We start from the raw sequence: 57,671 nt of genomic DNA, 5'->3' as shown, positions 1-57,671 counted from the left end.
TCCCCGGATTCGGTGGCGCTCACGTTGATGCCACGATTGCCCGGTTCGTTGTACAGATCCCAGATGGCGACCCGTTCATCGTGTTTAAAGCGTTCAATGACGTCACGGATATAGGCTTCCACCGCTGGCCAGCGACTGGGATCCATCACAATTCCACGCCCAGGGCTTGCCGCAGCCTGACTGTTATGCACGCCTGGGCGAGGGGGTTTTTGCGGGCCGAGGAACGGCTCATCGCCGGAAAAGGCGCAATCGTCCATCAGCGTCAGCATCACCTGAATCTGGTGTTTCGCCGCCAGTTCGAGGAAAGTGTCGATGCGATTTAGTAGCCCGTCTCGATCGTGTTCCCAGACGATAAACGGCAGGTTGGTGCGCAGGGCGTTATAGCCATGACGCCGCGCCCAGCCCAGTTCCTGATCGATAGTTTGCGGATCGAAGGTGTCGGCTTGCCACATTTCCGTCCAGTTCACGCTGGTTCGCGGCAGATAGTTGAATCCACACGTCCAGCCGTGCTGCTCCTGCCAGGCCTGCGCCTGTGATGGTGTCCATTGAAAATGCATACGATGCTCCTGTTAGTCAGAATACTGCGTACGGCTCTATCCCCGAAAAAATGCGATATTGCCCTGTATTACAAAGAGATATTCTTTTCACTTTCGGCGTCAAAGAGATGGCATTCTTCCATGTTGAAGCGGAACCAAACCGGACAGTTTAACCCGCCCTCGATGATCGTCTTTGCCTCTTCGGCGGTGACGCGGGCGGTGAGTTCGACGTCTGCGACGGCGAGGTAGAGAAAGAATTCGTGCCCCATATTTTCAGTACGGATAAGCGTTCCTTCCGCGCCTTCGCTGGCAAACGGCTGCGCTGACACCATCACCGCTTCAGGGCGAATACCGAAAAAGACGTTTTTATCGACAAAGGGGGCGACTTTCTCCTGTTGGCTGGCATTCAGCGCCAGTGTGTTTTGGCCAACCGTGATGTGAAGCAAACCCTCTTTACGAATGATTTTGGTGGGTTTGATGTTCATTTCCGGCGCGCCGATAAAGCCCGCCACAAAGATATTCAGCGGGGCGTGATAGAGGTTATCCGGGGTATCAACCTGCATGATATGGCCCTGTTTCATCACGCAGATCCTGTCGCCCATGGTCATCGCTTCCGTCTGATCGTGAGTCACATAAACGGTGGTGGCCGGGCTGCCAGACAGCTTCAGTTGTTTGTGGAGATCGGAAATTCGGATGCGCATGGAGGCGCGCAACTTCGCATCAAGATTGGAAAGCGGTTCATCGAACAGAAACACATCCGGCTTTTTGACGATGGCGCGCCCTACGGCGACACGCTGGGCCTGACCACCGGAGAGCTGGCGCGGCAGGCTATCGAGCAGCTCTTCCAGTTCGAGTATTTTCGCCGCTTCATTCACCTGCTGAGCGATTCTTTCTTTGGGCAGCTTTGCGAGCTTCAGGCCGAAGGCCAGATTCTCGCGCACCGTCATATGCGGGTAGAGCGCATAGTTCTGGAATACCATCGCGATACCCCGCGCTTTAGGTGCAAGGTTATTGACGATTTTTTCACCAATATAAATTTCACCTCCGCTGACGGTTTCTAACCCGGCCAGCATTCGCAGAGTCGTGGATTTCGCGCAGCCGGACGGCCCGACAATCACCATAAATTCGCCGTCGGCGATATGCAGGTCGATGCCGTTGACGGCTCTGAACCCGTTGGAATAGATTTTTTCCACGTTCTTGAAAGTGACTGCAGCCACAATATTTTCCCCTTAACCTTTAATACCGCTACTGGACACGCCCTGGATGAAGTAACGCTGTGCCAGGAAGAAGACGATGATGGAGGGCATAAGCGCGATACACGACATCGCGAGTATTTCGTTCCACGGAGCCCCTTCGCTGACGTCTATCGACATTTTCAGCGCCAGGGAGATGGGGTATTTGTCAACGCTATAGACGTAGATCAATGGCCCCAGGAAGTCGTTCATCGACCACATAAACTGAAATAGTGCGACGGAGATAATGGCGGGTTTAAGAATGGGAACGACCACATACCACAGCACCTGTGCTGAGTTGCAGCCATCGATTTGCGCCGCCTCTTCCATATCACGCGGCACGCCGCGCAAAAACTGGATGAGCAGGAACACAAAAAAGCCTTGTGTGGCGAAGGCGGTAGGCAGATACAGCGGCAAATAGCTGTTAAGCATCCCCATTTCACGAAACATCAGGTACTGCGGGATGAGCAACACCGTGCCTGGCAGTAACATGGTGGCGATAAGGGCAGAGAACCAGAATGTCTTCCACGGGATCTCGAATCGGGCGAAGCCGTAGGCCACCACCGTGGAAGAGATAATGGTGAGGATCACTTTTGGGATCACGAACTTAAAGGTATTAAGCATGTAATGACCAAAGTTATATTCGGTGCCGGTTTTCCAGCCGTTGATAAAGCCGTCCCAGGTCAGGTTTGAGGGCCACAGGCTCAGGTTGGTGAATATTTCATTGTTGGGTTTGAGCGAGGCAGAAAACATCCACGCCAGCGGGTAGAGCATCAGCAGCCCGATAAACAGCAAGATAAAATAGCGAACGCTACGGTTAACCATTTTTGCCTCCCTTATCGGCGGAATAAAACACCCAGTATTTCGACGACTTGAATAAACAGCAGGCAAAGAGCGCGACCAATATAAACAGCGCCCAGGCCAGCGCCGCAGCGTAACCAATATCAAAGTATTTAAATGCGGTGTCGTAGATATAGAGCGAGAACAGATAGGTGTAATACGTTGGCCCGCCGTCTGTAATGACGTATGGCGCGGTAAACTCCTGGAAGGTATTAGTGGTCTGCATAATAAAGTTAAAGAAAATCACCGGGGTAATTAGAGGGATCGTTACTTTGGTGAACATCTGCCAGCGGGTTGCGCCGTCAATCATGGCCGCTTCATATTGCGATTGTGGAACGTTCTGCAGCGCTGCGAGGAAGATAACCATTGAAGAGCCGAACTGCCACACCTGTAATAGTGTCACAGAGAGTAAGGCTAGCGGCGGCTCGCCAAACCAGTTGATCGGTGTTGTGCCAAACAGGCTGAGAAAACTGTTCAACAGGCCATCGATGGAAAAAAGCGCCCGCCACAGCACCGCGATGGCAATGGAGCTGCCGAGAATCGAAGGGATGTAAAAAGCCGTGCGGAAAAAGCCAATACCGCGAAGTTTAAAATTCAGGACAAACGCGACGCCTAGTGCAAATGCCAGCTTTAAGGGAACGGTTAAAAATACATAGGTGATGGTGACCGCGACAGATTTCCAGAACAGCGTATCGTCGGTCAGCATATAACGGTAATTTTCTATCCCGTTAAATGTGGGGGGGGTCATTAAGTCATATTCGGTGAAGCTAAGCAGGAATGAAGAGACAAACGGGAAAAGGGTAAAGACAAACAATCCGATTATATAAGGTGATATCCAGGCAAGACCTAATAATTTATTTTCATTCATAAGAATCTCAAATTAATAATTATTTTATATGGTTAATTTTCCGGGTCGCTGTGATGAATGCGTCATCAAATGACAGGGTGGTAGGCATAGATAACGGTATTGAAGCTTTTGAGCTGTGAATCTCGCAGCGGGTGAATAAGGCATGTCGCGAGCTAATATCGATTAGCTCACATTGCTATTTCAGAGTAAACAATATCAGTGTCTATTTTGTGAACAGGCACGCACTGTGGATTAATAAAATGGAGAAATATAAATTATTTGTATTGTTATATATTACCAATAACGTGAAGGTATAATAGATAAAAATAATTAATTAATCTTGTCGGTTATTTATTACATCAATTATTCGCAAAAAAAAACAGCACCCGGTTTGGGTGCTGTTGAGTTGCTGGCGGAAATTCCGCTACAAGAATGATTACTTCTTAGCGCGCTCGAAGGAAGCAATGATTTCTGCTTTAGCCGCTGCTGCGTTGTCCCAGCCTTCAACTTTAACCCATTTGCCTTTCTCGAGAGCTTTGTACTGCTCGAAGAAATGGGAGATCTGCGCTTTCAGCAGTTCTGGCAGGTCGTTCACATCTTTAATGTGATCGTATTCTTTGCTCAGTTTGGTGTGCGGAACCGCAACCAGCTTGGCATCTTCGCCCGCTTCGTCGGTCATTTTCAGCACGCCAACTGGACGGCAGCGAATCACAGAACCTGGTTGCAGTGGGTACGGAGTTGGAACCAGAACGTCAACCGGGTCACCATCTAAAGACAGGGTGTGGTTGATGTAGCCGTAGTTGCACGGATAGAACATTGCAGTGGACATGAAACGGTCAACAAACAGCGCGCCGGTGTCTTTATCAATTTCATATTTGATAGGGTCAGCGTTCGCTGGGATTTCGATAACAACGTAGATGTCTTCCGGCATATCTTTGCCCGCAGGGACGTTGAGTAAGCTCATGTCTTTTTCCTTTAAACTGATGTCATTCAAGTGCCGCGTATTATAGCTAACTCGATTTAAATGTCTTCGCCTCTTTTTGCCTTCACTTCTCACCAGCACCCGTTTCCAGAACCTTCCGACACCGGAAAAATCCATAAACATAGCCGTATTATTAATAAAATTGTGTAAGCGGTTACAAGCTTGCAGGTGACTTGTTTGAATTGTGATGTAACTCATTCTGTTACGCCGCACGTCGACTATAGTTTTTTTCGAAGTCCACAATTTAACCAACAATAACCCTACGAGGATGTACCTATGTGGAAGCGCTTACTTTTGGTCTCAGCTGTCTCCGCAGCCATGTCGTCTATGGCGATAGCGGCTCCGTTAACGGTCGGATTTTCGCAGGTAGGTTCTGAATCCGGCTGGCGCGCAGCAGAAACGTCCGTTGCAAAGAGCGAAGCTCAAAAACGTGGAATCACGCTGAAAATCGCCGATGGCCAACAAAAACAAGAAAACCAGATTAAAGCTGTACGTTCATTTATCGCCCAGGGCGTAGACGCCATCTTCATTGCGCCAATCGTCGCCACGGGTTGGGAGCCGGTATTACAAGAAGCAAAAGAGGCAAAAATCCCAGTATTCCTGCTCGACCGTAATATCGATGTTAAAGATAAATCGCTGTATATGACCGTCGTCACCGCCAACAACGTGCTGGAAGGCCAGCTCATTGGTGAATGGTTGCTCAAAGAGTTGAACGGCAAAGCGTGTAACGTGGTTGAGCTGCAAGGCACCGTGGGCGCGAGCGTAGCAATCGACCGTAAAAAAGGTTTTGCGGACGCCATTTCTAAAGCATCTAACGTGAAAATCATCCGTTCTCAGTCTGGTGACTTTACCCGCAGCAAAGGTAAAGAAGTTATGGAGAGCTTCATCAAAGCTGAGGACAACGGCAAAAACATCTGCATGGTTTACGCGCATAACGATGACATGGTGATCGGGGCGATTCAGGCGATTAAAGAAGCGGGTCTGAAACCAGGCAAAGATATTCTGACTGGTTCAATCGATGGCGTGCCGGACATCTACAAAGCGATGATGGATGGCGAAGCTAACGCCAGTGTTGAGCTGACGCCAAACATGGCAGGCCCAGCGTTTGACGCACTCGAGAAATTCAAGAAAGACGGCACCATGCCGGAAAAAGTGACCATCACTAAATCAACGCTGTACCTCCCGGATACCGCGAAAGAAGAGCTAGAGAAGAAAAAATCGATGGGCTACTAAGCTGCTTTACCCCTCACCCTAGCCCTCTCTCCTAAGGGGAGAGGGGATTGGATCGAGTGTGGTTTGATTTTTCCCCCTCTCTCTTTTAGGGAGAGGGTTGGGGTGAGGGTCTAATAATGAACACAAACAATCAGGAAATTCTGCGCACGGAAGGCTTATCGAAACATTTCCCAGGGGTTAAGGCGCTCGACAAAGTAGATTTCAGCCTCAATCGCGGCGAAATCATGGCGCTACTGGGTGAAAACGGAGCAGGTAAATCAACGCTAATCAAAGCCCTTACCGGCGTTTATCAGCGCGATAGCGGCAATATTTACCTCGAAGGTGAGCTTATCTCGCCAAAAAACACCGCCCACGCCCAGCAACTCGGTATCGGCACGGTGTACCAGGAAGTTAACCTGCTGCCGAACATGTCGGTGGCAGACAATCTGTTTATTGGCCGCGAGCCGCGTCGCTTTGGTTTTTTACAGCGCAAAGAGATGGAAAAGCGCGCCACCCGCTTGATGGAATCCTACGGATTTTCGCTGGATGTTTCCGAGCCGCTGAACCGCTATTCCGTGGCGATGCAGCAGATCGTCGCGATCTGCCGCGCCATTGATCTGTCAGCCAAAGTGCTGATCCTTGATGAACCGACCGCCAGCCTCGATACCAAAGAGGTCGAAATGCTTTTTACCCTGATGCGCCAGCTGCGCGATCAGGGCGTCAGCCTGATCTTTGTCACTCACTTTCTCGACCAGGTTTATGAAGTTACCGACAGGATCACCGTTCTGCGCAACGGCGCGTTTGTCGGCACGCGCAAAACCGCCGAGTTACCGCAGATCGAGCTGGTCAAAATGATGTTAGGTCGTGAGCTGGAAACCAACGCATTGAACCGCGCAGGCCGCACCTTACTAAGCGATAAGCCCGTTGCAGCGTTCAAAGATTTCGGCAAGAAAGGGGTGATCAATCCGTTCAATCTTGAAGTCCGCCCCGGTGAGATCGTCGGCCTGGCGGGCTTATTAGGATCGGGTCGCACCGAAACCGCCGAAGTGATATTTGGGATCAAGCCCGCAGACAGCGGTAATGCGTGGATCAAAGGCAAGCAACAATCGCTGCGATCGCCGCATAAAGCCTCGTCGCTCGGGATTGGTTTTTGCCCGGAAGACAGGAAAACCGACGGCATTATTGCCGCCGCCTCGGTACGCGAAAACATCATTCTGGCGTTGCAGGCCCAGCGCGGCTGGCTGCGCCCGATCCCAAAACGCGAGCAGTATCAGATAGCGGAACGCTTTATCCGCCAGTTGGGGATTCGCACGCCCGGCCCGGATCAACCGATTGAATTTCTCTCCGGTGGCAATCAGCAAAAAGTCCTGCTGTCGCGCTGGTTACTGACCAAACCCCAATTCCTGATCCTCGACGAACCGACGCGTGGGATCGACGTTGGCGCACATGCTGAAATTATCCGTCTGATCGAAACGCTGTGTGCCGATGGACTGGCGCTGCTGGTTATCTCTTCCGAACTCGAAGAGCTGGTGGGGTATGCGGATCGCGTGATCATCATGCGTGACCGGCAGCAAGTGGCGGAGATCCCACTCGCTGAGCTTTCCGTATCGGCAATTATGAATGCCATTGCGGCATAAGGAGTTAAACGTGATGCCTCGTTCATTGCCGCAGGCCGAAGTTGAAAAGCCAAAGCGCAGTTTTCGCTGGCCACCAGGCATTCCGCAACTGGTCGCATTGGTGCTGGTGTTGCTGGTTGATAGCCTGGTCGCCAACCATTTCTTCGATATTGTGGTGCAAAACGGGCGGTTATTTGGCAGCCCGATAGACATTCTTAACCGTGCGGCACCGGTCGCATTATTAGCCATTGGCATGACGCTGGTGATCGCCACCGGCGGTATCGATCTTTCAGTTGGCGCAGTGATGGCGATTGCAGGTGCCACGGCGGCAACGTTAACCGTCGACGGGCACAGCCTGACGGTGGTGATCCTCTCTGCACTTGGTGTCGGTATTCTGGCGGGTTTGTGGAACGGAATTTTGGTAGCGATCCTCAAGATTCAGCCGTTTGTCGCGACACTTATCCTGATGGTTGCCGGGCGCGGTGTGGCGCAACTGATTACTGCCGGGCAAATTGTTACCTTCAACTCGCCCAACCTTTCATACCTTGGCAGCGGCGCGCTGTTCTTCTTCCCGACGCCGGTGATTATCGTGCTGGCAACGCTGCTGGTTTTCTGGCTATTCACCCGTAAAACGGCGCTGGGTCTGTTTATTGAATCGGTTGGGATTAACATTCGCGCGGCGAAAAACGCCGGGGTGAATACGCGCCTCGTCGTGATGCTGACCTACGTGCTCAGCGGCCTGTGCGCTGCAATTGCCGGGATCATCGTCACCGCAGATATTCGCGGTGCCGATGCCAACAACGCCGGATTGTGGCTGGAGCTGGACGCCATTTTGGCGGTGGTGATCGGTGGCGGTTCGTTAATGGGTGGGCGCTTTAACATCGCGCTCTCCGTGATTGGCGCGCTGATTATCCAGGGGATGAACACTGGCATTCTGCTTTCTGGTTTCCCGCCTGAGCTTAACCAGGTGGTGAAAGCAGTGGTGGTGATGTGCGTGCTGATTGTTCAGTCACCGCGTTTTATTGCTTTGCTCAAAGGACTCCGTCGCCATGATCAAACGTAACTTGCCGTTGATGATTACCCTGGCGGTGTTTGTGCTGGGGTATCTGTATTGCCTGACGCAATTCCCCGGTTTTGCCTCAACGCGGGTAATTTGCAATATTCTGACTGATAACGCGTTTCTGGGGATTATTGCCGTCGGCATGACCTTTGTGATCCTCTCTGGCGGCATCGATCTTTCGGTCGGTTCGGTGATCGCCTTTACCGGGGTATTCCTCGCCAAAGCGATCGGCTTCTGGGGGTTATCGCCACTGGTGGCTTTCCCGCTGGTGCTGGCAATGGGTTGTGCCTTTGGCGCGTTTATGGGGCTGCTGATTGATGGGCTGAAAATCCCCGCTTTTATCATTACGCTCGCTGGAATGTTCTTCCTGCGCGGGGTTAGCTACCTGGTGTCCGAAGAGTCCATTCCCATTGATCACCCGATTTACGACACGCTTTCCAACCTCGCCTGGCGCATTCCTGGTGGCGGCCGTTTAAGTGCCATGGGGCTGCTGATGTTAGCCGTAGTAGTGATCGGCATTTTCCTTGCGCACCGTACCCGCTTTGGTAACCAGGTTTATGCGATTGGCGGCAACGCCACTTCAGCAAACCTGATGGGGATTTCCACACGCAGCACCACCATCCGCATTTACATGCTCTCGACCGGGCTTGCGACTCTCGCTGGCATTGTTTTTTCGCTTTATACCTCCGCGGGTTACGCGCTGGCTGGGATGGGCGTTGAACTAGATGCGATTGCTTCGGTGGTTATCGGCGGCACGTTGCTGAGTGGTGGCGTGGGAACCGTTCTTGGCACGCTGTTTGGCGTGGCGATTCAGGGGCTGATTCAGACGTATATCAACTTCGACGGCACGCTCAGTTCGTGGTGGACGAAAATCGCCATCGGCATTTTGCTGTTCATTTTCATCGCCCTACAGCGCGGCCTGACAGTGCTGTGGGAAAACCGCCAGAGCTCGCCAGTGAAGCGTGTTGATGTGAAGCCGAACAAAGCTCAATCGCTTTGATTAAATTTTCCCCGGTGATGGCCGATAACACACCCATCGTTCTGTCACCGGGAAAAGAGCATGTTGAGAAATTTGTCTATTCGCACGGGGCTGCTGACGTTACTGGCAGTCATGACCTTCCTGTTGTTATTTGTCAGCGGCATGGGCATTTATGCGCTGCAACAAAGCTCGACTTCACTTCAGAAAATCAATCGCTTACAGGGCGAACAGATGGTGCGTTTGTCTGATGGCTATGTTTCTTTGCTACGGGCGCGTAATGGTGCAGGGCAGGCGGTCAGGCAGATGGAGATTGGTTTGCTGGAGGATGCGGCCAAATCCACAGATTACGTGGCCAGTGATGTCACTCAGGCGCAACAGCAGCTCAAAGAGTTTATCGACAACGGCGTGAATGACGACGAGGGCAACCGCCTGGTGCAGAATTTATCGCAAAGTTATGCGGAATACCTCGCAAAAGGCATTAACCCAATGCTTGCCGCCCTTAGCAAACAAAGCCCTGATGATTACTACGACCTGCTGGAAAAGACGCTGATTCCGCTATCGCAAAAGTTTGATACTGACGTCGATATTTTCAAGCAGTGGGGCGAGGCGCGCGGCAACAGCGAAGTTGAAGCAGTGCAGTTGCACAAAAAAATTGTTCTGACGTTGATTATTATCGCGGCATTGCTCACCGCCGGGATTATCGTGCTGGTGTGGCTGGCGCTACGTCACTTACTGCTTAAACCGCTGAATCAGTCGATTGAGCAACTGGAGTTTGTCGCCAAAGGTGATTTGACCCAGCCGTTGCCGCCTGCGGGTAATAACGAATTTGGCCGTCTGGCCGCGGCAATTACCATCATGCGTGATTCGCTGATGGAATCGGTAAGCCGCGTGCGTGACGCCAGTTCGCAAATTGATACCGGCAGCCGCGAACTGGCGGCAGGCAACCAGAACCTGGCTCAGCGTACTGAATCGACCGCCACTTCTCTTGAGCAAACCGCTGCCAGCATGGAACAGATCACCGCGACGGTGAAACAGAACGCCGACAACGCCGGGCAAGCGCATAAACTCGCCAAAGACGTGTCCGATACCGCCGACCGTGGCAGCGAAATGGTGTGCTACGTGATTGAAAAAATGCGTGATATCTCCAGCAGTTCCGATCGTATTGCCGACATCCTTAGCGTTATCGACGGTATCGCCTTCCAGACCAATATCCTGGCGCTGAATGCCTCGGTTGAAGCGGCGCGAGCCGGTGAACAAGGGCGTGGCTTTGCGGTGGTGGCAGGCGAAGTTCGCACTCTGGCAAGCCGCAGCGCCGATGCAGCAAAAGAGATCCGCTCGTTGATTTCTGAGTCGCAAAATCATGTTGGCGAAGGCCGGGAACTGGCTCAACAAGCCGGTGAAACGATGGATGAAATTGCCGAAGAAGTGATGCGCATGACTCGCCTGGTGAGTGAAATCGCTAATGCGTCAAATGAGCAAAGTTATGGTATCGAACAGGTGAATATTGCGGTGAGTCAGATGGATGAAGCGGCACAGCAGAATGCGGCATTGGTTCAGGAGTCGACCGCGGCTACGCGTTCACTGGAGGAGCAGTCGCAGCATTTGGTGGCGGCAATGGCGACGTTCAGGTGTTGATTCACGCGCCCTCACCCTAACCCTCTCCCCCGGGAGAGGGGATTGATCGGTGTTCTCCCTCTCCTGGGGGAGAGGGCCGGGGTGAGGGGGTAAATTAAAACGAATTAAGCATCCGGATACTCACGAATAAAACGCTCAACATCATCAACCATATGCTCGTTACCGACAAAGAACGGGCGGCGTTGATGCAGGGTTTCAGGGATGATATCCAGAATTCGCTCTTTACCGTCGCTGGCTTTACCGCCGGCTTGTTCCGCAAGGAACGCCATCGGGTTACCTTCATACAGTAAACGCAATTTCCCTTGTGGGTGGCTTGCGGTACTTGGATACAAATAAATCCCGCCTTTCAGCAGGTTACGGTGGAAATCTGCCACCAGAGAACCAATGTAGCGCGAGGTATATGGGCGCTGCGTGTTGGCGTCTTCTTCCTGACAGAACTTAATGTATTTCTTCACGCCAGTTGGGAAGCGGATGTAGTTCCCTTCGTTGATGGAATAGGTGCTGCCAATTTCCGGGAAGCGCATACGTTCCTGGCACAGGCAGAACACGCCCAGTGAAGGATCGTAAGTGAAGGCGTGTACACCACAACCGGTGGTGTAAACCAACATGGTTGAGGAGCCGTAAACGACATAACCTGCCGCGACCTGGCTGTTGCCTGGCTGAAGGAAATCAGCTTCGGTAACAGGTGTGCCGACTGGCGTGATACGGCGATAGATAGAGAAAATAGTCCCGACTGACACGTTGACGTCGATGTTAGATGAGCCGTCGAGCGGGTCCATCAGCACCACATATTTGGCATGTTCCGCGCCTTCGAAAACAACAATGTCATCTTCTTCTTCGGAAGCAACACCGGCCACAATCCCTCGGGCTTTCAATGCTGCTTTCAGTTTTTCGTTCGCGAACAGATCGAGTTTTTGCTGTACCTCGCCCTGGATATTTTCAGCTCCGCTGGCACCCAGAATATCCACCAGACCCGCTTTGTTGATATCGCGGTGGATAATTTTTGCGCCGAGCTTTATCGCCGACAGCAAGGCAGTCAGTTCACCGGTTGCGTGCGAGAACTCGTGCTGCTTTTCGACAATAAATTCACCTAACGTTTTCATAACCCTTTCCCTGCATCTGTCAGTTGAGTAAAACGATTGCAACAATCCTAACAAATATTCAAATAGTAGCGTACAGGTGAATCGCGCCAGCTAAATGCGGAATAACCTGAAATGCGATTTGCCACCATTCAACATGCGGTTAGAATGTGTGCCTAAGAATAAAAGGACAGTTTTATGCGCATTCATATTTTGGGTATTTGCGGCACGTTCATGGGTGGTCTGGCAATGCTGGCTCGCTCGCTCGGCCATGAAGTTACTGGCTCGGACGCTAATGTGTATCCGCCAATGAGCACTCTGCTACAAGAGCAGGGTATTGATTTAATCCAGGGTTACGACCCAAGCCAGCTCGACTCACAACCGGATTTGGTGATCATCGGCAACGCTATGACTCGCGGTAACCCGTGTGTTGAAGCGGTGCTGGAGAAAAGTATTCCTTACATGTCAGGCCCACAGTGGTTGCACGACTTTGTGCTGCGCGACCGTTGGGTGATTGCGGTGGCGGGGACGCACGGCAAAACGACGACGGCAGGCATGGCGACCTGGATTCTGGAAGCCTGCGGCTACAAGCCTGGTTTTGTGATCGGCGGCGTGCCGGGTAATTTCGATGTTTCTGCACGTTTGGGCGAAAGCTCATTCTTCGTGATTGAAGCAGATGAATACGACTGTGCGTTCTTCGATAAACGTTCCAAATTCGTGCATTACTGCCCGCGCACGTTGATCCTCAATAATCTTGAGTTCGATCACGCGGACATCTTTGACGATCTGAAAGCGATTCAGAAACAGTTCCACCACCTGGTGCGCATCGTTCCGGGGCAGGGGAAAATCATCTGGCCGGAAAACGACGCCAATATTAAGCAGACGCTGGCGATGGGTTGCTGGAGCGAGCAAGAGCTGGTGGGTGAGCAAGGCCACTGGCAGGCGAAGAAACTCAACCCTGATGCTTCCCATTGGGAAGTGTATCTGGATGGCGAGCGTGTCGGCGAAGTGCACTGGCAGTTGGTTGGCGAACACAATATGCATAATGGGCTGATGGCGATTGCCGCTGCGCGTCATGTTGGTGTTACACCTGCGGATGCAGCGAAAGCACTGGATAGTTTTGTGAACGCCCGTCGTCGCCTGGAATTGCGCGGTGAAGAAAACGGCGTAACGGTATACGACGATTTTGCTCACCATCCAACAGCGATTCTGGCAACGCTTGCGGCACTGCGCGGCAAAGTAGGCGGAACCGCACGTATTCTGGCGGTGCTTGAGCCACGTTCTAACACCATGAAAATGGGGCTGAGCAAAGACGATCTCGCGCCATCTTTAGGTCGTGCAGATGAAGTGTTCTTGCTTCAGCCTCCGCATATTCCATGGCAAGTGGTAGAAGTCGCGGAAGCCTGCATTCAACCAGCGCACTGGAGTGCGGATGTCGACACGCTGGTGGATATGGTGGTGAAAACCGCCCTGCCTGGCGACCATATTCTGGTGATGAGCAACGGCGGTTTTGGTGGTATCCACCAGAAATTGCTGGATGGGTTAGCGAAGAAAGCTGAAAACCAGTAATGGAAAAACCCGCAAATGCGGGTTTTTTTAAAGGCGGTAAAATTCATTCGTAGGTCGGATAAGCAACGCGCCATCCGACATTATTTGGTGGATGACGCTGCGCTTATCCACCCTACAAATTCTGATGTCCTAACCCTGGGCTTCAGCCAGTTCACGCAGATAAGAGAAAATCTGACGATAAGATTTTGGCGGTTTGTTAGTGGCCTTCTCTTTCTGGGCGTTGCGGATCAATACGCGCAGTTGCTGGCGGTCAGCTTCTGGGTAAAGTCTTAGCACTTCGGTCATCGCGTCATCACCTTCTTCAACCAGACGATCGCGCAATGCTTCCAGTTTGTGGAACAGGGCAACTTGCTGGTTGTGGCGGTTTTTCAGTTTATCGAGCGCTACGCGGATTGGGTCCATGTCGCGCGAACGCATCATTTTGCCAATTAACTGAACCTGACGGCGACGGCCTTCTTTTTTGATTTTCTGAGCCAAATCAATCGCGGCACGCAAATCTTCATCAAGAGGGATTTTGTCGAGCGCGTTCTTGCCCAACTCCATCAGTTCCATACCCAGGCGTTTTAATTCCTCGGCATCACGCTTAATTTCGCTTTTACTGACCCAGATAATCTCATCATCTTCGTCTTCATTTTCGTCATCTGGGACGTCGTCGAGCCAGTCATCGGGCTGCTTAGTCATATTAGGCTCCTTAAAAAAAGTGGCTAATTCTACCAGTAAAGCCTGTTCACTGCGAAATTGTTCTGTTCTGGGTTAGACTTAATTCACTCACCTTACATTATGGCAGTAGCGATGAAAGTAAACACGCAAGTAGCACAACAACGTCAGGTTCTGGAACAAGCGGTATCTCAGGCGCTGGAATTGGCTTCCGCTCAGTCCGATGGCGCAGAAGTCGCCGTCAGTAAAACCACTGGTATCAGCGTAAGCACCCGATACGGTGAGGTGGAAAACGTCGAATTTAATAGCGATGGTGCGTTAGGCATCACCGTTTATCATCAAAACCGTAAAGGCAGCGCCTCCACGACTGACTTAAGCCCGGATGCCGTTGCGCGTACCGTGCAGGCGGCTTTGGATATCGCCAGATACACCTCCCCGGACCCATTCGCCGGTGTGGCAGAAAAAGAATTACTGGCCTTTGAAGCGCCAGATTTAGATCTTTTCCACCCGACAGAAATGGACGCTGACCGCGCTATTGAGTTAGCCGCACGTGCTGAAAATGCTTCGCTGAACGTCGATAAGCGCATCAACAATACCGAAGGCGGGAGCTTTAACAGCCACTACGGCATCAAAGTTTTCGGCAACAGCCACGGCATGCTGCAAAGCTATTGCTCCACACGCCACTCACTTTCCAGCTGCGTGATTGCTGAAGTGAACGGTGAGATGGAGCGTGATTACGCCTACACCATTGGCCGCGCGATGGAAGACCTGGATAGCCCTGAATCCGTGGGTATTGAATGTGCGCGCCGCACTTTAGCGCGCTTGTCTCCGCGTAAACTGTCTACTATGAAAGCTCCGGTGATGTTTGCAGCAGAAGCGGCGACAGGTTTGTTCGGTCACCTGGTGGGCGCGATTGCGGGTGGTTCGGTGTACCGCAAATCTACTTTCCTGCTGGATTCTTTGGGTAAACAAATCCTGCCGGAATGGTTGACCATTGAAGAGCATCCGCATCTGCTCAAAGGCCTGGCGTCTACGCCGTTCGATAGCGAAGGCGTACGTACCGAGCGCCGTGACATCATCAAGGACGGCATCCTGCAACAGTGGCTGCTGACCAACTATTCCGCACGCAAACTGGGCCTGAAAAGCACCGGCCATGCGGGTGGCATTCACAACTGGCGCATCGAAGGGCGCGGCCTGGACTTCGCAGGCATGCTCAAAGAAATGGGCACCGGTTTAGTGGTGACTGAATTGATGGGGCAAGGCGTGAGCGGTATCACTGGTGACTATTCACGCGGTGCGTCTGGTTTCTGGGTTGAGAATGGCGAAATTCAATATCCGGTGAGCGAAATCACTATCGCCGGAAACTTGAAAGATATGTGGCGTGAAATTGTCACAGTAGGTAGCGATATTGAGAAGCGCAGTAATATTCAATGTGGTTCAGTGCTGTTGCCGGAGATGAAAATCGCCGGTCAGTAAATTGGCAAAGGGTGCGACCTGCCGCACCCTTCTTATAATAAAGAGGTGATTGATTCATGCGAAAGCAACTGATTGCAATGTTGGCTGTATCGACCGTGTTATTTTCCGCAACGAGCATGGCGAAAGATGTGGGTGATGATATGGATATCATCGCGGAGAACTACAAAACCGTGTTGAAGACCGATAACGCGGCTGAGCTAAAAACCTCGCTCAACAATATGCGTACCGCAGCACTGGATGCGCAAAAAGGCACTCCCCCTAAACTTGAAAGCAAAGCCGCGGATAGCGCGGAGATGAAAGACTACCGCCACGGCCTGGATTTACTGGTCGGTCAAATCGATGGTGCGCTGAAACTGGCCAACGAAGGCAAAGTGAAAGAAGCACAAGCGGCGGCGGAAGAGTTTAAAACCACTCGTAATGCCTACCATAAAAAATACCGCTAAGCTGATACTGGTCCTTCCATTGAGGGCCTGAACATATCTGCATATCTTTATAAGGACATCTGATTTATGAAACCGATTCAAACGATTATTAAAAGTGCCGCTACCGTTTCGTTACTCGCGTTTAGCGTTTTTTCCGCCAATGCCCAAATTTTGCCAGTCGCGGGAGATTTCCAGGCCGATCATTTTTCTGCGAAAGTCGTTTCCGTTGATCAAAAAAACCATGTCGTGGTTTTAGAGGGAGAGAAGGGCAATAAAGTCTCATTCAACGTGCCAGAAGAAACCGGTACGCTGGCTAATCTGAAAGCGGGTGATGTTGTCGACACCACCGTGACACGCTCTGTTGCCGTCGCTTTTGATACCAATGTTGATAAAGCCGCGCCAACCGCTTCATCCACCAAAGGGATGGAGAAAGCCACCGAAGCAAGCCCGGAGCACGAAGCTTTCCGTCAGGTTAACGTTCAGCTTAAAATCAAACATATCGATCTGAAAAACAACACCGTGACCTTCGTCGGCCCTAAAGGGCAGGAGAAAGTGATTACTGTTGAAGACCCAGAAGTTCAGGCGCGTTTGAAAGAGATGAAAGTGAACCAAAGTGTCCGTGTGACCTACACCGACTCGATTAAAATCACTGCTCAGCAGGCTAAATAACTCGCCATGCGTTGAACCCCTCTTTCTGATTTTGGGGAGAGGGGAAATAACAGCAGCTTGCTAATCACTCATTCAAACAGTTCGGCATGGGTGCCTAAATCAGAAAAGGCAACAGTTCTGCTGGCTTCATCAACGTAATACACCAGTAAATAATCACCCCCAATATGCAGTTCTCTGTACCCGCTATATTCCCCCGTTAGAGCATGGTCGAAGTAATAAGCCGGTAAAGGATTACGTGAAGCAATAAGCCACATTGCCGCTGAAACAGCGTTCATGTCATGGCGGCCAGCTTTGTTGTAACGCTCCCAGGCTTTGCTAAATGATTTTGTGTGTTTTGTCTGATACGGCAGCTTCACCCGTTTGTTGTTGGCCATTATTCAGTGCGTCCATTTGCTCGTTTACATCGGAAAATCCACTTTTGCCGTTTTGAAGGATCTCTTGCGTTTCGCGCATGGCCTGAATCAGGCGAGGACTGGGTTTACGATTAATGTCGAATGGCAGGCCTTCATTAATCACCACTTGTTCGACAAAAAGCCGCAGTGCGGTGCTCATTGTCAGACCACAACTTTCGAGGATTTCGGTGGCTTTTTGTTTTGTCTGGCTGTCGATGCGAGTACGAATGACTGAGTCCATTATTGCCTCCTTTGTTTGAGTAGCTTCATTGTAGCTACAATTCGGACTTATTCAACTACGGCAAAGTCATCACCTGAAACCGTTCGCCTCAAACAGTCGTAACCATTTTACAAACTTTCCTCCCTCCGCCCACCGTCATAACTTCACTCTGCGGCATGTCTCGCAATCACCATTTTTCATTGATTGCCTGAATGCCTCCCCCTTAAAAGTTTCCGATAAAGTGTCCTGAAACCACATTTTCTTCACTGGTTCATAACCCATTTGTTGTTTTTTGACACAAAGACTGTGTGTTTTTTGATCTTAAGGCGGCGTGGTTTTGAGATCTTAATTACAAAATGAATCGAAATTTCTTTTTGAGTGAAATAATGTTTCATTTTATCGGCTTTCAGTGAGTAAATACTTCCGAATCGAATTAGTTCCACATCGAAACTATGGATATTAGGGAGTCTTAGGGATGCTGCATTTGAAACATGTTTTGCCAAAAATTTCGCTAGTTGCTACCGCTGTCGCGGCCACGATTTTGCTGAGCGGATGTGGCGATGACGCTGCCCCAACAGGCACCGTAACGCTGAAAACTGCGTTCAACCAATCCGAAAATAACCCACAATACAAAGCATTAGTCTCTTTCAGCGAAAAGCTGGAATCTGAAACTAAAGGCCGTTACAAACTCGAAATCCACCCGAATGAACTGTTAGGCGACCAGCGTGCATCACTGGAACTGGTGCAGTCCGGCGCAATTCAGTTGGCCGTAGTGGCGAACCCACTGGTCGAAAACTTCAATAAAAACTTCTCTGTTCTGGCGATGCCATACGTCTACGACAACCCTGAACACCAGCGCAAAGTGTTTACTTCTGGTGTGCTCGACAGCCTGTTTGCTTCCACTAAAGGAACCGGCTTTGAAGTGGTCACCGCGTATACCGCGGGCGCACGTAGCGTTTATACCAAAGGTGCCGCAGTCACCAGCCCGGCCGATATGAAGGGCAAGAAAATCCGTGTGATGCAGTCTGACACGATGATCAAAATGCTGAGCTGCATGGGCGGCACAGGCGTACCAATGGGGCAGGGTGAAGTGTACTCCGCCATCCAACAGGGCGTGCTGGACGGTGCTGAGAACAACGAAATTACTTACGCTGACCTCAAACAATACGAAGTGGCACCTTACTTCTCAAACACGCGTCACGTGATGGTGGCTGACTTGTTAGTGGCTAACGAAAGCTTCCTCGCCAAAATGGATGAAGCCGACCGCGAACTGTTCCGCAAATTAGCCAAAGAGAGCACCGTGACTCAATTTGAGCTGTGGGATAAAGCCCTTGATGGCGCGCGTCAAACTGCAAAAGATAAGGGTGCAACCTTTACCGAAGTGGATATCAAGCCTTTCCAGGAAAGCTGCAAGCCACTGCAATCTGCGATGTTAACCACGCCTGAACAAAAAGCGTTGTACGAAAAAATTCGTGAGCTGGCCAAGTAATTACCCATCCTGAAGTCGCTTGAGTAGAGAAGTTTAGGGGGATGTTTTCATCCCCCTTGGAGATTAAAATGAAAGTTGCTCAACCCGCCCCCGTGTCCACATCTGGTTTTTATTCGCAGCTGACGCGAGTAAAACAGGCCGTTGATAAAGTTGCGTCCTCACTGTGTATTCTGATTGTCGGTTTAATGACCTTGCTGGTGACCTGGCAGGTGGCCTCCCGTTATTTATTTAATAGCCCGAGTGCGGTTAGCGAAGTGCTGGCGCGTTATTTGTTTATCTGGCTGGTACTGATTGGTGGGGCTTATGTTTTTGGCCTGCGCGAGCATATGGCGATTACTTTTATGCGCGACAAAATGCCGCGTAAATTCCGCCTTTCACTGGAAATATTGGGTGAGCTTGCCACTTCTGTATTTGCATTGCTGGTGCTGACTATTGGTGGGTATATCGGTATGAACCGCCAGATGGCACAGCTTGATTCCGCCTTACAAATTCCTATCGGCATTATCTACATTGCGATCCCGCTAAGCGGCGCATTGACGCTGTTCTATTGCCTGTATAACCAATATGGGCTGTTCAGAAAGTTCTCTTCGAAACAAGATTGATTAGGTGTCGACATGGATATTGCGATTGTTGTTGCGCTAGTAATGTTTAGCGGTGTGTTAATTTTGCTGATGGCGGGTGCGCCAATTAGTATCAGTATCGGCATTTCTTCTTTTGCAGCGATGTTACTTATTCTGCCGTTCGATGGTGCGATATTAACTTCTGCTCAGCGTGTTTTTGTTGGCCTCGACTCCTTTGCCTTATTAGCCATTCCTTTCTTTATATTGGCGGGGAATTTAATGAACAATGGCGGGATAGCCATTCGTTTAATTAACTGCGCAAAAATGGTCAGTAATTTCTTGCCTGGCCCTCTGGCACAAACCAACGTGGTCGCCAACATGCTGTTTGGTTCCATCAGCGGTTCTGGCGTGGCCTCGGCGGCGGCAGTGGGCGGCATCATGTCGCCGATTCAGAAAAAAGAGAACTACGATCCCGCGTTTAGTGCCGCGGTGAATATCGCTTCTGCACCAACCGGTATGCTGATCCCGCCAAGCAACTCACTGATTGTTTACGCAACGGTTGCGGGTAGCGTATCGATTTCTGCGCTGTTTATGGCCGGTTACGTGCCGGGTATTCTCTGGGGCTTAGGCGTGATGATTGTCGCCGGGATAATCGCTAAACGTCGCGGTTATGTGGCTGACCGTTCAGCTGACAAAGGCCAGACGCTGCGTATTCTGTTTGATGCGATTCCAAGCCTGATGATGATTGTTGTGGTGATCGGCGGCATTCTGGGCGGCGTATTTACCGCGACTGAAGCGTCGGCAATTGCGGTGGTTTATTCGCTGGTGCTCGGCATTATTTATCGCAACATCAAACTGGACGATTTACCGCAGATATTCCTCGCGACCGCGAAAATGACCGCGATTGTTATTTTCATGCTGGCGGCGTCTTCTATCATGTCGTGGGTGATGGCGTTTACCAAAATCCCTGCGCTGATTGCTTCCGGCCTGCTTTCTGCGACTGACAGCTTTGTTGTTATTCTGCTGATTATGAATGTGGTATTGCTGCTGGTGGGTACCTTTATGGACCCAACGCCTGCGGTATTAATCTTCACCCCAATCTTCCTGCCAATCTGCATGCAGTTTGGCATGGACCCGGTGCAGTTCGGTATCATGATGGTGTTTAACTTGTCGCTCGGCACGATTACACCACCGGTAGGGCCAATCTTATTTACCGGCTGTAAAGTCGGGGATATTAAGATTGAGCGCGTGATTAAACCGTTGCTGCCGTTCTTCGCGGTGATTGCGATTGTTCTGATGATGGTGACGTATTTACCGGCTATCTCTATGGCGCTGCCACAGAGTATGGGTCTGGTAAAATAATAAAAAAATGAGCGGGGGAAACCCCGCTCAAAATTTAATTTAGAAGCTGTACTTTACCCCAACCATTGCGGCGGCGTCGTTATAGCCTTTATCGCCGACCTGAACGCCGACATTACCCCACAGATTCAGATTGTTATTCAGCTGGCCCTCAACACCGGTTTTAATTTCCCCGATATCGCGCGCACCACTCTGATAAACACTCTCGCCATCCATGCGGGTGCCGAAGTCCTGGGTGTTATGGATCCAGTTAACTTCCACAAACGGCTGGAAGGTGCGATTTTTACCGTCATCCACTTTGCTGTGGCCTTTCAGGTAAGTGCGCACACCCAGACGAGTCTGGATATTGTCGTCACCTTCACCGTTGACGCGCGTGCCGTTACTTTCACGGTGGTCGTCTGCCTTAACACCCATCCAGATAGCCTGTGCCTGAGGCTGGATATACCACTCATTCAGCGAACCCTGGCTGCCGGTATACTCGCCCAGTTTGTGGGTGTAACCCAGCTCAATGGAAGCGGTGATGCCGCTTGATTTGTAGGACTCGCCCTGAATATCCTGGCCTTTCACATCGTTGTTGAACCAGCCGTACTGCGCCCAGCTATCCACATAAGTACCCTGATGTGTTTCATCATTTTCATACCAGGTGGCGTAAAGCCCGGCGCTGTAACCATCCACAGAACCTTTGGAATGATAACCGGTAACACTGGAGTGGCTGTTGCTGCTGTTGTTGCCGTAACCGCCCATCGCCCCAAGGTGCAGACGTTGCAGGCCGTCGCCGCTCCACTGTGCCAGATCGCCGCCCAGTTGCACCACGTAACGGTTGCTTTGGGTTTTGAGCTGACCGCTGCTGTCTCTCCAGTTGTTATGCCCACCAACCTGACGTAACCACAGGCTGGTGACTTTCTGCTCGCCGGTCAGCGCATCGGTATATTGAGTTTCCCCTAAACGGTCATGCAGTCGGGTCACAAACATGGTGTTAGCTGCCGCCAGGTTAGCGGTATAGCTGGCTGATTCCGGGCGAACAGTCGGTGTGCCTTGCTGACCTGATTCTGACGGCGTTGGTGTTGGCGTTGGTGCTGGTGCTGACCGGTCAGGTGAAGTCAGTGGCGGTTGTGCTGGTGGCACACCCGGCGCAGGCTCGGTTGGCGGTGTGGTATCCAGACTTGTCAGATACCAGTTAGCGCCTTTTTTCACCAGGCTGTAATCATACGCGCCGGCAACAATACGCCCTGATTTGGTGAAGGTACCGTCAGACTGGCCTTTGACATCAACCACTTCGATGCCTTCAACCGTCTTCGCTCCGTGCCCACCGACATTGTTGATCTGCATAAAGGTGTTGCCGCTGGTATTACCGTTGACCAGCAGTTTGTCGGTTACGGAAGCGTCATCACCCAGTACGGTATTCATCACCAGAGTACCGTCCTGGCCATTCCAGTTATTGGCGGTCAGGGTGTGCCCGCTGGTCATTGGCGAGGTCGTTGGCGCGGCATAACGGATAGTCCCGGCGAGGTTAACATCGTCGACTACCGAATCCGCAGTCATATCCCAGCTACTGGATTTATCGATGTTGACGTCGGTTGGGTCAATCCAGCCGGTCAGATTTGCACCGTTACGCAGAGAAAGCGCAGTATTGTCTTTGGCGATGATATTACTGACTAGCTGTGCGCCGCCGTTGCTGCCATCAAGCACCAACTCGCCGCCATCGATATGGGTGTCACCTGTCCAGCCTGTTTTACCGGTCAGCGTCAGGGAACCGTCACCGGTTTTGGTCAGGCTGCCTTTTGAGGTGCCATCGACAATGTCACCGGCGTAGGTGGAATTGTCCGCGGTCGTCGCGTTATGGGTTGTCAGCGTTGCGCCGTTAAGCTGAACCTGGCCACCGGTTCCGCCAAGGCGATTCACCAGTTGGTTATTGCCGTTCAGATCAAGCACACCGCCATTGACGTTGACTTCATTGCTGGTAGCAATGCTATTAACTACATCAGTACGCAGAGAGCCTGCATTGACGATAGTTTTGCCGGTGTAGCTATTTTGGGCGGTTAAAATGGTGGTGCCAGCACCTTGTTGAGTCATCGATCCGGTGCCGGAAATCACACCAGACAGTGTGGTTTCCGCTGGGTTATTGATGACAAATTCGCTGTTGTTGAGGACATCACCAACCAGTGACCCCGCCGTAGTGCCATTACCCAGTTGCAGAGTGCCGCCGGTGATGGTGGTGCCACCGGTGTAGGTATTCTCGCCAGTCAGTACGGTTGTGCCGTTTAAGTTGGTGACCGTCCCCTTGCCTGAAACTTTCGGCGAGAACAGGTAGTTTCCTGAGGTATCTGAGTGGTTAAACACCAGCGCATTACTTGCATTGAGTAAATCAATTTTTGGTGTTTCCAGTGTGCCTGGAGCAGTCGCAGCAGACCCTTCTTCAGCACCGATGTAAATAGTGCTGCCATCACCCGCCACGTTGATGCCATTTCCAGCCACCACGCGGCCTTGATCTGCAACAACCAACGTTCCGGTACTTTCGGCTTCAGTGCCATCTTTGGAGCTAAAACCAATGGAAAGTGTGCGATTCGCGCCGAGATCCCAGCTTGAACCTGCGCCACTGATGGTTGCACTACCCGTCGATCCGGATGCTGCGGCAATGGCCCCACCATTACTGTTGATGGTGCCACCATCGGTAACGTTTAAGGTGCCGGTTCCGCTGCCACCCACACTTAATCCGCCACTGGTAATCGTGAAGTTTGAACCTTTTCCGCTGACGTTCACGGTGCCGTCGGCATTCTTACCATGTCCAACGGATGAGGCAGAATTGGAGGTCACTTTCCCACCGTTGGTGATGTTTAGTGTCCCGTTGCCGTTGGTCCCAACGGTGATCCCCGAGCTCGAATCCGCAGTGACAAATAAATGGGAATCGGCACCATCGACATTGACGACACCATTACCACTGTCGTTTTGCCCGATATTAATAAACATGGCGTACATATTGCCGCCGTTTTTAATATTCAGCGTGCCATCTCCGCTGCCGCCAACAGTGGTTGTTCCTTTGCCCGATGGGTCATTAGAGGAGGTGACACTGTCGTACCAGGTGCCGCCATCGACATCCACCGTCCCGCTGTCGCCATTATCGTAGCCCAGTACTGAACCAGTGATTCCACCAGACGTCTGCCCGGCGACAACAGTCTCACCTTGTTTGATAATCAGCGAGCCTGTTCCGTTCCTACCGACATATAAGGCGTCCGGATTTTCAGGAAGGTCAGCAAAGGTATCGTCTTTATTGATCATTAAAGCGTGAGCAGTAGTCGTACACAGCGAGGCTGCGATAAATAAGCCCAGCCCTTCGCGGGATACCGCTTTATAAATATATTTCATGCGTTTATTATCTCGGAATCTATTATTAATACTCTAATAGATTGGGATTCATTCCCATGTTTCTGGTTGCAATAAATACAATTTCTGGCTATATAAAAACGAGCGAAAGCCAGCATGTGAAGACGCTGTTTGCTTGGTTTTTATACAACTCGTTACCCGTTAATGTATCATTGCAGGTAGAGCGGTGGGAATTGAGCACCATTATTATTAATTTGAGTTAAGTGTAATTATTCAAGTTTCCCGAGAAGCCAAGAGAAATCATTAGCTATTACGGTCTGAATTTTTTGGCCATTTCATATAAAGTAACGACATTGTTTTTTAATGGTTATTATTGTTTAATTTATTGATTTTAAATGTATTTTATTTGTTTTTGAATGATGGGTTATTGAAGGGTAATCATTAAGTGGTGCTGTTAATACTCAAGCGGTTATCCTGATGTAAAATCTAGCGTCTGTTGATTTGACTTAAGTATTCTGTGGAAATGTTTATTTACATGAGGGGGGGTATTTCTCTGGAATTGTTGAATGAGAATCTTCTCACTATCTGTATTGAATGTTTATTCTTGTTTTTACTTTATATATCAGACTTGGAAAACAATAGTTTTATTGTGGGATAATGCTTTGGTGAAAACAAATTTGATCATGAAATAGACAAAAACGATTAATATCGTTGTTTTTTTGATCAGGTAAACCATAATCGATTATTTAATATTGAAGAATAGATTCTTATTTACCCTCTCGCTGTAACATCGCTGCGTTGTGATTGTTCTGATGATGGTGTACCAATCGTGATTCAGAGAACCCATTTTACAGCTTCTGAATAAACGTCTGAACGTTCTCTTTTCCCAACTGAAACGACAAAGACAACGACCTTTTCATCAATGACCAGGTAGACGAGGCGATTCGTCTGCTGACCTGAGTCTAATTATTAACATAATTTAATGTAATGTAAGCAAGGTACGATTCTGCCACTAACCCAACACTCAATCTCAATCACTCCCCAAAACAAAACCCACCCATAAGCCTTTCCAATAATTAACCGAAAACATCCCACACATCACAAATTTGCTCAAAAACTATCACTGCCACCAATAGATTCACCCTCACTAATCCGTGACTGAAATCACAATAACCCAGCGAATTATCGCGAATCGGGCACTTTTTGTGGCGCGTATCACTAATGCGGCTGCGATTTCCGTTTCGAAGTGGAAAACAACTCGCTACAAACCTTTAACCTCTGCCGATACCTTAAAAGCCTAACAGCGAAGAGGTACGCAGTGTGAAGAACGGAGCGGTAATGGTTAATGAAGCCGGGAGTACCGAGCAAACGCAGCTTACGGAACGGGTGCTGGCGTTTATCGATACGCTGCTAAAGAACAGAAACATCACACCGAACGCGGTGCAAGTTCAGATGTTGACGTCCCACGTTCGTGCCATGGCACATCGGTCACTGACCGGTGAGCCGCTACCAGAAGTCGAAGAGAGCCTGTTTGATGAAATCTCTGAAGATTCTCTGGTGATGGCAAAAGAGGTAGTGGAACAGTTTGGCAATCTGCCGGTTGAAGAGGCGTGGTTGCTGTCAGTGCATTTCGAAGTCGCGAAAGACAATCTTTGAATAATCAGGAGATAACGATGGAACAAATTACCGTAGTAATTGGCGACCGCCTGGGTAAAGGCCAAAAAGTGGCAGCAGGCATCGAAAAAGCGGGTGGCCGCGCCGTGGTTATTGCAGGCGTTGCCGCTGATATGAAACTGGGTGACGTGATGAAAGCGGAGAACGCCACATTCGGCATCTCCTTCTGCGGCAGTGGCGGTGCAGGTGCCATCACGGCACAAACCAAACACGGCTACAAAGCCAAGTACGGTATGCGCTCAGTGGAAGAGGGCGTCACCGCCATCAACGAAGGTAACAACGTGCTGGGCTTCGGCTTTATGGATAAAGAAGAGCTGGGCGAGCGCCTGGTTCAGGCCTGGGCCAAGAAGTACGGTAAGTGAGTATGAAAGAACACTTCTCCGAAAAGGTGAGAGTGAAAGGGCGCGGCGACACTAAAGCCAAAGCCTTTGCTGACGCCCTGAATCATGTTCAGGGCTCGGTGATGAAATCTTCTCCCCATATTTTGCTGCGCATTGAGCCACAAGATGTGCAGGTTGTTCAGGCGCGAGTCCAGGTGAAGAAAGAGGCCTTTTTGTTCTTCTTTCTCAAGCGCGAGAAACAATTGTTCAGCGTGGAGTTGGATGTTTCGGTCAATGTAACAGCCATTAATATGGACAAAGTAGACTTCATCCCCCAATAAAATCACACAGAAAGGACAGACTGATGTTCTTAATTATATTAATAAAATCGCTGATCATCGGCGGCCTGGTTGGCGTAGGTGTTGGCGCCGGGGCGGCACGTATGTTCCATGCGCCGACCACTCAAGGGATGGGCGCATTTCGTACGCTCGGTGAACTAAACTCTTGTGAGGGTGATCCGGCTTCACACTTCTCTTTTGGTCTGGGCTTCTTCTTTAACGCCTGGGCATCTTCCGTTGCTGCGGGTGCTTTCACGCAGGATGTTGACCACCGCATTATCCCTAACTGGGGTGCGGCCGCGTTAATGCTGAAAAACCGTAACGTTGCCCAAACCCTGCACGACCCGAAAAAGATGGCTTTCGCTTGCGGCATCATCGGCATGATTGTGGTCGCTTTCCTTAACTCCACAGCCTCTGCGGTTCCTGCGGCATTGCAGGTGACGGCGGTAAAAGTGCTGGTTCCGGCGGCTAACTTGCTGGTTAACACCGTGATGCCGGTCATTTTCTGGCTGGCAGCGATTGATGCCGGTAAGAAATCGGGCTTCTGGGCGACGATTTTCGGCGGCTGTGCGCAACTGATTATGGGCAACGCCGTACCAGGCCTGGTGCTGGGCATCTTGATTGGTAAAGGTGTTGAAGAGAGCGGCTGGAACCACGTCACCAAAGTGATGATGGTGGCGATTGTTGCGTTGTTTGTGCTGAGCGGTTTCTTCCGTGGCTTCGATATGAAAATGATCGAATCCTTCCATCTGACCGTGCCGAACTGGCTCGATCTGATTCACAACTCGCTGAGCGGAAAATAAGGAAGCTGTGATGGAAGAAAATAAAGGTTTTTGGTACGCCGACTGGTCTTTCCCGATTTTTGTTGGCCTGCTTTCTTCCGGCGTGTTCGCCGGGACACACATGTACTACCTGTACGGTATCGGCGCATTTAACGAAGTGGCGTTTGTTTCCATGCTGCGCGCCGGGATTGATACCGGCGTGTATGGCGCGGTGGCGGCGTTCGGTGCCAGCTTCCTGTTTGCGCGCATTATTGAAGGTTCGCTGGTCGGTATTCTGGATATCGGCGGCGCGATTCAAACCGGTGTCGGGCTAGGTGTGCCAGCTCTGTTGCTGGGCGCGGGGATTGTCTTCCCGGTAGCCAACTTTGCCGCATCACTGGTGACGGGGCTGGCGATTGGCGTGGCGATTGGTTATGTGATTATTCTGGCGCGTAAATTCACCATCAACCAAAGCAATTCCACCTACGGCGCAGACGTGATGATGGGCGCGGGTAATGCCTCCGGTCGCTTCCTGGGGCCGTTGATTATCCTCAGTGCGATGACCGCATCTATTCCAATCGGTATCGGTTCGCTGGTGGGTTCTCTGCTGTTTTACTTGTGGAACAAGCCGATCACCGGTGGTGCAATTTTGGGTGCGATGCTCCTGGGGGCGTTCTTCCCGATTGCTTTGTAGCCCAGTGGTGGATGACGCTGCGCTTATCCACCCTACAACATCATTCGTAGGGCGGATAAGCAACGCGCCATCCGCCAGTAAGGAGAAAACCATGTTTGATTTAATCCTGCGCAATGCGTGTCTGGTGGACGATACGGTTATCGACATCGCGTTGAAGGATGGAAAAATTGCCGCGCTGGGTGAATTCAGCGGCGAGGCAAAGGAAGAACGCCAGTTCAACGGCGAGTATTACGTCAGCGCAGGCTGGATTGATTCTCACGTTCACTGCTACCAAAAATCCCCGATTTATCACGACGAACCCGACAGCATCGGCATCAACACTGGCGTGACAACCGTGGTGGATGCCGGAAGTACTGGCGCTGACGATATTGACGACTTTTACGCGTTAACGCGCAAGGCGGTGACAGAGGTTTACGCGATACTGAACATCTCCCGCGTTGGGTTGATTGCGCAAAACGAACTGTCAGACATGGCGAATATCGACAAAGCTGCGGTGCGTGATGCGCTACAGCGCCATGAAGGTTTTATCGTCGGCATTAAAGCGCGTATGAGCAGCAGCGTGGTGGGGGCCAACGGCATTAAACCACTGCAACGTGCCAAAGAAATCCAGCGTGAAAACGGTGATCTGCCGCTGATGGTGCACATTGGCAACAACCCGCCGGATCTCGATGAAATCACCGATTTACTGACCACGGGCGATATCATCACCCATTGCTACAATGGCAAACCTAACCGCATTCTGACGCCAGCAGGCGAATTACGCGCCTCGATTGCCAGTGCGATTGCGCGCGGCGTGCGTCTGGATGTCGGCCACGGCACCGCGAGTTTCAGCTTTGAAGTGGCGAAAATCGCCATCAGCAAAGGGATTTTGCCACACACTATCAGCTCCGATATTTACTGCCGCAACCGCATCAATGGCCCGGTACATAGCCTGGCGGTGGTGATGTCAAAATTCCTCTCGATAGGCATGTCGCTGCCACAAGTGATTGATTGTGTTACCTCTCATGCCGCCGATGGCCTGCGCCTGGCAAATAAAGGGCGTTTGACGGTTGGCCTCGATGGTGATCTGACTATCTTTGCCAAACGCCGCCAGCCGACAGTATTTACCGATTCCGAAGATCAGACGCTCGCAGGTGAGCAGTTGCTGGTCGCATTGGCCGTCGTTCGCGCTGGTCAGTGGTTTACAACCGAACAAGGGGAAGAAGAACATGTCTTCGATTTATGAAAAATACAATCTAAAACAAGTGATTAACGCATCTGGCCGTATGACGGCGCTCGGTGTTTCTACCCCGCGTGCGGAAGTGGTCGATGCGGTCACTAATGGTATGAATCATTATTTTGAGATGAAAGACCTGGTGAACAAAACCGGGGACTACATCGCAAATCTGCTGGAAGTGGAAGGGGCGACGGTTGTCTCTTGTGCCTCGGCGGGAATCGCACTGTCCGTAGCGGCGGTACTGGTGAAAGACAACGCCTGGCTGATTGAAAACCTGCACGCTGCACCACTAGAGAACAACGAGATCGTGCTGCCAAAGGGCCACAATGTGAACTTCGGCGCACCGGTTGGCACCATGGTCAATCTCGGTGGTGGCAAAGTTGTGGAAGCGGGTTACGCCAACGAATGTTCGGCCGATCAACTCGCTGCGGCGATTTCCCCGCGCACCGCTGCCATTCTGTATATCAAATCGCACCACTCAGTGCAGAAAAGCATGCTCAGTGTGGAGCAAGCCGCTGTGGTAGCCCGCAAACATAACTTACCACTGATTGTTGATGCGGCTGCCGAAGAAGATTTGCAGTGCTACTACCGTGCGGGTGCGGATCTGGTGATTTATAGCGGTGCCAAAGCCATTGAAGGGCCAACCAGCGGGCTGGTGATTGGCAAGGCGCAATATGTTGAGTGGGTGAAACTGCAAACCGGCGGCATTGGTCGTGCCATGAAAGTGGGCAAAGAAGGCATCCTCGGTTTGACCTGCGCCATTGAACACTATTTAACGGCGGCTAAAGAGAGCGGGGCGCAAATGGTGGAAAAAATGTCGCCATTTATCGACAACCTCAACACCCTTGATGGCATCAGCGCGCGCGTGGTGTGGGACGCCGCTGGCCGTGATATTGCGCGTACGGAAATCAAGTTCGACGAAGCGGTGATTGGTACCAGCACCAGTGAACTGGTGAGTGCGCTTAAGCAAGGCGAGTATGCGATTTTCTTCCGTGGCTACAAAGCCAACGAAGGCATTATTGAAGCTGATGTACGCAGCGTTAGCCCGCAGCAGTTAGAAATTGTTTATCACTGCATTAAAGCGTTGGTCAGCAAGGAGAAACAGGCATGAAATTAGCCCCGAATTTTTACCGTGATCGTGTTTGCCTGAATGTGCTGGCGGGTTCGAAAGAGAACGCTAAAGAGATTTATGACGCGGCAGAAGGCCACGTCTTAGTCGGGGTACTTTCCAAAAACTATCCCGATATTGCTAGTGCCGTTGCGGACATGCGTGAGTATGCGGCATTGATTGAAAATGCACTGTCTGTTGGCCTTGGCGCGGGCGATCCGAACCAGTCGGCGATGGTCAGTGAAATCTCCCGTCAGGTACAACCGCAGCACGTAAACCAGGTGTTTACCGGGGTTGGCACTTCTCGTGCGCTGCTTGGGCAAAGCGAAAGCGTGGTCAATGGCCTGGTTTCGCCAACCGGCACGGTTGGCATGGTGAAAATCTCCACCGGCCCGCTGAGTTCGGGCGCACCGGACGGCATTGTGCCTGTCGAAACCGCGATTAAATTGCTGAAAGATATGGGCGGCAACTCAATCAAATATTTCCCAATGGGTGGTCTGGAATGCCGCGAGGAGTTTGTAGCGGTTGCTGCTGCTTGTGCGAAGCATGATTTCTGGCTCGAACCAACCGGCGGTATTGATCTCGAAAACTACGAGGAGATCCTCAAGATCGCGCTGGACGCGGGTGTCCGCAAAATCATTCCGCATATTTACAGCTCGATTATTGATAAAGCGAGCGGCAATACGCGTCCGCAAGATGTGCGTACCTTGCTGGAGATGACGAAGAAGTTGGTTGGCTAACACCACCCTCACCCCGGCCCTCTCCCTGAGGGAGAGGGAGAATACCGGACAGTCCCCTCTCCTGGGGGAGAGGGTTAGGGCGCCACATTCGTTAACTCTCAGCCATAATGGAAAGTATCTTTTAACGAAAGGAAACGGCAGTGAGATTCCCGAACCAACGTCTGGCCCAATTGTTTGAGATGCTACAAAACGAAACGCTGCCCCAGGATGAACTGGCGCGGCGCTTATCTGTTTCTACTCGCACGGTGCGCACTGACATTACCGCCTTAAATGCGCTGATGGCCGGGCATGGTGCGCAATTTGTTCTGAATCGCGGCGCAGGCTACCAACTCAATATTGCCGATACAGCCCTCTATCAGGCGCTGGTGCAGCAGCCTTCGCGCCAGTTGCGTATTCCGCGTAACTCGCCTGAGCGGGTGCATTATCTGGTGGCGCGCTTCCTGACCTCTGCATTCTCTTTAAAACTCGAAGACCTGGCCGACGAGTGGTTTGTGAGCCGCGCGACGTTGCAAAGTGATATGGCAGAAGTGCGTGAATGGCTGGCGCGCTACAACCTGGTAATTGAAACTCGTCCGCGCCACGGTATGAAGTTGTTTGGTAGTGAAATGTCGGTGCGCGCCTGCCTTACTGAACTGCTCTGGCAATTGAGCCAGGAAGACAGCGACAACCCGCTGTTAACCGAAGAAGCATTGAATGCTGGGGTGCCAGAACAACTGGCAGCGGAACTACACAACTGTTTTACGCGCTGTCGAATCCGGCTGACGGATGAAGGCGAGCAGTTTATTCGTTTGTACTGTGCTGTTGCAGTGCGTCGTATTAGCGAAGGCTACCCATTGCCGGAGTTTAGCGCCGACGATGTCGACGAAGCTGTACGTGAAGCCGCGCGGCAAATCACCGCGTTGTTACAGACGCTGGCCGGTAAACCGCTCTCTGAAGCTGAAGAACAGTGGCTGCAAGTGCATATCGCTTCACGTCAGGTACAAGAAGTAGCTCCGAGCGCCATTAGTGCCGACGATGACGAAGCGCTGGTGAACTATATTCTGAGTTTTATCAACAACAACTATAACTACAACCTACTGAGTGATAAGCAGTTACACGCGGATTTGCTCACGCATATCAAAACTATGATCACCCGCGTGCGTTATCAGATAAACATCCCTAACCCGCTGCTTGGCAACATCAAACAGCACTATCCCATGGCGTATGACATGACGCTGGCGGCGGTGTCGAGCTGGGGGAAGTACACGCCTTTTGTGATCAGCGAAAACGAAATTGGTTTCCTGGTGCTGCATATCGGTGTCGGGCTGGAGCGCCACTACAACATTGGCTATCAGCGTAACCCGCGTGTGCTGCTGGTTTGCGATACCGGTAATTCCACGGTGCGCATGATTCAGGCGATGTTGCTGCGCAAATATCCGCAAATCGAGGTCAGACGTATCATTTCGCTACGCGACTACGAACAGCTCGAAAGCGTTGAGGAAGATTTTGTTATCTCTACCGCCAGAGTTACCGATAAAGCAAAGCCTACCGTGGTCGTCGCCCCGTTCCCGACGGAGTACCAGCTAGAACAGTTGGGTAAGCTGGTGCTGGTGGACAGAACGCGCCCGTACATGCTGGATAAATTCTTCGATGCCAGCCATTTCCGGGTGATTGACGAGCCAATGACACAGCAGGAGTTGTTCCGCACGCTCTGCCAGCAGCTTGAGCAAGAGGGCGTTGTCGGAGCTGAATTTTATCCGTCAGTGGTCGAACGCGAAGCGATTGTTAGTACCGTGTTGGGTGAGGGCATCGCGCTTCCGCACTCATTGGGGCTGATGGCGAATAAAACCGTGGTCTATACCGTGCTTGCGCCGCAGGGCATCAGTTGGGGCGATGAAACAGCACACGTCATTTTCTTACTGGCAATCAGTAAAAGCGAGTACGAGGAGGCGATGGCGATTTACGATCTTTTTGTCACTTTCCTGCGTGAAAGGGCGATGCCGAGGCTGCGTGATAGCAAGAATTTTGAGGAGTTTAAAGCGGTGGCGATGGATTGTTTGAGCCGGTTTTAGCGGGGAAATTCCCTCTCCTGGGGGAGAGGGTTAGGGTGAGGGCAGAAATTACTTCAGAATCGTAAACGCAGTCGTCACATGCTTAACGTCACTAACCCGGCTGGCAATATCTGCCGCAGCCTTGGCTTCCCGCTCGGTCACCAGACCTAACAAGAACACTTCGCTATTCTCTGTCGTGACTTTCACACTGGTTGATTTCACCTGGTCGCTTGCCAGCAATTGCGAACGCACTTTAGTGGTAATCCAGGTATCTGATGAAGCGGTACCCAGGCCGATTGGCGCCATTTGGCGGATTTCGTTGTACACCTCGGTGGTGCCATCAACGCCCAGCGCAATTTGTTTGGCTCGGGCTGCGAGTTCAGTATTTGGTGCCTGGCCGACTAACAGGACTTTGCCCTGATAGGTAGAGACATTAATTCGTGCTTCTTTCTTGATTTGTGCGTCTTTGTTCAGAGCGCTACTGACGTTCAGCTCCAGCGTGCCATCGTCAACCTGAGTACCGACTGTGCGCGGATCTGTCGCAGTTTTCGTGGCGACAGCAGCGGTACCCACTACTGCAGCAGCAACACAACCTTGTAGAAGTAACGCAGTAATAAGGACTGCAAGTGGCTTATAGGCCTTCATCTGTACTCCTTAATCGTCCTGGTGAGGGAATAACGTATTATCAATCAGATCGCACAAGCAGTTTACCGTCAACATGTGCATTTCCTGAATGCGCGCGCTGCGATGAGAAGGGATGCGAATTTCAACATCCTGTGGCCCTAATAAACCAGCCAACTCCCCGCCGTCATAGCCAGTCAATGCCACGATAGTCATATCACGCGTCACGGCGGCTTCTACCGCTTTGACGATATCACGACTGTTGCCGCGGGTTGAAATCGCGAGCAGGATGTCGCCGGTATGACCAAGCGCACGTACTTGTTTCGCATACACTTCATCGTGTAAACGATCATTTGTGATAGCGGTTAAGACCACATTATCGGCGTTAAGTGCAATGGCAGGTAAACTCGGGCGCTCGGTTTCAAAGCGGTTGATCATACTGGCGGCAAAGTGCTGGGCGTTAGCCGCAGAGGTGCCGTTACCACAGCACAGAATTTTATTGCCATTGAGCAGTGACTGAACCAGTGTCATTGCTGCACGGGAGATAGCATCTGGCAGAGCTTCAGCTGCGGCAATCTGGGTTTGAATACTTTCCGTGAAGCAGGCTTTGATTCTTTCGAGCACGTTTATTTACCTGGTTACTTTAAAAATCTGCGGTGAACGCGTTGGTTAACCACTCTATTTCATTGCCGGTGAAGGCTAACACATCGAAACGGCAATCCACAGTATCAAAACTTCCTGATGTGCCGGCCAGCCAATACCGGGCAGCCTGTAATAACTTTTGTTGCTTACGTGGTGTGACGCTGGCGGCGGCATCACCAAAGTGGTTAGAGCGCCGGTAGCGTACTTCCACAAAGACGATAACGGTGCCGTGTCGCATGATGAGGTCGATTTCGCCACCGCGAGAATGCACGTTGGCGGCCATGAAACGCAGTCCTTTGCGTTCAAGAAAATGGCGCGCCGCTAATTCGTAGCGCGCGCCAGTTTGTTGACGTGTCAGGACGCGGGAACGATTTGACCCTGACTGAATTGCAGCCAATTTAACTTCCTGTTAATGACACAATCTGGATTTGAAGACAGCGTACCTGTGTTGCCATTGACCTGATAACCCGGTACCTGGCGGATTTGCGAGAAGTGATTTGCCAGAGACCAGGCATCGACACCCATCGCGTACAGACGCGCCAGCGAGTAATCGTTATGCACGCTGCTCAGCGCCTGCTGCATCATCGACGGGTTGTTACCGGCAAGCATTGGGATTTCACTGAACTGCAAACCATCCATTTCCAGACGGAAATCCGGGCCGTTCACGCCCTGTGAGCTGCGCGAGCTGGCATACAGTTGCGCTGGACTGCGGCTTCCGGTACGCATGGCAATCATCGGTTTGATCAACGCGACTTCATCTGGTGTTGCCACGATATAAGCTGCATCAACGCCGCCGGAGGTGCCTGCGGTAATTTGTGCGTCAGTTGGTGGTGGTGGGATAGTCAGCCCGCCGATGGTCACACCTTCCGGTTGAGCGGATGCTGGGGTGACTGGAGAACCTGTTAATGCGATGCCAGAACCGCTATTAATGCCTTGTTTGAGTTCGGCAACGGAGCCAAATTTCTGTTGCAGAACAGTACCGCCACCTAACTTCATCCATTCTTCAGCGAAGGCCTTAGTGACGCGATCACCCAGCGCATTGCGCGGGACCAATAACAGCGGTGCACGATGGCCTTGTTGCCAGATATGGCCAGCTGCATCACGGGCTTCATCTTCTGGCGACAGTGCGAAGTAACAGATATTGGCACGATTCTGTACTTTCTCTGGCTGGTTGAGCGCCAAAATGTTCAGTGGCGAAGTACTGTTTGCTAACTCATCGACATTGTTTTTCAGCAACGGGCCGACAACGATAGTCGCACCATCGTGCTGGGCTTGCGCCAGTATCTGTGCCAGTGGCTGCGTGGTGGTGTCGTAGACTTTGATTTCAGCGGATGGATTCGCTGGAGCCGCTGCTGCTGACTGTACTTGTGGTGCAGATTGCGGCACTGGCGTTGGTTGTGCAGCATCTGCCGCTGGCTGTTGCGTTAAGTCATCAACCGATGCGGCTGACGGGCTCGTCACCATGTTGGCATCAGTTGGCTGCGGTAAGGCAGCCTGGGTGGTATCGACAGGTTGTGCGTTAGTATCTGGAGTTGTGGCTGGGGCCGTAGATTGCGCCACCGGAGCCGAACCCATGTTTTTCGCCGCTTCAAAACCCTGTTGAATCGTGCGACCAAAAACCGCCGCCTGGCCGCTTAATGGCAGCAGAAGGGCAATTTTGTTCGTCGAAGCCGCTTTGTAGTTCTGCATATTGCTTAACTGAGTCGGCAGCGTTTTTGCACCCGGATTCTGCGGGTAACGCGTTTGCCAGTCTTTAATACCGGCTTTCAGCATTTCAGGATCGTTACGGTTGTCATTCCACACGCGTTGCAGATCCAGCCAACCTTGCAGCGTGTTTTCGTCAGCATTGATGACCAGTGAATTCATCTGCTCTGGCGTCATCTGAGATAATGCCTGCCAGGTACCGTCGATATTTTTCTGATGCGCAGGGCCGGTCAAGATAGGCTCCTGGGCAATATAAGCACGCAGCAGCTCCAGCGACGCACGATTCTGGCTGGCGTCGATAACAGACTGGTAATAGCGGGCCTGCTGGTTTTTACTCAATTCTGCCGGATTGATTTTGGCGAGCGCGGCGTTCGCGGCGGCGTAATCTTTCTGCGCGACTCTGATTTCAGGCACCAGCAGCTGTTGTTCACGACGCTGTTCGTCATTCATCTCTTTGGGTAGCTGGTTGTAGAGATCAACGGCTTGCTGAGTTTTGCCTTCTTTTACCAGCGCATGAATGGCGAGTAATTGCCAGGTGGTCTTGCTATCATCAGCGCTCTGCTGCATTTGCTGCAGGTAATACGCTGAATCGGCAGTCGCTTCGCCCTGCATATGCGCGGTCGACTGGTCTGGTGCTTTAGTAGTAGTACAGCCGGCAAAGAACAGCGCGGCCAGCACAACCGGCAGACAGCGCCCGGCTTTAGAACGAATAAATTTAGACGGTACCATTCTGTATCCAGTGTAATTTTTATCTCAGTGTTCAATATTAAATCGGCAATACGGATGAAACAATGAAACAACTCGAATCGGCGGCTATTTCTGCCAGCACGCTCTACATCGTTCCGACACCCATCGGTAACCTCGGCGATATCACACAGCGGGCGTTAACCGTGTTGCAAAGCGTTGACCTGATTGCCGCTGAAGATACTCGCCATACCGGTTTACTGCTGCAACATTTCGCCATTAATGCGCGATTGTTCGCATTGCACGATCATAACGAGCAACAAAAATCAGAAACTTTGCTGGCTAAGCTAAAAGAAGGGCAAAGCATTGCGTTAGTTTCTGATGCAGGAACGCCATTAATTAACGACCCTGGTTATCATTTGGTACGAACTTGTCGCGAAGCGGGTATTCGCGTGGTTCCGTTGCCAGGCCCATGTGCCGCCATTGCTGCATTAAGCGCGGCGGGTTTACCTTCCGACCGCTTCTGCTATGAAGGTTTTCTGCCTGCCAAATCTAAAGGCCGTCGCGACGCACTCAAAGCGATTGAGCAAGAACCGCGTACGCTTATCTTCTACGAGTCTACACATCGCCTGCTCGATAGTTTAGACGATATCTGCGCTGTGCTCGGTGAATCGCGCTATGTGGTGCTGGCGCGTGAGTTGACCAAGACCTGGGAATCGATTCACGGCGCGCCGATTGGTGAGCTGGCGGCGTGGGTTAAAGAAGATGAAAACCGCCGTAAAGGTGAAATGGTGCTGATCGTCGAAGGCTTTAAAGCGCCAGCCGATGACGCACTGCCAGCCGATGCACTGCGCACGTTGGCACTGTTGCAAACCGAACTGCCACTGAAAAAAGCAGCGGCTCTGGCGGCTGAAATTCACGGCGTGAAGAAAAATGCGCTGTATAAATATGCGTTAGAAAACAGCGAGAAGTAACGTTTTTCGAGAAGCCTCGCACTTTCTTGTTACAGGTATCCCTGGCAGCTATAGTCCTTCAGCTTTGGAACGTGTATTTGATGTGGCTGGGACTACCGATATTTTCGGCGTGCCAGCAGGTTTTGTCGGATGTCGCTACGCTAATCCGACCTACACGACCGTAGGGTGGATAAGCGAAGCGCCTCCACCATTTACACCAGAACCACCTCTAATCCACTCTTTTCCAACTCAATTTTATCTTCCCTGCTAATGCTGTCATCGGTGATGATGCAGTTGATTTGTTTAATCGGCAGCACCTGGTTAAAGCCACGGCGGTTAAATTTACTGGCGTCCAGTACGGCCACGACTTTATGCGCAGCAGATGCCATCACCGCGCTGATGGAATAACCTTCGTTAAAGGTGGTGATTCCGTTAGTCATATCCATGCCATCGGCACCAACGAACATGATATCGGCACTGATCCCCTGCAAAGAGTGTTCGGCGAGAGTGCCGTGCATGGAGTGCGTTTTGTGGCGCACCGTGCCGCCACAAACCACCAGGGTAATGTCTTTATTGTCGGATAACGCGAAGGCTGCCGGTAGGCTGTTGGTAATCACGGTGATATTGGCTTTCTTGAGCAGCGCTTCAGCGATCAGCAACGTGGTGCTGCCACTGTCGAGGATGACTGTCATGCCGTCTTTGATCATGCTTGCAGCTGCATCGGCAATGCGCTTTTTAGGATCTTTGGCGAGCTGATAGCGATCTTCAAGCATCACTTCCACGTTTTCGGCTTCCATCAGGCTGCTGCCGGGACGCGCCGCCCCACCATGAAAACGCGTGACTAATCCCTTTTCTTCCAGCATTCGCAGGTCTGCCCGGATAGTGACCTCTGAGATACCAAAGGTATTCGAAAGGTCTAGTACCAGTACGCTGCCCTGTGAATTGACCATGTCGACTATTTTGTTGCGTCTTTCAAACGAGTTCATCTTAATTTGCCTAATAATTAACTCTACTCAGTGTAAACGAAAGAGATATGAAAGAGTAACGATGAATTTCGAAAGAATCTATGATGTGGCGAGAGTAACACTTAGGGCGGATAACTCATTACGCTATCCGCCGCTGTTGAGAGGTTTAGCTGAGTTTAAGCATAATTTTGCCATTCATCGGTTTGCCATCCAGCGCTTTCACGGCGGCAGCATAGCTTTCTGGGTTACCGGAATGGGCAATCAGGGGTTCAAGCTGGATTTTTTTCTCAGTCAGCAACCGCGCTGCGGTTTGCCATTCAACCCCAGGCCATGGAGCGGAGTAGTTCATCCAGCTCCCGGTGATAGTCAGCTCTTTACGCAAAATCTGCCCGAAAAGATCGGCGGGTAAATTGAGATCGTGATGGAGTGTGCCAATCAGCGCGAGTTGCGCCCGTGCGCCTGCGATATCGACCGACAATGCCACGGTTTGCGGCGTTCCAGCGGTTTCCAGCACCAACTGATCGAAGCGTGTTTCGTACATCGACTGGCGAATTTCCGCGCCGCTCATTTCTTTACTGTTGAATACTTGGGTGGCTCCCAATTTTTTAGCCAGCTCCAGCTTTTCAGGGTTGATGTCGATGGCGGTAACTGAGCTTGCTCCCAGCGCCGCTGCACACTGTAGCGCCAGCAGGCCAATGGTACCTGCACCAATCACCACCACGTTTTTCCCTTCACAACCGCCGACTAAATGAAAAGCGTGTAACCCCACGGTTATTGGCTCCAGGAACGCCCCATCATCAAGCAGCATGGCGTCAGGGAGTTTGAAAATATTCTTACGCTTCATCACGATATATTCAGCGTTGCCACCGTCGCTGCGTGAGCCGACGAACGAATAACTTTTACACAGTGAAAAAAAACCGCGCTGGCATTCAGGGCATGAGAAGCAGGGCAAAAGTGGAACACAGGCCACCGCATCACCTGCTTTTAAATCGTCCACGCTGTGACCCCATTGTTCCACCAGGCCGCTAAATTCGTGGCCAAGAGTGATGGGATAAAAATGCGCGCCATCGTGGAAAACGCGGGGAATATCGGAACCACATAACCCAGAACAATGAATGCGCACCAGCACTTCGTCGTCGGCTTGCAACTGAGGCATCGGGCGTTCTTCAACGCGAACATCGCCCTCAGCATAGATGACCACTGATTTCATAACAGACTCCAGAAAGAAAGCGGGGAGCCTTAGCTCCCCTCAGGCTGATGACAAACTTCTTCGTAGGTCGGATAAGCGTAGCGTCATCCGACACCACTGGCGTAAATGGTGGATGACGCTAACGCTTATCCACCCTACAAAGCACATTTATCACCTTTGAGATTTACGAAGCGGAATTCACCGGCTGGCTGGCGGCGAGTTGGGCTTTTTCCTGCGCCACAAAGTTGCGCGCACGGCGCCAGGTGAGAAGGACACCAGTGAAATAAATGGCACCAATCACGCAGAACCCGACCACGTTTTGCCAGGTCAGCAGCTGGATTAACAGCCAGGTAATCGGTGAGCCGCCCTGGTCCATCGATGCCACCATTCCACCCGCCTTGAGCGCGCCAGCATTGGCAGCCAGTTGCGTATGCAGGCCGATGGTTTGTGTCGCAATCCACAGCGTGATAGCCATGATGATGGAACCGGAAATCAGCGTGCGGAACAGGTTGCCCTGGTGTACCGCGACCGCCATTGCAACAAAGAAACCGATGGTCGCGAGGTCACCAAATGGCAGCACCTGGTTGCCCGGTACCAGCACGGCGATAAGAATGGTTAACGGGATGAAGATCAGGCTAGCGGAAACTACCGACGTATGGCCGAGCAGCAGCGCTGGGTCAAGGCCGATCAAGAATTCCTGGCTGCCGAACTTCGCCTGTAGACGTTTACGGGCATGTTTCGCGATAGGCGTCAGACCGTCCATGATTGGCTTGATCACACGTGGCATCAGCAACATCACCGCCGCCGTTTTCACCGCTAACTGGAGTACGCCTTTTGCGTCGTAGCCTGCCAGCACGCCAATCACAATCCCCATAATAAAGCCGACGGTGACCGGTTCACCGAATGGCCCAAAGCGTTTCTGGATATCGTCTGCGCTGAAATGAATACGGTTCAGACCGGGAATTTTTTCAATAATGGTATCAACGAGCACCGCGATCGGCCCAAGGTACGCTGAGGAGCCGTGCGGAATGGCTATCCCATCAAGCTCGAAATAATCGCGCGTGTCTTTCGCAAACCAGTCGCCCAGTTTGTAAACGAATGCTGAGTGAACCACCACGCCCAGAATCCCCAGCCAGTAAGAACCGGTTGCCAGATGCACCAGCGCACCGGTAAAGGTCATATGCCAGATATTCCAGATATCGACGTTCACCACGCGCGTCATGCGAGTTACCAGCATCACGACGTTTACGGCGATGGCAATTGGAATCGCGACCAGCGCAATTTGCGAAGCCCAGGTCATTGGCGACGAACCAGGCCAGCCGACATCAACAACATGCAGGTTGATCTGGAATTGCTCCGCCATAGCTTTCGCCGCCGGGCCGATAGAGTCCAGCATCAGGCCGATGACCAACCCGATACCGACAAACCCAATACCAATATGCAGGCCGGATTTGAAGCAGTCTCCGAGTTTCATTCCCAATAGTTTTGAGAAGATGATGATAACCAGCGGCAACATCACGGTGGGGCCGAGGTCGAGGATGTAACGCATGATTTCGCTAAACATGGCTCTACTCCGCGAGGATGGTCAGGATTTTTTGCTGCAACGCTTCGATACCCACACCGGATATAAACGGCATTCCATGAACCACCGGAATATCGCCGAAAGTACGGTCGACGCGCGCGGTGGTGCAAATCAGGTCTGCGCCATCCATGTAGGTTTCGATTTCAGTGACCCGGCACTGCACTAAATCAAGCTGGATATTATGTGCTTCGCATAACTCTTTGATTTCTTCCGCTGCCATTGTTGAGGTCGCAACGGCACCGCCACAGGCAACAATTACTTTACGTTTCATAGGGTATCTCCGTTTTATTATGCTTACGAAACCGCACTCATCTGCGGTTCGAGAAGGGTGTTGCGGAATAACTCGCCCAGTTGCGACGGCGGTGCGGTGAGCAACGCCTCCATCACTTCCGGATTTTGTAGTTCACCAAACAGGCGCTTCAACAGCTTCAGCTGCGCCGCAGGGTTTTCGACAATCAGGGCAATAATCAACGTCACCGGAATATCGTCGTCGTCGTCGGCACGCTGAAAACGCACCGGTTCGTCAGGACGAATCAAATAAAGCGCCGGAGATTTAGCGTGCTGTGCCTCGCAGTGCGGGATTGCGACAGCATGATGTTCCAGGTCAATGCCGGTAGGAAATGTGGCTTCTCTTTCCAGCAGCGCCAAAGGATAGCTGTCGTGCACCACCCCTTTGGCGAGCATCTCTGCACCGATGTGTTTTAACGCTTCATCGCTGCTGGCGAAATGGATGCCGGTGCGGGTAAATATTTGCGTCATGGTTTTTCCTCAGGCAGCAGAAAGTGAACAGCCGTAGCGATAGGCGCGCAGCACATCCTGGATTTTGTCGAGGATCAGGGCGTGCGGCGTAGCCTCAAGTTCCCTGGTCATGACGCGCTCAAATTGCATCGGCAGATATTGGCTCAGCAGGCCCAGCGGAATGGTGATATCGCCGAGGTTGGTGACCAGTTTTTCTACGCTGTGGCGGATACGCGGATGCGGCCAGTAGTAGCGCATGCGATCGGAAAGGCTGAAGTGAATATCGACCATCGCCTGGCTGAAAGTCGGGTGGTAATACTTTTTCCAGTAGTTCGGCTCATTGAGCATCACTTCATCGATGACTTGTAATACCTGGCTGCGGTTTTCCGGGGCGATCAGTTCGCTTTCAATTTTAGCCAGCGCAAAAATCGCTTCACGCAGCGCGAAAGTCAGCGCCGGGCCCACTTTGAGGATCGCAAAGTGATCCTGCACCAACTCGCGATACGCTTTGCGGGACTGGTAATCCGTGGAATGTGCTTCGTAAACCAGCGGGGTTTTCTTGACCCATGCGCAAAGTGCTTCGGTTTCCTGCGGTTGGTAGTGAATCACTTGTGTATGGTCAAACTCGACGCCAGGCTGCACCACGATTGCAATCACGCGATCCAGCGCTTGTTCCAGCCCTAACGCGGTGAAAGCCAGACGATGAGTTTCAACCGTGTTAGCTGCATCGCATTCTCGTGTGACATGAACCCCTTCTATAGCGCTCGATTCGCCGCCCGGAACCGGGACTTCGGTACCAATCACATAGGTCAGATGTTTTTTCTGCTCGCGGGTTGCAGTTTGTTCTGCGGCCTGGCACAACAGGGCGGCGCGGTTGGCCACAACCTGCGGATCAAGGGGAACAGGATCGTCGGCGCAAGACATTGACGCATCGAGGTGGATCTTGCTGAACCCTGCGGCAACATACGCTTTGATCAGCTCAAGGGATTTCTCCATAGCTTGTGCCGCGGGTTGATCCTGCCAACAGTTTGGCCCCAGATGGTCGCCACCGAGGATAATGCGTGCGTGAGGGAAACCCACTTCATTGGCTATCTGATACACAAAATCGCGGAAATCAGCGGGCTGCATGCCTGTATAACCGCCGAACTGGTTAACCTGATTTGAAGTCGCTTCAATCAGAACTTTGCGTTCGCTGTGCAAATCAAAACGCAGTGCGGCTTCAATCACTAATGGATGAGCCGAGCAAACTGAACAGACACCGATGTGCTCACCGGACTTATGACGGGCAATAATCTCTTTCATCTTAAACCTCCGTTTTCTTTTGTTTATTTTCGTTATGTTTTGCATTCAGAGCAAAGATCTTTGTCCGCTTTCGTGATCTGCGTCTGAAATTTACACCAGATGTAAAATTATTGATTATTATTCAGTGTTTTATATGTGTTGCCATTAAGTTAAATGCAAAAAAACGTTCAGCAGACGAAAGCTACTGAACGTTTCAATCGAAAGGAAACATTAATTAAACAGACGTGCCAGCCAGTTGCGTTTTGCTTCCGGTGCGGGATGGGGTGGCGGCGTGACTGGGAAGGTGGTGATTTCACCCAGCCCGCTGCTAATGGCTTCCCCGATGGCGTTTAGTGCGTTCAGGGCATCGGGGCCATTGGCAGTAAAACGCAGCCGGTGCCCACTTTTCGCCCCTAATGACACCACGCGCATAAGATTCTTTGCGTCAACACCTGGGGCGGGCATATCCAGATTGATGACCCTAATGGCGCTGTCAAACTGCTTGATGGTTTTCACCAGAATCGCACTCGGACGGGCATGCAGACCGTGTGGGTTATGAATCACAAAGGTCGCTTGCTCACCTTTTTGTTCTTCATATTCAGGTGGTTTATCGGCAGCCTGGCCGCTCAAAATTGTTAAAATATCGGCTGACGTTTGGGCGTTTTCTATGGCCGACGGGACGTAATCGTCGCTTAGCGCATGCGTTAGCTGGCGTAAAATATCCAGGTGCTCATTGGAACGGGCGGCAATACCCACCACTACGTTCGCCCTGTTCCCGTCTCCCCATTCCACACCGTGGCGAAAGACGATGACTTTTACGCCTGTGTGGCGCACCGCATCGCGGGTTTCTGGTGTGCCGTGGGGAATCGCGATGCCATTGCCCAGGTAAGTCGAAATTTGCGCTTCGCGAGCCAGCATGCCACTCAGATAGCCGTTGGTGGTGTTGCCTGCTTCGACCAGTTTTGCCGCCACCAGGCTTAACGCCGTTTTCTTATCGACCCGCTCTTCGCTGAGCACAATGTCCTGCTCACAGAGTTGCATTCTGGCCCCCTTGCTGAACTGTCACGGTATCCGTGCGCTTTAACCACAAGCGCCATGTACCTAACATCACCGCGCCACAAGCGGAACCCGCAAGAATACACAGTACCCAGGCCAGCGGTTTACTTACCAGTGGCAGGATCAAGAAACCACCGTGGGGAGCAGGAACCTGAATATGCAGGCTGTAGCTGAGAACAGCGGAAATACTCGAAGCGATCATCATCATCGGGATCACGCGTAGCGGATCTTTGGCGGCAAAGGGAATCGCGCCTTCGGTGATATGTGTGCAGCCGAGAATGTAGTTCACCATGCCTGCTGCGCGTTCGTCCTCAGTAAAGCCTTTCGGGAAGAACGTGGTGGCCAGCGCGATGACCAGCGGCGGTGTGATGCAGGCGGCGGAGACACCCGCCATAAAGAAGTAGTTTCCCTGGCCTAACAATAATGTGCCGGTTACATAGGCCGCTTTGTTTACCGGGCCACCGAAGTCAAAGGAACACATCGCACCGACGACAATGCCCAGCAGGATAGGGTTCGAGTCCTGCAATGACGCGAGCCAGTTCATCATGCCGTTATTGATGGCTGCGACCGGCTGGCCGAGTAATACCATCAGCACACCAATCGCCAGTACACCGACTAATGGCATGATAAATATCGATTTCAGCCCTTCATATTGCCGTGGCATACCTTCCAGCAGGTGTTTGACATACAGCATCAAATAACCGGCAGCAAACCCGGCAATAATCCCGCCGAGGAAACCAGCTCCGGTGGCATTCGCCAGTAAGCCGCCGACAAAACCCGCCACCATGCCGGGTCTGCCGGAAATCGAGTAAGCAATATAAGCGGTGAATACCGGCACCATAATCGAGAAGGCTTGCTGGCCGATCTTCATCAGCATGGCAGCGATGGCGTTATATTCGGCTGATTTAGGATCGGCAGAATAAATTCCCCACAGGAAGGAGACGGCGATTAAAATCCCGCCCGCTACCACAAACGGCAACATATTAGAGACGCCGCTCATCAGATGCTTATAAACCTGGCGACCGAAAGACTCCTTTTCACTATGGGTGGCGGTGATGTTTTTATCACCTTTACGAATCGCTGCTTCACCGTTGAGCACTTTATTAATTAACTCTGTCGGATGATGAATCGCTTCTTTAACCGGAACTTCAATCACTGGTAGGCCATTAAAACGATCGGCATTCACGTCTTTATCTGCTGCAATAATAACGCCAGCAATATTAATTAAATCAGCGGGTGTAATGGCGTTCTCCACGCCGCTGGCACCGTTGGTTTCTACTTTAATGTCGACAGAGAGTTTTTTTGCTGCATGCTTTAAGGCTTCTTCCGCCATAAAAGTATGAGCAATACCGGTAGGGCAACCAGTGACCGCAATTATCTTTTTCATAAGCAGACCTTTAATAGTTTTGTGTCTACAGTTTTTCAACCTGGATTTGCAATAACAGAGTGTCGATGTTGTTGAGCTTGCCTAAACCTGCGGAACCGGCGACATCAGCACCTGTCGCGGCGGCGAGTGCCAGTGCGCGTTTAATTTCCCCGCCCGCCAGCCAGACGCTGAGGAAAGCGGCGAGGGCGGCGTCTCCGGCACAGGCGCTACTAACCAGTTCAATCGCTGGGGCGCGACAAAACCAGCTGTCGGTACCATTGGAAAAGTACATGCCGCGCGCACCCAGCGTGATCAATACGTTTTGTGCACCCAGCGCATGTAACTCTGCCAGGGCGGCTCTGGCGTCTTCATGAGAATTTACCATCAGGCCAAAAATAGCCGCCACTTCTTCATCGTTAGGTTTAATTAACAATGGTTTAAATTCCAGCAGCTGCTTTAAAGCGGGATGGCTAATATCAAGAATCACCGCGATATTTTTCTTCTGGCACAGCGTCATAATTTCCGCATAGAAATTGCTTTCAATGCCTTGCGGTAAACTTCCGCTGATCACCAGATATTCTGCATTGGTTAAATTCGTCAATTCATTAATGATTTGCTGTTTGCATTCATCGTTAATAAATGAGCCTGGGTTGACTAGCTTATATTCTTGCTCGCCGTCATTAATGAAAATATTAATTCGTGTAGGTTCATCTACCCATGCTGGTGTCACGCTGAGTTTTCGCGTGCGTAGCTCTTCAACAATATAACGCCCGGTAAAACCACCAAATATTCCAAGAATATGCGCGGGTTGTTGAAAATGGTTTAAGACCAGAGCGACGTTAACACCTTTTCCATTCGGGCAATATTCGGTGTGGTGCGTTCGGTTCACCACGCCGGGCCTGATAGGGTCGCTAAAGATATTCATATCGATAGCGGTATTGAGGGTCAGAGTATAAATCACCACTCACTCCTTACAGTTGTCCTTCACAGCCGCAAACGTGGATCACTTTGCGCACCACTTCTTTCATCGCCTGTTTTGCCGGTTGCATATAGTGGCGTGGGTCATTCGCTTTCGGGTTTTGGGCGAAGTACTGTTTTAGCGCGTCCGAGAAGGCAATTTTCAACTCGGTTGCCACGTTAACTTTACATACGCCGAGGCTGATTGCGCGGCGAATGTCACTTTCTGGCAGGCCGGATGCACCGTGCAAAACCAGCGGAATATCAACCTGGGCGCGGATTTCAGCCAAACGGTCAAAATCTAACTTAGGCTCTGCGGCATACAATCCGTGAGCGGTACCAATGGCGACCGCCAGCGAGTCGATTCCAGTGCGTGCCACAAATTCACGTGCCTGTAGTGGGTTGGTATAAAGCGCGTCTTTGCTGTCGACCACTAAATCGTCTTCTACGCCGCCGAGGCGACCGAGTTCCGCTTCAACGCTGGCATCGTAACGGTGGCAAAAATCGACGACTTCTTTCACTAACGCCACGTTTTCTTCAAAAGGAAAATGCGATCCGTCGATCATCACCGAGCGAACCCCGGCATGCACTTTGGCTTCAATATCGGCGAGGGTTTCGTGGTGATCGAGATGAATCGCCAGCGGCAAGTTGTATTCACGTGCCAGATCGCCGGCGATCGCCACAATATTGCCGGTTCCTGCGTAGCTGAAGGTGCCCGGCGTACCAGCAACAATCAGCGGGGATCGCATTTCAGCGGCGGTTTCGACCACCACTTGTAACGTTTCGAGATTGTGGATGTTAAAGGCAGGAACGGCGTAACCCTGGTGTTGGGCTTTGATGAGCATATTTTTACTGGAAATGATGAACATAGCTTTCTCCGACTGTTTTAACTTTCAAAATTAAAGAACTTATAAAACTTAACCTTCATTTTGAAAGTAATGTAACGATCCATCTGCTACAACACTGTGATCCATGACGCATAAACGCGATAATTTTTACTTAATGAAAGTTATTATTTGACTGTTGGTTTTGTTTTGTAAGTTAATGAGCGAAGTAGAAGACGACAACTTATTGAAATTATTGTTTTATTATCAATAGCTCATGCACACTTTCCAGATGCTTAATTGACATCACCCCATGGAAGTTTAAAAATGAAAGTTAATGGTCGGGAATTGCTCCCGAAAGATAAGCCAATAAGGTCATGTTGTGGCAAAACCCTCTACCAGCCTGCTGAAAAGGCGTCTGGACATCGCAGAGATCGTCCGTAAAAACGGTGAAATCAAAGTCGACGATTTGGCAGAAATGTTAGCGGTGTCGGGCGTGACGATCCGTAACGATCTCAATTATCTGGAACAGCAGGGCTATCTGAAACGATCCTTTGGTGGGGCGATTTATACCGCTCAACCGGTCACCGTGGCAGCAAGACACGATGCGCCTGTGCGCCAGCCGTTGGATACCGCTATTGGGCTTGAGCTGGCGAAGCAAGTGGCGCGTCTGGTGTGCGATGAAGAAACTGTTTTTCTGGGGGCGGGTAGCGTGCTGCGTAAGGCAATCCCTTTTCTCGGGGACTACCGCGAACTGTGCCTGGTGGTAAACGATCTGGCTCACGTTGCCCCCGTGCGGGATTACGTTGACGGTGAAATGGTGCTGCTCGGCGGCGTATTAGGCGCCAGTGGGCAGACGCTGGAAGGTGAGCTTTCACTCCAGTCGCTCAGGCAATACCAGCCTTCGCGTTGCCTGATAGAAGTGGAACATATCAGTGATGACGGGACGCTCAATGTTGGTAGCGAATCCGCAGCGGCCCTGCTTCAGGAAGCCATTAAGCTGAGCGCGCAGTGTGTGGTGGTGCTCACCAAACGCCCGGTCTATGGAGAGCCGCGCTATGCAGTAGGGAAGCTTAACCAGATAAATGCAGTGGTGACGCCGCAGATTGTCGCGGCGGAATACCATTCCCGGTTTATTGCCGTCGGTTTATCTAACAGCTACACCAACAATGAATGCCTGACCTGGATTAATCCTGCCCTGCATTCAGCGCGGTAAAGGACGTGCTCATGAACGTGACCATTGCGACACTCGGCGAGTTGCTCGTCGAATTTCTGGCGAAAAAAGAGAATCAAGGTTTCTCCACTCCCGGCGAATTCTGGGGGCCGTATCCCAGCGGCGCTCCGGCCATTTTCGCCGACCAGGTGGCGAAGCTGGGTTTTCAGTCGCTGCTATTTAGCTGCGTGGGCAACGATGCTTTCGGCGAGATGAACATTGCCCGCCTGGCGCGCGATGGGGTAAATGTACAGGGTATTTCGGTGTTGCCCAACGCCACGACGGGCAGTGCATTTGTCAGTTATCGCAGCCAGGCGCAGCGTGATTTTATCTTTAATATGCCGCACAGCGCCTGCGGTTTGCTGAGTGCCGGTCATCTTGATGAAACGCTGCTGCGGCAGTGCCAGCATTTTCACATTATGGGTTCATCGTTGTTTTCGTTTCGTTTGATTGATGCGGTGCGCAAGGCAATTAGCATCGTGAAAAGCCACGGCGGCACGGTGTCGTTTGATCCCAATATCCGCAAAGAGATGCTCAACATTCCCGAGATGTCTCAGGCATTTGAATACATTCTGGATTACACCGATTTCTTCCTGCCCAGTGATGGCGAACTGGACTATTTCGGGCTGAGTAAAACCGGCGATGAAAGCAAAATTGTCGCCAGTTTATTTGCTCGCGGAATCAGCCATGTGGTAATTAAACGCGGCCCGCGCGGCGCAAGTTATTACAGCAAAGACCAGCAATATCATGTGCCTGGTTACCCGGTTGACGTGATTGACCCAACCGGTGCCGGAGACTGCTTTGGTGCCACGTTTGTCAGTTTGTTCCTCGCGGGGTATAGCGTGCCGAATGCATTAGCCCGCGCCAATGCCAGCGGCTCGCTCGCCATTTCCCAACGCGGCCCGATGGAAGGCACGTCAACCCTTGCCGAGATTGAAGAGTTTATGGCATGCCGGGAGGGCGTTTAATGGCTGGTTATCAACCCCCCTTTAGTGTCACGCCATCAATTATTAATCGTGTGGTTGAAATAGGTGAGTTGCTAGGTCGATGGGCGGCTCATGCGGAACAAGCCTCTCCAATGCTGCGCAAAGAAAACCGTATTCGCACCATTCAGGCATCGCTAGCCATTGAGCACAATAGCCTTTCCACAGAGCAGGTTTCTGCGATTATGGACGGCAAACGAGTACTGGCACCGGCAAAAGATATTCAGGAAGTCCGTAATGCCATTCTTGCTTATGAAGCGATGTCTTCATGGAAAAGCGAAAGTATCCAGGATCTGCTCGCGGCGCAGCGGATTTTAATGATGGGTTTAGTGGATATTCCAGGGCAATTCAGAAGCGGAAATGTTGGGGTCTACAGGGATGAACAGTTAATCCATATGGCCCCACCAGCCAACCAGGTTTCACGTTTAGTGTCTGATTTACTGCGCTGGTTGCGTGAAACAGAAGTGCATCCGCTGATCGCCAGTTCTATTTTTCACTATGAATTTGAGTTTATACATCCTTTCGCCGATGGAAATGGGCGAATGGGACGTCTATGGCAAACGTTAATTCTTAGCGAGTGGCGTGAAGAATTAGCATGGCTGCCCATAGAAACCATTATTCATCATCAGCAGCAGAGCTATTACCGGGTATTGGGTGAATGTGACCGGGTTAGTGACTGCACTGCGTTTATTGATTTCATGCTCGAGACATTAGTTGAAGGTCTGACCGAAGGTATTGCGACTCAACAAGGCATAATCGCCAAAGTGGCGGAAGAAATGGCGGAAGAAATGGCGGAAGAAATGAATGCTAGTGAATCCCGACTGCTTGCCATTTTAGCCGACAAACCCACCGCAACCGTTACTGAACTGGTCGCGGTGTTGGGTTGCAGCCGCAGAACGATCGAACGAAACATTAAGTCGTTACAGGGCAAAGGAAGGCTTCAGCGGGTAGGAGCAACAAAGAAAGGTTTTTGGCAAGTGATGTAAAGAGGTGTGGCACAAACCACACCTTTCAGACGATTCAATATCTCTTACCCTGCCGCTAATTTATATCCCCGCAACCGGCTCACGCTCAGCGCGATGGCTAAAACCGTGGCGATGACGGCTACCCACAAGCTGATTTGCACGGCGCTGTTCTGCGCATAAAGCGACATAAACACGCCCACAAATGCCGCTCCGAGGCACTGGCCGAAGGTGCGCATTATTGCCAGCACGCCTGAAGCGTAGCCGCTGTTTTCGCGTGAGGCATTGGAGAGCATTTCTCGGTTGTTCGGGCTTTGGAAGCAGCCAAAACCGATTCCGCATAACAGGCTACGCAGGCAGATATCCCACGCCTGCGCGTGTTCCGGGAGCATCGTCAGCAATACCAGGCCAACCGCAAAAATGCTCAAGCCAATGGTGGAAATGATCGCCGCTGAATAGCGGTCGGCAAGACGCCCGGCATGGGGTGCAGCCAGAATAATGCCGATGGGCCACGGTGTGAAAAGCAGTGCCGAAACCAGCGCGCTGTAACCGTAGACGCTCTGGAACAGGAAGGGCAGTGCGATAAAGGTTATCCCCTGGCTGACAAAAGACGCTAAAGAAGTGAGCGCTGCCAGCGAGAATCGGGAAGAGGCAAACATCTTGAGCGGGAGCAGCGGTTTTGTGGCGCGGCGTTGAACCCAGATGAACGCCATTCCGGTGACAATTGCGATGCCACCGTAAATCAATGCGGTTATCAGGTCGCTATTTCCCTGATGTGTGAAGGCGTCGGCCGCCATCACCAGCGCACCTAATGCAACGGCGGATAAAACGGCTCCGGCAAAATCAAACGGTTCGCGTGTTAATGCCGGATTATGGGGAACCGCGCGCAGAGTGAGTATCACAGCCATGATTCCCAACGGAATATTTATCGCAAACAGCCATTGCCAACTCAATGCCGAAAGTAAGGTTCCACCCAGAATAGGCGCGATGGCGGTGCTGGTGCCAATCAGTAATGCGTTCAGGCCGAGGATGCGTCCGAGCAGGCGGTTGGGGAAAACCGAGCGCAGGATTGCCGGGCCAATGCTTAAGGTCGCGGCACCGCCGATACCTTGTAATACGCGCATAATGACCAGCATTTCCAGTGATGACGACAGCGCACAACCGACGGATGCCAGAGTAAAAACGCTGAGTCCGAAGGTGAAGATGGCACGGAACCCAAGACGGCTGGAAAGTGCCGCAAAGATCGCCAGCGTCATCGCTGCGGATAACAAATAGCCGTTCACCACCCAAACGGTGGCAGACACTGATGCGCCTAATGAGCATGCGATTTGTGGTAGCGCGATGTTGATCATCGAGCCATCGAAAACGACCATCGCTGCCATAGTCATCACTGCTACCATTGCTAAGCCGCGCTCGCGGCCTGGTAATCCTTCATCGCCGGGTTGATCGGTAAATAACGCCATCGGTTATAGTTCTCTTTCGCAGGTTGATGGCGAAAATATAGCGGTGCCTGAGATGTGGCGGAAGACGCAGCATTTGCATTAATAACCTGCACCAAACGCCTTCTCTGGTTACTATGACTTTATGAATGAACCCGATCTGAACTTACTGATTGCTTTAGATGTGCTTCTGGCGGAAGGAAGTGTGGCGAGTGCTGCGCGCCGTCTGGGGTTAAGCGCCTCGGCGATGAGCCGCACATTAAGTCGGCTTCGTGCCACTACGGGTGACCCTCTGCTGGTGCGCGCCGGGCGTAACATGGTGCTGACACCTTATGCCGAGGAGATCCGTGAGCGCACGCAAAATGCGGTGTTTGAAGCGCGGGCGATACTGCGCCCGTGTTCAAGCGCGCTCAATCTTGCCACGCTTGAGCGCAGTTTTACTCTGCGAACGAACGCCGGGTTTATCGAGATTTTTGGTGCCGCATTGATTGCCGCGGCTGCTGCTGTCGCGCCTTTAGCGCAACTGCGTTTTATGCCCAAACCGGAGAAAACAGCGAAGTATTTGCGTGAAGGTTTGATTGACCTTGAGGTCGGCGTGCTCGGTGAGATGGGGCCGGAAATACGGCTCACCACGCTGTATCGCGATAAGTTTGTTGGTGTGGTCAGGAAAGGGCATTCGCTGGAACAGTATGGGGAAATAACGGCTGCGAAGTATGCCGCGTTGGGGCATGTGGTGGTTTCCCGCCATGAACGTGGAACCGGCCCAGTGGATGTATTGCTGGCTGAGCTTAATTTAGAACGCAAGATTGTGGCAATGGTGCCGGGCTTCCCTGCGGCGCTGGCGGTGGCTCAAGCGTCTGATTTGGTGGCGTTGGTTCCGGCGACGTTTTTGTTAAATCAACCAGGATTGAATGGGAACTCAGGGGAAGCGAGATTGTTTGTTTTTGAGCTGCCGGTGAAAACCAATGAGATTACGGTGTCGTTGATGTGGCATCCACGTTCGGAAGCCGACCTCGCGCATCAATGGTTGCGGCAGTTGGTGTTGAAGGTTTGTCGCCAGAAATTGCCGGGATGAGGCTGGTGTTGGATGGCGCTGCGCTTATCCAACCTACAAAATCGGTAGGGCGGATAAGCGTTGGCGTCATCCGCCATTTTTCAAAAAATCAGGTCACTGGCGCTGGGTTAAACACCGCCAAAGCATTGTGCAGCCCCCACTGATCCGAGAAGGTTTTCTTGCGTCCACTCGCGACATCAAGAATAAATTTGAACAATTCCCAGCCGACATCCTCAATGGTCGCTTCGCCCGTGGCGATAGTACCGGCGTTGATATCCATTAAGTCGTACCAACGGTTTGCCAGGGCGGTACGGGTGGCCATTTTAATCACCGGAACCGCAAGCAAGCCGTATGGTGTGCCGCGACCGGTGGTGAACACTTGCACCGTAATGCCCGATGCGACCTGTTGCGTGCCGCAGACGAAATCACTGGCCGGTGTTGCCGCGAAAATGAGGCCGCGTTTGGTTGGGCGTTGCCCTGGAGAAAGCACTTCAACAATCGCGCTTTGCCCTGATTTGGCAATAGAACCGAGCGCTTTTTCCACTACGTTTGCCAGGCCACCTTTTTTGTTGCCCGGCGATGGGTTAGCGCTGCGGTCGGTTTTACCCATATCGAGATAGTTGTCGTACCATTCCATCTCTTCAAGCAGGCGTTTGCCGACTTCTTCATTGATGGCGCGTGGGGTTAACAGGTGAATGGCGTCGCGCACTTCGGTGACTTCAGAGAACATCACCGTGCCGCCGCAGCGTACTAACAAGTCAGAGGCAAAACCTACTGCCGGGTTAGCCGTCACGCCTGAGAATGCATCGCTACCGCCGCACTGCATACCGACAACCAGATCTGACGCCGGGCAGGTTTCGCGCTGGCGTTTGTTCAGATTGGCAAGATGGCGCTCGGCGACTGTTAAAATATCGTCGACCATCGATTTAAAGCCGACGTGGTGTTCGTCTTGCAGGCGCACGATGCTGGCATCGCCGACATTAATCGACTGAACGTCATCTGTGCCTTCCAGCAGACGCTCTGGCTGCAATTTCTCGCAGCCGAGGCCAATCACCATAATTTCGCCGCCAAAGTTCGGGTTCAGGGAAATGTTATGGATGGTGCGAATTGGAATGACTGCCGCAGGGGCGTTGATCGCCACGCCACAGCCATAAAGGTGGTTCAGGCCGACCACGCCATCAACATTCGGGTAGCGCGGTAGCAAATCACGTTCAATAATTTTGATGACATAATCCACCACGCCAGCAACGCAATGGACGCTGGTGGTGATGCCAAGCAGGTTCTTGGTACCGACACTGCCGTCCGCATTGCAATAACCTTCAAAGGTATAACCTTCCAGCGGCGGCAAAGGTTCCGGTACTTTGGTCGCTAATGGCAGCGTGTGGAGTGGTGGCGCTTTTGGTAATTCCACCAGTGATTCGTCAATCCAGCTACCGCGTGGAATATCACGCACCGCGTAACCGATCACTTCACCATAACGGACGATTTCACCGTGTGCGGGAATATCAATCAGTGCAGCTTTATGGCCTTGCGGGATATGTTCGATTAATTCCAGACCATCCGGGAAACGCGTACCGGCTTTCAGGCCGTTATCATTAACAATAATAGCGACATTATCTGTCTCATGAACTTTTATATAAAAGGAGCCAGGGGGTTGTTGTTTAATTTCTATATTTGACATTGTCGCTATTCTCCAGAATTTTTCTAATCGTGACTTCTCACAAGCTAAATAAAGAATGTCAGTCCGTGAGGAATAAAAATGTGAGCGAGATCACTTTATATTGTGACGCCTAATCTGGAGGGGTGGGCAATCAATGAAATTGTGCAATACCCCCCACAAACATGTGCATAGGGTTAACTATTTATTGTTTTTAATGTCATTAATTGGGCGGATGCCTAATGTCCATTGAGTTACTGGTGGCTATACTGTGTTGCATATATTAAGCAGTGCCATCCCGAAATATAATTTATTAATATCTTATTAAATAAAAATCCTTGAATAAAGTACCCGCAACAGAGGATGTGAAAAATGATTTTGGATACAGCCATTGAGTCTAAAAAAGGTAAGCATACGCGATACCTAATATTATTAATTATCTTTATTGTGACGACGATTAACTATGCGGATCGCGCCACACTTTCTATTGCAGGTACTGAAGTTGCTAAAGAATTACAACTCAGTGCAATCTCAATGGGTTATATTTTCTCAGCATTTGGCTGGGCTTACCTGCTGATGCAAATCCCTGGTGGCTGGTTGCTTGACCGCTACGGTTCGAAGAAAGTCTACACTTACAGCCTGTTCTTCTGGTCGCTGTTTACCTTTATGCAGGGCTTTGTCGACATGGTACCGCTGGCGTATGCGGGTATCTCCATGTTTATCATGCGCTTTATGCTCGGTTTCTCTGAAGCACCGTCTTTCCCGGCGAACGCCCGTATTGTGGCGGCTTGGTTCCCCACCAAAGAACGCGGCACCGCATCTGCGATTTTTAACTCTGCACAGTATTTCTCGCTGGCGTTGTTCTCTCCATTACTCGGTTGGTTGACCTTTGCCTGGGGCTGGGAACACGTGTTTACCGTAATGGGCGGTATCGGTTTTGTGCTGACTTTCCTGTGGGTGAAGTTTATCCATAACCCGACTGACCACCCGCGTATGTCAAAAGAAGAACTGGATTACATCACTAAAGGCGGCGCAGTGGTCGATATGGACCACAAAAAACCAGGTGCCGTGGTTGAGGGGCCAAAACTTCATTACATCAAACAATTACTGACTAACCGCATGATGCTGGGCGTGTTCTTCGGTCAGTACTTTATCAACACCATTACCTGGTTCTTCCTGACCTGGTTCCCGATTTACCTGGTGCAAGATAAAGGTATGTCGATTCTGAAAGTGGGGATGGTGGCTTCTATTCCGGCTCTGTGTGGCTTCGCTGGCGGGGTGTTGGGCGGCGTATTCTCAGATTCGTTAATCAAACGCGGTTACTCACTGACTGTTGCTCGTAAGATACCGATTGTGCTCGGAATGTTGCTGGCTTCCACCATCATTCTTTGTAACTACACCGACAGTACCGCGCTGGTTATCGCGCTGATGGCATTCGCTTTCTTCGGTAAAGGTTTTGGTGCCCTGGGCTGGCCGGTTATTGCCGACACGGCTCCAAAAGAGATGGTCGGTCTGTGTGGTGCGGTCTTTAACGTGTTCGGTAACGTGGCTTCTATCGTGACACCACTGGTGATTGGTTACCTGGTTTCTGAGCTTCACTCCTTCAATGCGGCGCTGATCTTTGTTGGCTGCTCGGCGCTGATGGCAATGGTTTGTTATCTGTTCGTAGTTGGCGACATTAAACGTATGGAATTGCAGAAGTAATTCTCTCAACAGATAACTGAATAAATAAGGGCAACAGATGAATAACAACGTTTTCCCCAACAAATTCAAAGCGGCACTGGCAGCACATCAGACGCAAATCGGTTGCTGGTCTGCACTGGCAAACCCTATCAGTACTGAAGTGCTGGGGCTGGCAGGGTTCGACTGGATTGTGCTGGATGGCGAACATGCGCCAAACGACATCACCACTTTTATCCCGCAACTGATGGCGTTAAAGGGTAGCGAAAGTGCGGCGGTGGTTCGTGCACCAACTAACGATCCGGTGGTTATCAAGCGCTTGCTGGATATTGGTTTCTACAACTTCTTGATTCCGTTTGTGGAAACCCAGCCGGAAGCGGCGCTGGCGGTGTCTTCAACCCGCTATCCACCGGAAGGGATTCGCGGCGTGTCTGTTTCGCATCGCGCCAATATGTTTGGCACCGTGCCGGACTACTTCGCACAGTCCAACAAGAACATCACGATTCTGGTGCAAATCGAAAGCCAGCAGGGAGTGGATAACGTTGATGCGATTGCCGCGACTGACGGCGTGGACGGCATTTTTGTCGGGCCAAGTGATTTGGCGGCGGCGTTGGGCCATTTGGGTAATGCCTCGCATCCGGAAGTGCAACATTGCATCCAACACATCTTTGCTCGTGCTAAAGCGCACGGTAAACCGGCCGGGATTCTGGCACCCGTTGAAGCGGATGCGCGCCGTTATCTGGAATGGGGCGCCACCTTTGTGGCCGTTGGCAGCGATTTAGGCTGCTTCCGCTCTGCAACGCAGAAACTCGCTGATTCTTTTAAAAAATAACCACCATTTAAAGAGAGAGACTGAATTATGACACTGAAAGTTGGGTTTATTGGCCTGGGTATCATGGGCAAACCAATGAGTAAAAACCTCATCAAAGCTGGTTATTCGCTGGTGGTTGCCGACCGTAATCCAGAGGTTATTGCTGAAATTATTGCGGCGGGTGCCGAAACCGCAGCCACGCCTAAAGATATTGCCGAGCAGTGTGATGTGATCATCACCATGCTGCCTAACTCCCCGCATGTGAAAGAAGTGGCAC

The 57,671-nt window shown here is 51.4% G+C and carries 55 protein-coding genes and 1 pseudogene (2 of these 56 only partly in view); 29 read left to right on the top strand and 27 right to left on the bottom strand.

Annotation, left to right across the window (positions count from 1 at the left end; all coding sequences use genetic code 11):
* The 5 genes from MNO13_RS21795 to ppa form a co-directional block, all read right to left on the bottom strand.
* Positions 1–557: the 5' portion of a glycoside hydrolase 5 family protein gene (locus MNO13_RS21795; protein ID WP_241939306.1), read on the bottom strand. The gene continues 529 nt to the left of window position 1, outside the view; 557 of the gene's 1,086 nt are visible here — the first part of the coding sequence; it begins with the start codon at positions 555–557; the stop codon falls past the left edge of the window.
* A 68-nt stretch (positions 558–625) separates the two neighbouring features.
* Positions 626–1,753 (bottom strand): ABC transporter ATP-binding protein, encoded by a 1,128-nt coding sequence (locus MNO13_RS21790; RefSeq protein ID WP_064540593.1) that lies wholly within the window; start codon positions 1,751–1,753, stop codon positions 626–628.
* A gap of 12 nt (positions 1,754–1,765) precedes the next feature.
* A complete protein-coding gene (locus MNO13_RS21785) occupies positions 1,766–2,593 on the bottom strand; it encodes a carbohydrate ABC transporter permease (protein ID WP_083963193.1) in 828 nt (275 codons plus the stop codon).
* Positions 2,586–3,476, bottom strand: coding sequence for a carbohydrate ABC transporter permease (locus MNO13_RS21780; RefSeq protein WP_064540591.1), 891 nt, complete (start codon positions 3,474–3,476; stop codon positions 2,586–2,588). The genes MNO13_RS21785 and MNO13_RS21780 overlap by 8 nt, the downstream gene beginning before the upstream one ends.
* A 415-nt stretch (positions 3,477–3,891) precedes the next feature.
* A complete protein-coding gene (gene ppa, locus MNO13_RS21775) occupies positions 3,892–4,419 on the bottom strand; it encodes an inorganic diphosphatase (RefSeq protein WP_064540588.1) in 528 nt (175 codons plus the stop codon).
* Positions 4,420–4,713: 294 nt separating this feature from the next.
* On the opposite strand from ppa, the gene ytfQ reads away from it, so the two are divergent.
* The 5 genes from ytfQ to MNO13_RS21750 all read left to right on the top strand — a co-directional run bounded on the left by ytfQ (position 4,714) and on the right by MNO13_RS21750 (position 10,939).
* On the top strand, positions 4,714–5,670 hold the full coding sequence (ytfQ, locus tag MNO13_RS21770) for a galactofuranose ABC transporter, galactofuranose-binding protein YtfQ (protein WP_133522805.1): 957 nt from the start codon (positions 4,714–4,716) through the stop codon (positions 5,668–5,670).
* Positions 5,671–5,786: 116 nt separating this feature from the next.
* On the top strand, positions 5,787–7,286 hold the full coding sequence (gene ytfR, locus MNO13_RS21765; RefSeq protein ID WP_133522806.1) for a galactofuranose ABC transporter, ATP-binding protein YtfR: 1,500 nt from the start codon (positions 5,787–5,789) through the stop codon (positions 7,284–7,286).
* A gap of 10 nt (positions 7,287–7,296) precedes the next feature.
* Positions 7,297–8,328 carry a galactofuranose ABC transporter, ATP-binding protein YtfT gene (gene ytfT, locus MNO13_RS21760; protein WP_121814442.1) on the top strand — a complete coding sequence of 344 codons (1,032 nt, stop codon included), beginning with the start codon at positions 7,297–7,299 and terminating at the stop codon, positions 8,326–8,328.
* Positions 8,315–9,325, top strand: a complete 1,011-nt coding sequence (gene yjfF, locus MNO13_RS21755; RefSeq protein WP_121814441.1) for a galactofuranose ABC transporter, permease protein YjfF — start codon at positions 8,315–8,317, stop codon at positions 9,323–9,325. Before ytfT ends, yjfF begins: the two co-directional genes overlap by 14 nt.
* Before the next feature lie 60 nt (positions 9,326–9,385).
* Positions 9,386–10,939 carry a methyl-accepting chemotaxis protein gene (locus MNO13_RS21750; protein ID WP_232887227.1) on the top strand — a complete coding sequence of 518 codons (1,554 nt, stop codon included), beginning with the start codon at positions 9,386–9,388 and terminating at the stop codon, positions 10,937–10,939.
* A gap of 104 nt (positions 10,940–11,043) precedes the next feature.
* Here the strand turns inward: MNO13_RS21750 and fbp are convergent, their stop codons facing one another.
* Positions 11,044–12,042 carry a class 1 fructose-bisphosphatase gene (gene fbp, locus MNO13_RS21745; protein ID WP_241939305.1) on the bottom strand — a complete coding sequence of 333 codons (999 nt, stop codon included), beginning with the start codon at positions 12,040–12,042 and terminating at the stop codon, positions 11,044–11,046.
* 174 nt (positions 12,043–12,216) lie between these two features.
* Between fbp and mpl the strand changes: the two genes are divergently transcribed.
* The gene (gene mpl / locus MNO13_RS21740) at positions 12,217–13,587 is read left to right on the top strand and encodes a UDP-N-acetylmuramate:L-alanyl-gamma-D-glutamyl-meso-diaminopimelate ligase (protein ID WP_241939304.1); all 1,371 of its coding nucleotides are present in this window, start codon (positions 12,217–12,219) and stop codon (positions 13,585–13,587) included.
* Between the two features lie 129 nt (positions 13,588–13,716).
* On the opposite strand, the gene yjgA is transcribed toward mpl, so the two are convergent.
* Positions 13,717–14,268, bottom strand: a complete 552-nt coding sequence (gene yjgA, locus MNO13_RS21735; RefSeq protein WP_064540565.1) for a ribosome biogenesis factor YjgA — start codon at positions 14,266–14,268, stop codon at positions 13,717–13,719.
* A 99-nt stretch (positions 14,269–14,367) separates the two neighbouring features.
* On the opposite strand from yjgA, the gene pmbA reads away from it, so the two are divergent.
* From pmbA to MNO13_RS21720, 3 genes are all read left to right on the top strand, one after another.
* The gene (gene pmbA, locus MNO13_RS21730) at positions 14,368–15,720 is read left to right on the top strand and encodes a metalloprotease PmbA (RefSeq protein ID WP_064540562.1); all 1,353 of its coding nucleotides are present in this window, start codon (positions 14,368–14,370) and stop codon (positions 15,718–15,720) included.
* Between the two features lie 56 nt (positions 15,721–15,776).
* Complete coding sequence (cybC, locus tag MNO13_RS21725) at positions 15,777–16,163, top strand: cytochrome b562 (protein WP_064540559.1); 387 nt, start codon at positions 15,777–15,779, stop codon at positions 16,161–16,163.
* A 66-nt stretch (positions 16,164–16,229) separates the two neighbouring features.
* Entirely contained in the window at positions 16,230–16,811 is a 582-nt protein-coding gene (locus MNO13_RS21720; protein WP_064540558.1) for a hypothetical protein, read from the top strand.
* A 68-nt stretch (positions 16,812–16,879) separates the two neighbouring features.
* Here the strand turns inward: MNO13_RS21720 and MNO13_RS21715 are convergent, their stop codons facing one another.
* Entirely contained in the window at positions 16,880–17,185 is a 306-nt protein-coding gene (locus tag MNO13_RS21715; protein ID WP_121814440.1) for a type II toxin-antitoxin system RelE/ParE family toxin, read from the bottom strand.
* A complete protein-coding gene (locus MNO13_RS21710) occupies positions 17,127–17,444 on the bottom strand; it encodes a type II toxin-antitoxin system RelB/DinJ family antitoxin (protein ID WP_121814439.1) in 318 nt (105 codons plus the stop codon). Before MNO13_RS21710 ends, MNO13_RS21715 begins: the two co-directional genes overlap by 59 nt.
* 454 nt (positions 17,445–17,898) lie before the next feature.
* Between MNO13_RS21710 and MNO13_RS21705 the strand changes: the two genes are divergently transcribed.
* The 3 genes from MNO13_RS21705 to MNO13_RS21695 all read left to right on the top strand — a co-directional run bounded on the left by MNO13_RS21705 (position 17,899) and on the right by MNO13_RS21695 (position 20,834).
* On the top strand, positions 17,899–18,912 hold the full coding sequence (locus tag MNO13_RS21705; RefSeq protein ID WP_064540549.1) for a TRAP transporter substrate-binding protein: 1,014 nt from the start codon (positions 17,899–17,901) through the stop codon (positions 18,910–18,912).
* A 68-nt stretch (positions 18,913–18,980) separates the two neighbouring features.
* Positions 18,981–19,514 carry a TRAP transporter small permease gene (locus tag MNO13_RS21700; protein WP_121814438.1) on the top strand — a complete coding sequence of 178 codons (534 nt, stop codon included), beginning with the start codon at positions 18,981–18,983 and terminating at the stop codon, positions 19,512–19,514.
* A gap of 12 nt (positions 19,515–19,526) precedes the next feature.
* Complete coding sequence (locus MNO13_RS21695; RefSeq protein ID WP_064540546.1) at positions 19,527–20,834, top strand: TRAP transporter large permease; 1,308 nt, start codon at positions 19,527–19,529, stop codon at positions 20,832–20,834.
* A 39-nt stretch (positions 20,835–20,873) separates the two neighbouring features.
* On the opposite strand, the gene MNO13_RS21690 is transcribed toward MNO13_RS21695, so the two are convergent.
* Both MNO13_RS21690 and MNO13_RS21685 read right to left on the bottom strand, forming a co-directional pair.
* The gene (locus MNO13_RS21690) at positions 20,874–24,194 is read right to left on the bottom strand and encodes an autotransporter outer membrane beta-barrel domain-containing protein (RefSeq protein WP_241939303.1); all 3,321 of its coding nucleotides are present in this window, start codon (positions 24,192–24,194) and stop codon (positions 20,874–20,876) included.
* 792 nt (positions 24,195–24,986) lie between these two features.
* A pseudogene (locus MNO13_RS21685) lies at positions 24,987–25,094 on the bottom strand (type II toxin-antitoxin system mRNA interferase toxin, RelE/StbE family); the annotation flags it as partial.
* Between the two features lie 396 nt (positions 25,095–25,490).
* Between MNO13_RS21685 and MNO13_RS21680 the strand changes: the two are divergent.
* From MNO13_RS21680 to MNO13_RS21640, 9 genes are all read left to right on the top strand, one after another.
* Positions 25,491–25,808: a glycine dehydrogenase gene (locus tag MNO13_RS21680; RefSeq protein ID WP_064540536.1), complete on the top strand. Its 318-nt coding sequence runs from the start codon at positions 25,491–25,493 to the stop codon at positions 25,806–25,808.
* A 17-nt stretch (positions 25,809–25,825) separates the two neighbouring features.
* Positions 25,826–26,188 (top strand): SFCGS family glycine-rich protein, encoded by a 363-nt coding sequence (locus MNO13_RS21675; protein ID WP_064540533.1) that lies wholly within the window; start codon positions 25,826–25,828, stop codon positions 26,186–26,188.
* A gap of 2 nt (positions 26,189–26,190) precedes the next feature.
* Entirely contained in the window at positions 26,191–26,487 is a 297-nt protein-coding gene (locus MNO13_RS21670; RefSeq protein WP_064540530.1) for a DUF4312 family protein, read from the top strand.
* Between the two features lie 23 nt (positions 26,488–26,510).
* On the top strand, positions 26,511–27,287 hold the full coding sequence (locus MNO13_RS21665; protein ID WP_064540527.1) for a DUF4311 domain-containing protein: 777 nt from the start codon (positions 26,511–26,513) through the stop codon (positions 27,285–27,287).
* 10 nt (positions 27,288–27,297) lie between these two features.
* The gene (locus MNO13_RS21660; RefSeq protein WP_064540524.1) at positions 27,298–27,939 is read left to right on the top strand and encodes a DUF4310 family protein; all 642 of its coding nucleotides are present in this window, start codon (positions 27,298–27,300) and stop codon (positions 27,937–27,939) included.
* Positions 27,940–28,030: 91 nt separating this feature from the next.
* Positions 28,031–29,164, top strand: a complete 1,134-nt coding sequence (locus tag MNO13_RS21655; protein WP_241939302.1) for an amidohydrolase/deacetylase family metallohydrolase — start codon at positions 28,031–28,033, stop codon at positions 29,162–29,164.
* On the top strand, positions 29,148–30,266 hold the full coding sequence (locus tag MNO13_RS21650; RefSeq protein ID WP_064540518.1) for a DgaE family pyridoxal phosphate-dependent ammonia lyase: 1,119 nt from the start codon (positions 29,148–29,150) through the stop codon (positions 30,264–30,266). Before MNO13_RS21655 ends, MNO13_RS21650 begins: the two co-directional genes overlap by 17 nt.
* The gene (gene dagF, locus MNO13_RS21645; RefSeq protein WP_241939301.1) at positions 30,263–31,003 is read left to right on the top strand and encodes a 2-dehydro-3-deoxy-phosphogluconate aldolase; all 741 of its coding nucleotides are present in this window, start codon (positions 30,263–30,265) and stop codon (positions 31,001–31,003) included. The genes MNO13_RS21650 and dagF overlap by 4 nt, the downstream gene beginning before the upstream one ends.
* Positions 31,004–31,143: 140 nt before the next feature.
* Positions 31,144–33,054 carry a BglG family transcription antiterminator gene (locus MNO13_RS21640; protein WP_121814435.1) on the top strand — a complete coding sequence of 637 codons (1,911 nt, stop codon included), beginning with the start codon at positions 31,144–31,146 and terminating at the stop codon, positions 33,052–33,054.
* A 48-nt stretch (positions 33,055–33,102) separates the two neighbouring features.
* Here MNO13_RS21640 and dolP read toward each other — a convergent pair whose 3' ends face one another.
* Genes dolP through MNO13_RS21620 form a run of 4 tightly spaced genes read right to left on the bottom strand, consistent with a single transcriptional unit; the run spans position 33,103 to position 36,729 of the window.
* The gene (dolP, locus tag MNO13_RS21635) at positions 33,103–33,678 is read right to left on the bottom strand and encodes a division/outer membrane stress-associated lipid-binding lipoprotein (RefSeq protein ID WP_064540510.1); all 576 of its coding nucleotides are present in this window, start codon (positions 33,676–33,678) and stop codon (positions 33,103–33,105) included.
* A 9-nt stretch (positions 33,679–33,687) separates the two neighbouring features.
* Positions 33,688–34,278: a DnaA initiator-associating protein DiaA gene (gene diaA, locus MNO13_RS21630; protein ID WP_064540507.1), complete on the bottom strand. Its 591-nt coding sequence runs from the start codon at positions 34,276–34,278 to the stop codon at positions 33,688–33,690.
* Positions 34,279–34,297: 19 nt separating this feature from the next.
* Entirely contained in the window at positions 34,298–34,693 is a 396-nt protein-coding gene (locus tag MNO13_RS21625; RefSeq protein WP_237932286.1) for a YraN family protein, read from the bottom strand.
* Entirely contained in the window at positions 34,651–36,729 is a 2,079-nt protein-coding gene (locus tag MNO13_RS21620) for a penicillin-binding protein activator (protein WP_241939300.1), read from the bottom strand. Before MNO13_RS21620 ends, MNO13_RS21625 begins: the two co-directional genes overlap by 43 nt.
* Positions 36,730–36,791: 62 nt before the next feature.
* On the opposite strand from MNO13_RS21620, the gene rsmI reads away from it, so the two are divergent.
* A complete protein-coding gene (gene rsmI, locus MNO13_RS21615; protein WP_064540497.1) occupies positions 36,792–37,658 on the top strand; it encodes a 16S rRNA (cytidine(1402)-2'-O)-methyltransferase in 867 nt (288 codons plus the stop codon).
* Between the two features lie 191 nt (positions 37,659–37,849).
* Here rsmI and MNO13_RS21610 read toward each other — a convergent pair whose 3' ends face one another.
* The 10 genes from MNO13_RS21610 to MNO13_RS21565 form a co-directional block, all read right to left on the bottom strand.
* Positions 37,850–38,623 (bottom strand): DeoR/GlpR family DNA-binding transcription regulator, encoded by a 774-nt coding sequence (locus tag MNO13_RS21610; protein WP_232887218.1) that lies wholly within the window; start codon positions 38,621–38,623, stop codon positions 37,850–37,852.
* A 145-nt stretch (positions 38,624–38,768) separates the two neighbouring features.
* The gene (gatD, locus tag MNO13_RS21605) at positions 38,769–39,812 is read right to left on the bottom strand and encodes a galactitol-1-phosphate 5-dehydrogenase (protein WP_232887217.1); all 1,044 of its coding nucleotides are present in this window, start codon (positions 39,810–39,812) and stop codon (positions 38,769–38,771) included.
* Positions 39,813–39,975: 163 nt separating this feature from the next.
* On the bottom strand, positions 39,976–41,355 hold the full coding sequence (locus MNO13_RS21600; RefSeq protein WP_232887216.1) for a galactitol-specific PTS transporter subunit IIC: 1,380 nt from the start codon (positions 41,353–41,355) through the stop codon (positions 39,976–39,978).
* Positions 41,356–41,359: 4 nt separating this feature from the next.
* Positions 41,360–41,644, bottom strand: coding sequence for a PTS galactitol transporter subunit IIB (gatB, locus tag MNO13_RS21595; protein WP_232887215.1), 285 nt, complete (start codon positions 41,642–41,644; stop codon positions 41,360–41,362).
* Positions 41,645–41,667: 23 nt separating this feature from the next.
* Complete coding sequence (gene gatA / locus MNO13_RS21590) at positions 41,668–42,132, bottom strand: PTS galactitol transporter subunit IIA (protein WP_241939299.1); 465 nt, start codon at positions 42,130–42,132, stop codon at positions 41,668–41,670.
* Positions 42,133–42,141: 9 nt separating this feature from the next.
* The gene (gene gatZ, locus MNO13_RS21585; RefSeq protein WP_241939298.1) at positions 42,142–43,413 is read right to left on the bottom strand and encodes a tagatose-bisphosphate aldolase subunit GatZ; all 1,272 of its coding nucleotides are present in this window, start codon (positions 43,411–43,413) and stop codon (positions 42,142–42,144) included.
* Positions 43,414–43,623: 210 nt separating this feature from the next.
* Positions 43,624–44,433 carry an HPr family phosphocarrier protein gene (locus MNO13_RS21580; protein WP_241939297.1) on the bottom strand — a complete coding sequence of 270 codons (810 nt, stop codon included), beginning with the start codon at positions 44,431–44,433 and terminating at the stop codon, positions 43,624–43,626.
* Entirely contained in the window at positions 44,420–45,835 is a 1,416-nt protein-coding gene (locus tag MNO13_RS21575) for a PTS fructose transporter subunit IIC (RefSeq protein WP_232887211.1), read from the bottom strand. Before MNO13_RS21575 ends, MNO13_RS21580 begins: the two co-directional genes overlap by 14 nt.
* 25 nt (positions 45,836–45,860) lie before the next feature.
* Positions 45,861–46,775, bottom strand: a complete 915-nt coding sequence (gene pfkB, locus MNO13_RS21570) for a 1-phosphofructokinase (protein ID WP_241939296.1) — start codon at positions 46,773–46,775, stop codon at positions 45,861–45,863.
* Between the two features lie 10 nt (positions 46,776–46,785).
* Positions 46,786–47,640 carry a tagatose bisphosphate family class II aldolase gene (locus MNO13_RS21565; protein WP_232887209.1) on the bottom strand — a complete coding sequence of 285 codons (855 nt, stop codon included), beginning with the start codon at positions 47,638–47,640 and terminating at the stop codon, positions 46,786–46,788.
* Between the two features lie 337 nt (positions 47,641–47,977).
* Between MNO13_RS21565 and MNO13_RS21560 the strand changes: the two genes are divergently transcribed.
* The 3 genes from MNO13_RS21560 to MNO13_RS21550 are packed head-to-tail and all read left to right on the top strand — an operon-like array spanning position 47,978 to position 50,777.
* Entirely contained in the window at positions 47,978–48,811 is an 834-nt protein-coding gene (locus MNO13_RS21560) for a DeoR/GlpR family DNA-binding transcription regulator (protein WP_241939295.1), read from the top strand.
* A gap of 11 nt (positions 48,812–48,822) precedes the next feature.
* Positions 48,823–49,776 (top strand): sugar kinase, encoded by a 954-nt coding sequence (locus MNO13_RS21555; protein ID WP_232887207.1) that lies wholly within the window; start codon positions 48,823–48,825, stop codon positions 49,774–49,776.
* Positions 49,776–50,777 carry a Fic family protein gene (locus tag MNO13_RS21550; protein ID WP_232887206.1) on the top strand — a complete coding sequence of 334 codons (1,002 nt, stop codon included), beginning with the start codon at positions 49,776–49,778 and terminating at the stop codon, positions 50,775–50,777. Before MNO13_RS21555 ends, MNO13_RS21550 begins: the two co-directional genes overlap by 1 nt.
* A 44-nt stretch (positions 50,778–50,821) precedes the next feature.
* Here MNO13_RS21550 and MNO13_RS21545 read toward each other — a convergent pair whose 3' ends face one another.
* On the bottom strand, positions 50,822–52,216 hold the full coding sequence (locus tag MNO13_RS21545; protein WP_241939294.1) for an MFS transporter: 1,395 nt from the start codon (positions 52,214–52,216) through the stop codon (positions 50,822–50,824).
* A gap of 121 nt (positions 52,217–52,337) precedes the next feature.
* On the opposite strand from MNO13_RS21545, the gene MNO13_RS21540 reads away from it, so the two are divergent.
* Positions 52,338–53,267, top strand: a complete 930-nt coding sequence (locus tag MNO13_RS21540; protein WP_241939293.1) for a LysR family transcriptional regulator — start codon at positions 52,338–52,340, stop codon at positions 53,265–53,267.
* Positions 53,268–53,355: 88 nt separating this feature from the next.
* On the opposite strand, the gene garD is transcribed toward MNO13_RS21540, so the two are convergent.
* Positions 53,356–54,927, bottom strand: a complete 1,572-nt coding sequence (gene garD / locus MNO13_RS21535; RefSeq protein WP_241939292.1) for a galactarate dehydratase — start codon at positions 54,925–54,927, stop codon at positions 53,356–53,358.
* 348 nt (positions 54,928–55,275) lie between these two features.
* On the opposite strand from garD, the gene MNO13_RS21530 reads away from it, so the two are divergent.
* The 3 genes in view from MNO13_RS21530 to garR are tightly spaced (at most 37 nt apart) and all read left to right on the top strand, a layout consistent with a single transcriptional unit that may run on beyond the window.
* Positions 55,276–56,607 (top strand): MFS transporter, encoded by a 1,332-nt coding sequence (locus MNO13_RS21530; protein ID WP_064540452.1) that lies wholly within the window; start codon positions 55,276–55,278, stop codon positions 56,605–56,607.
* Positions 56,608–56,644: 37 nt separating this feature from the next.
* A complete protein-coding gene (garL, locus tag MNO13_RS21525; protein ID WP_237932144.1) occupies positions 56,645–57,415 on the top strand; it encodes a 2-dehydro-3-deoxyglucarate aldolase in 771 nt (256 codons plus the stop codon).
* A 27-nt stretch (positions 57,416–57,442) separates the two neighbouring features.
* On the top strand, positions 57,443–57,671 hold the beginning of the coding sequence (garR, locus tag MNO13_RS21520; RefSeq protein WP_064540445.1) for a 2-hydroxy-3-oxopropionate reductase. Its footprint extends 662 nt past the window's final position; 229 of the gene's 891 nt are visible here — the first part of the coding sequence; the start codon lies at positions 57,443–57,445; its stop codon lies beyond the right edge, outside the window.

The sequence above is a fragment of the Buttiauxella ferragutiae genome (assembly GCF_022637515.1).
Classification (GTDB): domain Bacteria; phylum Pseudomonadota; class Gammaproteobacteria; order Enterobacterales; family Enterobacteriaceae; genus Buttiauxella; species Buttiauxella ferragutiae.
This window is presented reverse-complemented; position numbering and strand designations above follow the sequence as displayed.

Bases quoted from the DNA above. Each gene is read 5' to 3' on its own strand.
- MNO13_RS21785 (WP_083963193.1), bottom strand. From the start codon at position 2,593: ATGGTTAACCGTAGCGTTCGCTATTTTATCTTGCTGTTTATCGGGCTG.
- MNO13_RS21780 (WP_064540591.1), bottom strand. From the start codon at position 3,476: ATGAATGAAAATAAATTATTAGGTCTTGCCTGGATATCACCTTATATA.
- ppa (WP_064540588.1), bottom strand. From the start codon at position 4,419: ATGAGCTTACTCAACGTCCCTGCGGGCAAAGATATGCCGGAAGACATC.
- ytfQ (WP_133522805.1), top strand. From the start codon at position 4,714: ATGTGGAAGCGCTTACTTTTGGTCTCAGCTGTCTCCGCAGCCATGTCG.
- ytfR (WP_133522806.1), top strand. From the start codon at position 5,787: ATGAACACAAACAATCAGGAAATTCTGCGCACGGAAGGCTTATCGAAA.
- yjfF (WP_121814441.1), top strand. From the start codon at position 8,315: ATGATCAAACGTAACTTGCCGTTGATGATTACCCTGGCGGTGTTTGTG.
- MNO13_RS21750 (WP_232887227.1), top strand. From the start codon at position 9,386: ATGTTGAGAAATTTGTCTATTCGCACGGGGCTGCTGACGTTACTGGCA.
- fbp (WP_241939305.1), bottom strand. From the start codon at position 12,042: ATGAAAACGTTAGGTGAATTTATTGTCGAAAAGCAGCACGAGTTCTCG.
- mpl (WP_241939304.1), top strand. From the start codon at position 12,217: ATGCGCATTCATATTTTGGGTATTTGCGGCACGTTCATGGGTGGTCTG.
- yjgA (WP_064540565.1), bottom strand. From the start codon at position 14,268: ATGACTAAGCAGCCCGATGACTGGCTCGACGACGTCCCAGATGACGAA.
- pmbA (WP_064540562.1), top strand. From the start codon at position 14,368: ATGGCAGTAGCGATGAAAGTAAACACGCAAGTAGCACAACAACGTCAG.
- cybC (WP_064540559.1), top strand. From the start codon at position 15,777: ATGCGAAAGCAACTGATTGCAATGTTGGCTGTATCGACCGTGTTATTT.
- MNO13_RS21720 (WP_064540558.1), top strand. From the start codon at position 16,230: ATGAAACCGATTCAAACGATTATTAAAAGTGCCGCTACCGTTTCGTTA.
- MNO13_RS21715 (WP_121814440.1), bottom strand. From the start codon at position 17,185: ATGGCCAACAACAAACGGGTGAAGCTGCCGTATCAGACAAAACACACA.
- MNO13_RS21710 (WP_121814439.1), bottom strand. From the start codon at position 17,444: ATGGACTCAGTCATTCGTACTCGCATCGACAGCCAGACAAAACAAAAA.
- MNO13_RS21705 (WP_064540549.1), top strand. From the start codon at position 17,899: ATGCTGCATTTGAAACATGTTTTGCCAAAAATTTCGCTAGTTGCTACC.
- MNO13_RS21700 (WP_121814438.1), top strand. From the start codon at position 18,981: ATGAAAGTTGCTCAACCCGCCCCCGTGTCCACATCTGGTTTTTATTCG.
- MNO13_RS21695 (WP_064540546.1), top strand. From the start codon at position 19,527: ATGGATATTGCGATTGTTGTTGCGCTAGTAATGTTTAGCGGTGTGTTA.
- MNO13_RS21690 (WP_241939303.1), bottom strand. From the start codon at position 24,194: ATGAAATATATTTATAAAGCGGTATCCCGCGAAGGGCTGGGCTTATTT.
- MNO13_RS21680 (WP_064540536.1), top strand. From the start codon at position 25,491: ATGGTTAATGAAGCCGGGAGTACCGAGCAAACGCAGCTTACGGAACGG.
- MNO13_RS21675 (WP_064540533.1), top strand. From the start codon at position 25,826: ATGGAACAAATTACCGTAGTAATTGGCGACCGCCTGGGTAAAGGCCAA.
- MNO13_RS21670 (WP_064540530.1), top strand. From the start codon at position 26,191: ATGAAAGAACACTTCTCCGAAAAGGTGAGAGTGAAAGGGCGCGGCGAC.
- MNO13_RS21665 (WP_064540527.1), top strand. From the start codon at position 26,511: ATGTTCTTAATTATATTAATAAAATCGCTGATCATCGGCGGCCTGGTT.
- MNO13_RS21660 (WP_064540524.1), top strand. From the start codon at position 27,298: ATGGAAGAAAATAAAGGTTTTTGGTACGCCGACTGGTCTTTCCCGATT.
- MNO13_RS21655 (WP_241939302.1), top strand. From the start codon at position 28,031: ATGTTTGATTTAATCCTGCGCAATGCGTGTCTGGTGGACGATACGGTT.
- MNO13_RS21650 (WP_064540518.1), top strand. From the start codon at position 29,148: ATGTCTTCGATTTATGAAAAATACAATCTAAAACAAGTGATTAACGCA.
- dagF (WP_241939301.1), top strand. From the start codon at position 30,263: ATGAAATTAGCCCCGAATTTTTACCGTGATCGTGTTTGCCTGAATGTG.
- dolP (WP_064540510.1), bottom strand. From the start codon at position 33,678: ATGAAGGCCTATAAGCCACTTGCAGTCCTTATTACTGCGTTACTTCTA.
- MNO13_RS21620 (WP_241939300.1), bottom strand. From the start codon at position 36,729: ATGGTACCGTCTAAATTTATTCGTTCTAAAGCCGGGCGCTGTCTGCCG.
- rsmI (WP_064540497.1), top strand. From the start codon at position 36,792: ATGAAACAACTCGAATCGGCGGCTATTTCTGCCAGCACGCTCTACATC.
- MNO13_RS21610 (WP_232887218.1), bottom strand. From the start codon at position 38,623: ATGAACTCGTTTGAAAGACGCAACAAAATAGTCGACATGGTCAATTCA.
- gatD (WP_232887217.1), bottom strand. From the start codon at position 39,812: ATGAAATCAGTGGTCATCTATGCTGAGGGCGATGTTCGCGTTGAAGAA.
- MNO13_RS21600 (WP_232887216.1), bottom strand. From the start codon at position 41,355: ATGTTTAGCGAAATCATGCGTTACATCCTCGACCTCGGCCCCACCGTG.
- gatB (WP_232887215.1), bottom strand. From the start codon at position 41,644: ATGAAACGTAAAGTAATTGTTGCCTGTGGCGGTGCCGTTGCGACCTCA.
- gatA (WP_241939299.1), bottom strand. From the start codon at position 42,132: ATGACGCAAATATTTACCCGCACCGGCATCCATTTCGCCAGCAGCGAT.
- gatZ (WP_241939298.1), bottom strand. From the start codon at position 43,413: ATGAAAGAGATTATTGCCCGTCATAAGTCCGGTGAGCACATCGGTGTC.
- MNO13_RS21580 (WP_241939297.1), bottom strand. From the start codon at position 44,433: ATGCAACTCTGTGAGCAGGACATTGTGCTCAGCGAAGAGCGGGTCGAT.
- MNO13_RS21575 (WP_232887211.1), bottom strand. From the start codon at position 45,835: ATGAAAAAGATAATTGCGGTCACTGGTTGCCCTACCGGTATTGCTCAT.
- MNO13_RS21565 (WP_232887209.1), bottom strand. From the start codon at position 47,640: ATGTTCATCATTTCCAGTAAAAATATGCTCATCAAAGCCCAACACCAG.
- MNO13_RS21555 (WP_232887207.1), top strand. From the start codon at position 48,823: ATGAACGTGACCATTGCGACACTCGGCGAGTTGCTCGTCGAATTTCTG.
- MNO13_RS21550 (WP_232887206.1), top strand. From the start codon at position 49,776: ATGGCTGGTTATCAACCCCCCTTTAGTGTCACGCCATCAATTATTAAT.
- MNO13_RS21545 (WP_241939294.1), bottom strand. From the start codon at position 52,216: ATGGCGTTATTTACCGATCAACCCGGCGATGAAGGATTACCAGGCCGC.
- MNO13_RS21540 (WP_241939293.1), top strand. From the start codon at position 52,338: ATGAATGAACCCGATCTGAACTTACTGATTGCTTTAGATGTGCTTCTG.
- garD (WP_241939292.1), bottom strand. From the start codon at position 54,927: ATGTCAAATATAGAAATTAAACAACAACCCCCTGGCTCCTTTTATATA.
- MNO13_RS21530 (WP_064540452.1), top strand. From the start codon at position 55,276: ATGATTTTGGATACAGCCATTGAGTCTAAAAAAGGTAAGCATACGCGA.
- garL (WP_237932144.1), top strand. From the start codon at position 56,645: ATGAATAACAACGTTTTCCCCAACAAATTCAAAGCGGCACTGGCAGCA.